At 70.0% G+C, this 57,671-nt stretch carries 43 protein-coding genes, 2 tRNA genes and 2 pseudogenes (1 of these 47 running past the window's edge); 19 read left to right on the forward strand and 28 right to left on the reverse strand.

Features of this window, described 5'->3' with window-relative positions:
* A pseudogene (gene proA, locus AB0J78_RS28935) lies at window positions 1-490 on the reverse strand (gamma-glutamyl-phosphate reductase); the annotation flags it as partial.
* Between the two features lie 167 nt (window positions 491-657).
* Between proA and AB0J78_RS28940 the strand changes: the two are divergent.
* Window positions 658-2,778, forward strand: a complete 2,121-nt coding sequence (locus tag AB0J78_RS28940; protein WP_363794448.1) for a RecQ family ATP-dependent DNA helicase — start codon at window positions 658-660, stop codon at window positions 2,776-2,778.
* Here the strand turns inward: AB0J78_RS28940 and AB0J78_RS28945 are convergent.
* A complete protein-coding gene (locus tag AB0J78_RS28945) occupies window positions 2,775-4,412 on the reverse strand; it encodes a DUF885 domain-containing protein (protein ID WP_363794450.1) in 1,638 nt (545 codons plus the stop codon). The two genes, AB0J78_RS28940 and AB0J78_RS28945, sit on opposite strands and share 4 nt — an antisense overlap.
* Before the next feature lie 100 nt (window positions 4,413-4,512).
* On the opposite strand from AB0J78_RS28945, the gene AB0J78_RS28950 reads away from it, so the two are divergent.
* A complete protein-coding gene (locus AB0J78_RS28950; RefSeq protein ID WP_363794452.1) occupies window positions 4,513-5,784 on the forward strand; it encodes an MFS transporter in 1,272 nt (423 codons plus the stop codon).
* Window positions 5,785-5,794: 10 nt separating this feature from the next.
* Here AB0J78_RS28950 and proB read toward each other — a convergent pair whose 3' ends face one another.
* The 4 genes from proB to rplU all read right to left on the reverse strand — a co-directional run bounded on the left by proB (window position 5,795) and on the right by rplU (window position 9,169).
* On the reverse strand, window positions 5,795-6,910 hold the full coding sequence (gene proB / locus AB0J78_RS28955) for a glutamate 5-kinase (protein WP_363794454.1): 1,116 nt from the start codon (window positions 6,908-6,910) through the stop codon (window positions 5,795-5,797).
* Window positions 6,907-8,406, reverse strand: coding sequence for a GTPase ObgE (obgE, locus tag AB0J78_RS28960; protein WP_363794653.1), 1,500 nt, complete (start codon window positions 8,404-8,406; stop codon window positions 6,907-6,909). Before obgE ends, proB begins: the two co-directional genes overlap by 4 nt.
* A gap of 182 nt (window positions 8,407-8,588) precedes the next feature.
* A complete protein-coding gene (rpmA, locus tag AB0J78_RS28965) occupies window positions 8,589-8,846 on the reverse strand; it encodes a 50S ribosomal protein L27 (protein WP_093421130.1) in 258 nt (85 codons plus the stop codon).
* A 14-nt stretch (window positions 8,847-8,860) separates the two neighbouring features.
* Window positions 8,861-9,169 (reverse strand): 50S ribosomal protein L21, encoded by a 309-nt coding sequence (gene rplU / locus AB0J78_RS28970; RefSeq protein WP_132676049.1) that lies wholly within the window; start codon window positions 9,167-9,169, stop codon window positions 8,861-8,863.
* 439 nt (window positions 9,170-9,608) lie between these two features.
* On the opposite strand from rplU, the gene AB0J78_RS28975 reads away from it, so the two are divergent.
* The 4 genes from AB0J78_RS28975 to AB0J78_RS28990 all read left to right on the forward strand — a co-directional run bounded on the left by AB0J78_RS28975 (window position 9,609) and on the right by AB0J78_RS28990 (window position 16,453).
* Window positions 9,609-11,309, forward strand: coding sequence for a hypothetical protein (locus AB0J78_RS28975; RefSeq protein WP_363794457.1), 1,701 nt, complete (start codon window positions 9,609-9,611; stop codon window positions 11,307-11,309).
* The gene (locus AB0J78_RS28980; RefSeq protein WP_363794459.1) at window positions 11,306-12,277 is read left to right on the forward strand and encodes a glycosyltransferase family 2 protein; all 972 of its coding nucleotides are present in this window, start codon (window positions 11,306-11,308) and stop codon (window positions 12,275-12,277) included. The genes AB0J78_RS28975 and AB0J78_RS28980 overlap by 4 nt, the downstream gene beginning before the upstream one ends.
* A 132-nt stretch (window positions 12,278-12,409) precedes the next feature.
* Window positions 12,410-15,637 carry an arabinosyltransferase domain-containing protein gene (locus AB0J78_RS28985; RefSeq protein ID WP_363794460.1) on the forward strand — a complete coding sequence of 1,076 codons (3,228 nt, stop codon included), beginning with the start codon at window positions 12,410-12,412 and terminating at the stop codon, window positions 15,635-15,637.
* A 96-nt stretch (window positions 15,638-15,733) separates the two neighbouring features.
* Window positions 15,734-16,453: a helix-turn-helix transcriptional regulator gene (locus AB0J78_RS28990; protein ID WP_363794462.1), complete on the forward strand. Its 720-nt coding sequence runs from the start codon at window positions 15,734-15,736 to the stop codon at window positions 16,451-16,453.
* Here the strand turns inward: AB0J78_RS28990 and AB0J78_RS28995 are convergent.
* The 6 genes from AB0J78_RS28995 to AB0J78_RS29020 form a co-directional block, all read right to left on the reverse strand.
* Window positions 16,438-17,343, reverse strand: a complete 906-nt coding sequence (locus AB0J78_RS28995) for a hypothetical protein (RefSeq protein WP_363794464.1) — start codon at window positions 17,341-17,343, stop codon at window positions 16,438-16,440. The two genes, AB0J78_RS28990 and AB0J78_RS28995, sit on opposite strands and share 16 nt — an antisense overlap.
* A gap of 69 nt (window positions 17,344-17,412) precedes the next feature.
* Window positions 17,413-20,367 carry a translation initiation factor IF-2 N-terminal domain-containing protein gene (locus AB0J78_RS29000; protein WP_363794466.1) on the reverse strand — a complete coding sequence of 985 codons (2,955 nt, stop codon included), beginning with the start codon at window positions 20,365-20,367 and terminating at the stop codon, window positions 17,413-17,415.
* 167 nt (window positions 20,368-20,534) lie between these two features.
* Window positions 20,535-21,329, reverse strand: a complete 795-nt coding sequence (locus tag AB0J78_RS29005; protein WP_363794468.1) for a TIGR03936 family radical SAM-associated protein — start codon at window positions 21,327-21,329, stop codon at window positions 20,535-20,537.
* 219 nt (window positions 21,330-21,548) lie between these two features.
* On the reverse strand, window positions 21,549-23,513 hold the full coding sequence (locus AB0J78_RS29010) for a TIGR03960 family B12-binding radical SAM protein (RefSeq protein WP_363794470.1): 1,965 nt from the start codon (window positions 23,511-23,513) through the stop codon (window positions 21,549-21,551).
* Between the two features lie 293 nt (window positions 23,514-23,806).
* Entirely contained in the window at window positions 23,807-24,217 is a 411-nt protein-coding gene (ndk, locus tag AB0J78_RS29015; RefSeq protein ID WP_363794472.1) for a nucleoside-diphosphate kinase, read from the reverse strand.
* 174 nt (window positions 24,218-24,391) lie between these two features.
* The gene (locus AB0J78_RS29020; RefSeq protein WP_363794474.1) at window positions 24,392-25,924 is read right to left on the reverse strand and encodes an alkaline phosphatase D family protein; all 1,533 of its coding nucleotides are present in this window, start codon (window positions 25,922-25,924) and stop codon (window positions 24,392-24,394) included.
* A gap of 165 nt (window positions 25,925-26,089) precedes the next feature.
* Here AB0J78_RS29020 and AB0J78_RS29025 point away from each other — a divergent pair, with 165 nt between their 5' ends.
* Window positions 26,090-27,190, forward strand: coding sequence for a zinc-binding dehydrogenase (locus AB0J78_RS29025; RefSeq protein ID WP_363794476.1), 1,101 nt, complete (start codon window positions 26,090-26,092; stop codon window positions 27,188-27,190).
* Between the two features lie 100 nt (window positions 27,191-27,290).
* On the opposite strand, the gene AB0J78_RS29030 is transcribed toward AB0J78_RS29025, so the two are convergent.
* The 4 genes from AB0J78_RS29030 to AB0J78_RS29045 form a co-directional block, all read right to left on the reverse strand.
* Entirely contained in the window at window positions 27,291-27,755 is a 465-nt protein-coding gene (locus AB0J78_RS29030; protein WP_363794478.1) for a DUF4233 domain-containing protein, read from the reverse strand.
* Window positions 27,752-29,110 (reverse strand): folylpolyglutamate synthase/dihydrofolate synthase family protein, encoded by a 1,359-nt coding sequence (locus AB0J78_RS29035; RefSeq protein ID WP_363794655.1) that lies wholly within the window; start codon window positions 29,108-29,110, stop codon window positions 27,752-27,754. The genes AB0J78_RS29030 and AB0J78_RS29035 overlap by 4 nt, the downstream gene beginning before the upstream one ends.
* Before the next feature lie 137 nt (window positions 29,111-29,247).
* Window positions 29,248-31,896, reverse strand: coding sequence for a valine--tRNA ligase (locus tag AB0J78_RS29040; protein WP_363794480.1), 2,649 nt, complete (start codon window positions 31,894-31,896; stop codon window positions 29,248-29,250).
* 254 nt (window positions 31,897-32,150) lie between these two features.
* Window positions 32,151-33,488, reverse strand: coding sequence for an OFA family MFS transporter (locus AB0J78_RS29045; RefSeq protein ID WP_363794482.1), 1,338 nt, complete (start codon window positions 33,486-33,488; stop codon window positions 32,151-32,153).
* Between the two features lie 107 nt (window positions 33,489-33,595).
* On the opposite strand from AB0J78_RS29045, the gene fdhD reads away from it, so the two are divergent.
* A complete protein-coding gene (fdhD, locus tag AB0J78_RS29050) occupies window positions 33,596-34,432 on the forward strand; it encodes a formate dehydrogenase accessory sulfurtransferase FdhD (RefSeq protein WP_363794484.1) in 837 nt (278 codons plus the stop codon).
* A gap of 53 nt (window positions 34,433-34,485) precedes the next feature.
* Window positions 34,486-35,340: an alpha/beta hydrolase-fold protein gene (locus AB0J78_RS29055; protein ID WP_363794486.1), complete on the forward strand. Its 855-nt coding sequence runs from the start codon at window positions 34,486-34,488 to the stop codon at window positions 35,338-35,340.
* Between the two features lie 115 nt (window positions 35,341-35,455).
* On the opposite strand, the gene AB0J78_RS29060 is transcribed toward AB0J78_RS29055, so the two are convergent.
* From AB0J78_RS29060 to AB0J78_RS29085, 6 genes and pseudogenes are all read right to left on the reverse strand, one after another.
* Window positions 35,456-36,094 (reverse strand): alpha/beta hydrolase, encoded by a 639-nt coding sequence (locus AB0J78_RS29060; RefSeq protein ID WP_363794488.1) that lies wholly within the window; start codon window positions 36,092-36,094, stop codon window positions 35,456-35,458.
* 172 nt (window positions 36,095-36,266) lie between these two features.
* Window positions 36,267-37,547: an ATP-dependent Clp protease ATP-binding subunit ClpX gene (gene clpX / locus AB0J78_RS29065; RefSeq protein WP_363794490.1), complete on the reverse strand. Its 1,281-nt coding sequence runs from the start codon at window positions 37,545-37,547 to the stop codon at window positions 36,267-36,269.
* A gap of 322 nt (window positions 37,548-37,869) precedes the next feature.
* On the reverse strand, window positions 37,870-38,502 hold the full coding sequence (locus AB0J78_RS29070) for an ATP-dependent Clp protease proteolytic subunit (RefSeq protein ID WP_324265518.1): 633 nt from the start codon (window positions 38,500-38,502) through the stop codon (window positions 37,870-37,872).
* Between the two features lie 44 nt (window positions 38,503-38,546).
* Window positions 38,547-39,173: an ATP-dependent Clp protease proteolytic subunit gene (locus tag AB0J78_RS29075; RefSeq protein ID WP_363794493.1), complete on the reverse strand. Its 627-nt coding sequence runs from the start codon at window positions 39,171-39,173 to the stop codon at window positions 38,547-38,549.
* A gap of 327 nt (window positions 39,174-39,500) precedes the next feature.
* Window positions 39,501-40,832: pseudogene (tig, locus tag AB0J78_RS29080) on the reverse strand (trigger factor); the annotation flags it as partial.
* Window positions 40,833-41,328: 496 nt separating this feature from the next.
* Window positions 41,329-41,402 (reverse strand) — tRNA-Pro (locus tag AB0J78_RS29085).
* A gap of 127 nt (window positions 41,403-41,529) precedes the next feature.
* On the opposite strand from AB0J78_RS29085, the gene AB0J78_RS29090 reads away from it, so the two are divergent.
* From AB0J78_RS29090 to AB0J78_RS29110, 5 genes are all read left to right on the forward strand, one after another.
* Window positions 41,530-41,600: transfer RNA gene (locus AB0J78_RS29090), tRNA-Gly, on the forward strand.
* 181 nt (window positions 41,601-41,781) lie between these two features.
* The gene (locus AB0J78_RS29095; protein WP_363794495.1) at window positions 41,782-43,245 is read left to right on the forward strand and encodes a DHA2 family efflux MFS transporter permease subunit; all 1,464 of its coding nucleotides are present in this window, start codon (window positions 41,782-41,784) and stop codon (window positions 43,243-43,245) included.
* Window positions 43,246-43,305: 60 nt separating this feature from the next.
* Window positions 43,306-43,932: a 2'-5' RNA ligase family protein gene (locus AB0J78_RS29100; RefSeq protein WP_363794497.1), complete on the forward strand. Its 627-nt coding sequence runs from the start codon at window positions 43,306-43,308 to the stop codon at window positions 43,930-43,932.
* Window positions 43,933-43,974: 42 nt separating this feature from the next.
* The gene (locus AB0J78_RS29105; RefSeq protein WP_363794499.1) at window positions 43,975-45,153 is read left to right on the forward strand and encodes a GNAT family N-acetyltransferase; all 1,179 of its coding nucleotides are present in this window, start codon (window positions 43,975-43,977) and stop codon (window positions 45,151-45,153) included.
* A 53-nt stretch (window positions 45,154-45,206) separates the two neighbouring features.
* Window positions 45,207-45,932 (forward strand): hypothetical protein, encoded by a 726-nt coding sequence (locus AB0J78_RS29110; protein ID WP_363794501.1) that lies wholly within the window; start codon window positions 45,207-45,209, stop codon window positions 45,930-45,932.
* A 110-nt stretch (window positions 45,933-46,042) separates the two neighbouring features.
* Here the strand turns inward: AB0J78_RS29110 and AB0J78_RS29115 are convergent, their stop codons facing one another.
* Together AB0J78_RS29115 and AB0J78_RS29120 are read right to left on the reverse strand one after the other, a co-directional pair.
* Window positions 46,043-46,852 carry a DNA-formamidopyrimidine glycosylase family protein gene (locus AB0J78_RS29115; RefSeq protein WP_363794503.1) on the reverse strand — a complete coding sequence of 270 codons (810 nt, stop codon included), beginning with the start codon at window positions 46,850-46,852 and terminating at the stop codon, window positions 46,043-46,045.
* A gap of 76 nt (window positions 46,853-46,928) precedes the next feature.
* Window positions 46,929-47,234 (reverse strand): hypothetical protein, encoded by a 306-nt coding sequence (locus AB0J78_RS29120; RefSeq protein WP_363794505.1) that lies wholly within the window; start codon window positions 47,232-47,234, stop codon window positions 46,929-46,931.
* Window positions 47,235-47,282: 48 nt separating this feature from the next.
* On the opposite strand from AB0J78_RS29120, the gene AB0J78_RS29125 reads away from it, so the two are divergent.
* From AB0J78_RS29125 to AB0J78_RS29145, 5 genes are all read left to right on the forward strand, one after another.
* On the forward strand, window positions 47,283-48,059 hold the full coding sequence (locus tag AB0J78_RS29125) for an MBL fold metallo-hydrolase (RefSeq protein WP_363794507.1): 777 nt from the start codon (window positions 47,283-47,285) through the stop codon (window positions 48,057-48,059).
* Between the two features lie 119 nt (window positions 48,060-48,178).
* A complete protein-coding gene (locus AB0J78_RS29130; protein WP_363794509.1) occupies window positions 48,179-48,739 on the forward strand; it encodes a YbaB/EbfC family nucleoid-associated protein in 561 nt (186 codons plus the stop codon).
* Complete coding sequence (locus AB0J78_RS29135; protein ID WP_363794511.1) at window positions 48,736-49,065, forward strand: WXG100 family type VII secretion target; 330 nt, start codon at window positions 48,736-48,738, stop codon at window positions 49,063-49,065. Before AB0J78_RS29130 ends, AB0J78_RS29135 begins: the two co-directional genes overlap by 4 nt.
* A 14-nt stretch (window positions 49,066-49,079) precedes the next feature.
* The gene (locus AB0J78_RS29140; RefSeq protein WP_363794513.1) at window positions 49,080-53,078 is read left to right on the forward strand and encodes a hypothetical protein; all 3,999 of its coding nucleotides are present in this window, start codon (window positions 49,080-49,082) and stop codon (window positions 53,076-53,078) included.
* A 9-nt stretch (window positions 53,079-53,087) separates the two neighbouring features.
* Window positions 53,088-53,945 (forward strand): immunity 49 family protein, encoded by an 858-nt coding sequence (locus tag AB0J78_RS29145; RefSeq protein WP_363794515.1) that lies wholly within the window; start codon window positions 53,088-53,090, stop codon window positions 53,943-53,945.
* A gap of 573 nt (window positions 53,946-54,518) precedes the next feature.
* On the opposite strand, the gene AB0J78_RS29150 is transcribed toward AB0J78_RS29145, so the two are convergent.
* The 4 genes in view from AB0J78_RS29150 to AB0J78_RS29165 are tightly spaced (at most 11 nt apart) and all read right to left on the reverse strand, a layout consistent with a single transcriptional unit that may run on beyond the window.
* The gene (locus AB0J78_RS29150) at window positions 54,519-55,181 is read right to left on the reverse strand and encodes an endonuclease V (RefSeq protein WP_363794657.1); all 663 of its coding nucleotides are present in this window, start codon (window positions 55,179-55,181) and stop codon (window positions 54,519-54,521) included.
* A complete protein-coding gene (locus AB0J78_RS29155; RefSeq protein WP_363794517.1) occupies window positions 55,181-55,834 on the reverse strand; it encodes an aspartate/glutamate racemase family protein in 654 nt (217 codons plus the stop codon). Before AB0J78_RS29155 ends, AB0J78_RS29150 begins: the two co-directional genes overlap by 1 nt.
* Before the next feature lie 11 nt (window positions 55,835-55,845).
* Complete coding sequence (locus tag AB0J78_RS29160; protein WP_363794519.1) at window positions 55,846-57,207, reverse strand: MmgE/PrpD family protein; 1,362 nt, start codon at window positions 57,205-57,207, stop codon at window positions 55,846-55,848.
* 3 nt (window positions 57,208-57,210) lie between these two features.
* Window positions 57,211-57,671: the 3' end of an MFS transporter gene (locus AB0J78_RS29165; protein WP_363794521.1), read on the reverse strand. The gene runs 820 nt beyond the window's last position; 461 of the gene's 1,281 nt are visible here — the last part of the coding sequence; the start codon falls outside the window, past its right edge — the gene reads right to left on this strand; the stop codon is at window positions 57,211-57,213.

The raw sequence follows: 57,671 nt of genomic DNA on the forward strand, positions 1-57,671 counted from the left end.
AGCCGCGCAGCAGCACCGCGTTGCCCGACTTCAACGTCAGACCGGCGGCGTCGACCGTCACGTTCGGGCGACCCTCGTAGACGATGCCGACCACGCCGAGCGGCACCCGCACCTGACGCAGCTGGACGCCGTTGGGCAGCACCTGGCCGCGCAGCACCTCCCCCACCGGGTCCGGCAGTCCGGCGACCGTGCGCAGACCGTCGGCCATCGCCTCGACGCGGCCGGTGCTCAGGATCAACCGGTCGATCAGCGCCTCGGTCATCCCGGACTCGCGGGCGGCGGCCACGTCGCGCTCGTTGGCCTCCAAGATCTCCGGCGCGCGCTTGACCAGCTCGTCGGCCATGTCCTGCAGCAGCGCGTCCTTGGCACCGCGGGTGGCCTGCGCCAGCTCGGCGGAGGCCTCGCGGGCGCGGCGGGCGGCCTCGCGCACCTGGTCGCGCAGGTCGTCGCCGGTCGCCTTGTCAGAGGTGGGGAACTCGATGACGGTCACCCCACCAGACTAATCCGTGCCCGCACACGCCCGGCAACGCATTTCCCGCCCCTCAGGACACCGGGGTCGAACGGCTGCGCGAAGCGCTGCGGGTCCGAGCAAGGCCCCGACACGCCCGCGCCGCCCCGGACGCGTGGCGTCAGCGGCGTCCGGTAGGAATTCGGGACGTGGACGAAGAAGCGCTGCGGGAACTCGCCGAAGAACGACTCCGAGCACTGGCCGGCCCCGAGGCCGCGCTGCGCGAGGACCAGTGGGCGGCGATCCGCGCGCTGGTGCTCGAACGCCGTCGCGCGCTGGTCGTGCAGCGGACCGGCTGGGGCAAGTCGGCGGTCTACTTCATCGCCACCGCGCTGCTGCGCGAGCTCGGCGAGGGGCCGACCGTGATCGTCTCGCCGCTGCTGGCGCTGATGCGCAACCAGGTCGCCGCCGCGGCCAACGCCGAGGTGCACGCCGCCACCATCAACTCGGCCAACCCCGAGGAGTGGACCGACATCGAGGAGCGCGTCGCCGCCGGCGAGATCGACGTGCTGCTGGTCAGCCCGGAGCGGCTCAACAACCCCGACTTCCGGGACACGATCCTGCCCGAGCTCACCCAGAACGCCGGGCTGCTGGTGGTCGACGAGGCGCACTGCATCTCCGACTGGGGCCACGACTTCCGCCCCGACTACCGGCGGCTGCGCACGCTGCTGACCGAACTGCCCGAGGGCGTTCCGGTGCTGGCCACCACTGCCACCGCCAACGACCGCGTGGTCGCCGACGTCTCCGATCAGCTCGGCGTCGGCGGCGAGTTCACCGATCCGCAGGAGACTCTGGTGCTGCGCGGCACGCTGGACCGCGAGAGCCTGCGGCTCGGCGTGGTTCGGCTGCCCACCGCGCAGGCCCGGCTGGGCTGGCTGGCAGGGCGGCTCGACGAACTGCCCGGCTCGGGCATCATCTACACCCTCACCGTCGCCGCGGCCCACGAGATCACCTCCTACCTGCGGGAGCAGGGCTACGAGGTCGCGGCCTACTCGGGCCGCACCGACCCGGCCGAGCGGGAGCAGGCCGAAGCCGACCTGCTGGAGAACAAGGTCAAGGCGCTGGTGGCCACCTCCGCCCTCGGCATGGGTTTCGACAAGCCGGACCTCGGTTTCGTGGTGCACGTGGGCGCGCCGTCCTCGCCGATCGCGTACTACCAGCAGATCGGTCGTGCCGGTCGTGGTGTGCAGCGCGCCGAGGTGCTGCTGCTGCCCGGCCCGGAGGACCGCGAGATCTGGAGCTACTTCGCCTCGCTGGCGTTCCCGCCGGAGCACACCGTGCGCGCCGTCCTCGACACCCTGGCCGAGCAGGGCAAGCTCTCCACCGCCGCCCTGGAACCGCACGTGGAGCTGGGCCGCAACCGGTTGGAGATGGTGCTCAAGGTCCTCGACGTCGACGGCGCGGTCCAGCGCGTCAAGGGCGGCTGGGAGACCACCGGCGAGCCGTGGCACTACGACGCCGACCGCTACCGGCGGATCGAGGCCGAACGCCAGGCCGAGCAGCAGGCGATGATCGACTACCAGACCACGTCGTCCTGCCGGATGGAGTTCCTGCGCCGCCAGCTCGACGACCCGCACGCCGAACCCTGCGGGCGCTGCGACAACTGCACCGGGTCGGGCTATTCCGCCGAGGTCGACGAGCAGGCCGTGCAGCAGGCGCAGGAGCGGTTGCAGCGGCCGGGCGTGGACATCGCGCCGCGCAAGATGTGGCCGAGCGGCATGTCCGCGCTGGGTGTGGACGCCTCCGGCAAGCTGCCCGCCGACGAGCAAGCCACCACGGGTCGCGCTATCGGCAGGCTCACCGACATCGGCTGGGGCAACCGGCTGCGGGAGCTACTGGCCACCGGGGCTCCCGACCAGGAGCTGCCGGACGACCTGTTCCAGGCCGCGATCAAGGTGCTGGCCTCCTGGGAGTGGGAGCAGCGTCCGGTCGGTGTCGTGGCCCTGGGCTCGCGGACGCGGCCGAAGCTGGTGGGCAGCCTGGCCGAGCGCATCGCCGGGATCGGCCGGTTGCCGCTGCTCGGTGAGGTCCTGACCAACCCGAACACGACGCCGAACCGCGCCACCAACAGCGCGCAGCGGGTGGCCTCGCTGTGGCGCCAGTTCAAGATCGACGAGGAGCTGGCGGGCAAGTTGGCGGCCCTGGACGGTCCGGTGCTGCTGATGGACGACTACGCCGACACCGGTTGGACCGCAACGGTCGTCGGCCGCATGATCCGCCGAGCCGGTGCGCCCGCGGTGCTGCCGTTCACCCTCGCCTCGACCAGCTAGGGCCCGGACCTGGCGACCACCTCGGCCAGCACCGACATCGGCAGCGGGCCGTTGGCCAGCAGCAGGTCGTGGAAGGCGTGCAGGTCGAACGCCGGGTGGCGTTCGGCCTGCAGGCGCAGCCGCTGGATCTCCAGCCGTCCGACCATGTAGGACAGCGCCTGGCCCGGAGCTTCGACGTAGCGGTCGGTCTCGCTCTGGACCTCCACCTCGGGCATGAGGGTGTGGGTGCGGAGGAAGTCCACGACCTGCGACCGGGTCCAGCCGAAGGTGTGCAGACCGGTGTCGACGACCAGCCGGGCGGCGCGCGTGGAGTCCATCGCGAGCATCCCCAGGCGGCTGAGATCGTCGCTGTAGAGCCCCATCTCGTCGGCCAACCGCTCGGCGTACAGGCCCCAGCCCTCGATGTGGGCGTTGAAACCGGCGATCCGCCGGATCATCGGGACGTCGGTGAGCTCCTGGGTGAGGCTGATCTGGAAGTGGTGACCGGGCACGGCCTCGTGGAACGCCAACGCCTCGGCGAGGAATCGCGGCCGCTGCTCGGCGGCGTGGGTGTTGGCGAAGTAGGTGCCGGGCCGGGACCCGTCGACCGGGCCCGGCAGGTACGCGGCCCCGACGGCGTCGGAAGCCTGGTCGGCCGGGAACGGCTCGACGCGGCAGGGGTGCGCGGGCATCCGCCCGAACCACCGGGGCGCGGCGGCCTCGGCCCGGGAGACGGCCGTTCTCGCGGCGCTCAGCAGCTCCTCGCCGCTCGACCAGCACGGGGCGGTGCGCATCCGGTCGCGGATCTCGGCTGCGTCGCGCAGGCCGAAGACGCGGGAGCCGATCTCGGCGTACTCCGCGTCGAGGTTCGCCAGCAGCTCGCGACCGGTCCGGTGCAGCTCCTCGGGCGTGCGATCGGTGGTGGTGTGCATCCGGGCGAGGGCCGTGTAGGTGCCGGCGCCGTCCGGCAGGAAGCAGAGCCCGGGTTCGTCGTCGGACCTGCCGGGCAGCTCGCTCAGGACCTGGCGGTAGGCGGCGAGCGCGGGCCGGATCTCCTCCACCAGCAAGCGGTCTCGCTCCTCGTCCGAGCTCAGCCGCGGCCTGCGCAGCGGATCGTCGTGCGGCGCGGCGAGGTGGGCGTCCAGGTGCTCGATCGCGACCCGGACCCGGCGGGCGACCGGCAGTCGACCCGCGCTCGCCCCGGCGCGATGCCGCAGACCGCACCTGGCCAGGAACTCCGGGATCGCCGCGAGCATGCTCAGGTGCTCGCGCTCCTGGTCAGAGCTTTCGGGGCGCTGCTGCGGGATCAGTTCCAGGACCTTGGCGAGCGGCGAGACGACCGAGTCGTGCACCGTGTGCTCCACCAGGCGCGACGCGATGCGCGTGGCCACGCCCTCCGCTTCGGCGATCACCACCTCGCGGGTGAGGTCGTCGCCGTCGAGGCCGCGAGCGGTCGAGGCGATGCGCAGAGCTCGCTCGCGCAAGTCGGCTTCGGCCTGCTCGTCCGGATCGTTGAGCCGATCCGCGGTTCCGGGCAAGCCCAGCAGCAACTCGTTCAGCGGGTTCTCCTCGACGAGCACCTCGACCAGCTCGTCGGCCGCTTCGGGCACCGTGACCATCCCGGCAGTCTGCACCAGCGGATGCGTCCCACTCACCTGGATTTCTCGATTCCAGTTAGGACTCGGACCTTTCGCCCATGCGGTCGAGCGCATAACGTGTCGGCACCCCATTCTCGGGCGCGACGCGGAGGTTGCGATGTCCCAGGACGAAGCCGTGGCCCACAAGCTCCCGGTCCGAACGCTGGTCGCTGCGAGCATCGGGAACGCCATCGAGTGGTACGACTGGACCATCTACACCGCGTTCAGCGTGTACTTCGCGTCCGCGTTCTTCCCCGGTGAATGGGCGCTGATCAACACGCTGGCGACCTTCGCGCTCGCGTTCTTCTTCCGCCCGCTCGGCGGCTGGATGCTCGGCCGGTTCGCCGACCTGCGCGGCCGCAAGACCGCGATGCTGGTGACGATCTCGCTGATGGCAGGCGGCTCGCTGATCATCGGCATCCTGCCGACCTTCGAGTCCATCGGGTGGCTGGCGTCGATCCTGCTCATCCTCGCCCGCATCGGGCAGGGCCTCTCGCTCGGCGGCGAGGTCTCCAACGCCTCGGCCTACCTCGCCGAGATCGCGCCACCGTCGCGGCGCGGCCGGTACTCGTCGTTCTTCTACATCTCCACGGGTGCCGCGCTGCTCATCGCCTCGCTGCTGGGGTTCCTGCTGACCTCCGTGCTCAGCGAGGACCAGCTCACCTCCTACGGCTGGCGGATCCCGTTCATCGTCGGCGGCGTGCTCGGGCTCGTCGGCATGTGGTTGCGGCGCACGCTGACCGAGACCGAGCAGTACGAGGAGAACAAGACCAAGGCCAAGGCCCTGAAGAACCCGCTGATGCTGACGCTGCGGGAGCACCCCAAGGCCGTCGGGCAGCTCATCGGGTTCTCGATGCTCTCGACGCTGTGCTACTACACGTTCTTCAGCGCGCTCACCCCGTTCGCGGTGAAGAACCGCGACGCGGACGCCACCGACGTGTTCCTCGCGCTGTCCATCGCGACGACGCTGTTCATCGCGCTGCAGTACCCGATGGGCTTGGTGTCCGACCGCTACGGCCGCAAACCGCAGCTGCTGGTGTGGTCGGCGGCCATCGCAATCCTCATCGTGCCGCTGTCCAGCCTGGTGCGGCCGGGCCTGGGCAGCCTGCTCGTCGTGTTCTGCGTCGGTGTCGGGCTCTACACCGCGATGACCTCGATCGCGCCGGCGATCATGTCGGAGCTGTTCCCGACCGAGCTGCGCGGGCTGGGCATCGGGGCCTGGTACAACCTCACCGTCGCCGTCTTCGGCGGCACGGCACCGCTGGTCATCCAGGCCTTCGCCGAGTTCGGCATCGCCACGGGCTTCTTCTGGTACATCGCGGTGGGCGCGGTGATCGCGTTCTTCGTCATCCGCACGCTGCCCGAGACCCGGGCCACCGAACTGCGCTGAACCTCCCGGATCAGCGCAGCGGCACGAGATCGTCGGCGTGGACGACCTCCCGGCGCTGCTCGGGCGGGAGGTCGTGGGTGGAGCGCCCGATGAGGGTCGGGAGCTCTTCGGCGTCGTAGGCGACCACACCGCGGGCGACGACCTTGCCGGTCGGGTTGAGGAGTTCGACGACGTCGCCGCCGTCGAAAGCGCCCTCGACCGCGGTGATCCCGGCGGCCAGCAGGGAGCGGCGGCGCTTGACGACCGCGGTGACCGCACCCTCGTCCAGCCAGAGGCGGCCGTTGGCCCCGGCCGCGTGGGCGAGCCAGAAGCGCCGGGCCGACAGGCGGTTCCCGGTCGCGGCGAAGGCCGTTCCCACGTCCGCCGCGCCCAACGCACTCTCGGCGTTGGCCGAAGACGTGAGCAGGACCGGAATTCCGGAGGTGCAGGCGACTTTCGCCGCCGCGACCTTCGAGGCCATGCCGCCGGTGCCCAACCCGGACGCACCCGAGCTGCCCGCGTCGACGCCGGCCATGTCGGCGGCACCGGCGACCTCGCGGATCACCTTCGCGCCGCCCTTGCGCGGATCACCGTCGTAGAGCGCGTCCACATCGGACAGCAGGATCAGCGCGTCGGCTCCGATCAGGTGCGAGACCAGCGCGGCCAGCCGGTCGTTGTCGCCGAAGCGGATCTCGGTGGTGGCCACCGTGTCGTTCTCGTTGACCACCGGCACCACGCCCAGCCCGAGCAGCCGGTTGAGGGTGCGCTGCGCGTTGCGGTAGTTGCTGCGGCGCACCACGTCATCGGCGGTGAGCAGCACCTGGCCGACGGTGAGGTCGAAGCGGGCGAACGACTCGGCGTAGGCGTGCGCGAGCGCCAGCTGCCCCACCGACGCCGCGGCCTGCTGCGTCGCCAGGTCCTTCGGCCTGCGACGCAGGCCCATCGGCGCGATCCCGGCGGCGATGGCGCCCGAGGAGACCAGCACGACCTGTCCCCCTGCGGCGACCCGCTTCGCGACCGTGTCGACCAGGATCGACAGCCGCTCGGAGTCCAAGCCGCCCTCGGTGGTCGTCAACGAGGACGAACCGACCTTCACCACGATCCGCTGCGCGGCCGCGACGGCCTGCCGAGTCGCCGAGAGGCTCACTCGTCGTCCTCCTCCTCGCCCCCGACGTAGCGGCCGAACTCGTCCAGCCCGCTGCCGCGGCGCGCCTGCTTGGCGATCTTGCGGTCGTGCGCCGAAACCCGCTCGTCGGACTCCAGCCGCAGGTCGTGACCGCGCCGACCGAGCAGGTTGGCCATCCCGGCCGGGGTGGAGGGCTCCCAGTCGAACGTCATGGTGCCGATGGTGACCTGGCTGCCGGGCTCGGCGCCCTGCTTGGCCAGCGCGTCCTCCACGCCCAGCTTCGCGAGCCGGTCGGCGAGGAAGCCCACGGCCTCGCTGTTGTTGAAGTCGGTCTGCCGGATCCAGCGCTCCGGCTTCTCGCCGCGAACGATGAAGGCGTCCTCGTCCTCCGGGTCGGGTTCGACGGTGAAACCACCGTCGTCGACCGCGGTCGGCCGGACCACGACGCGCGCCGGTTCCGGCTCGGGCAGCGTCTCGCGATAGCGCTCGACCTCGGCGCCCATCGCGAAGCTCAGCTCGCGCAGGCCTTCGCGGGAGGCGGTGGAGATCTCGAAGACCGGCCAGCCCCGCTCCTCGACCTCCGCTCGCACGAAGTCGGCGAGCTCACGGGCCTCCGGCACGTCGATCTTGTTCAGCACCACCATGCGCGGGCGGTCGGCCAGGTCGGCGCCGCCCTGCTCGGCGGCCAGCGCCGGGGTGTACTCGGCGAGCTCGTTCTCCAGCGCGTCGATGTCGGAGATCGGGTCGCGGCCCGGCTCCAGCGTCGCGCAGTCGACCACGTGGACCAACACCGCGCAGCGCTCGATGTGCCGCAGGAAGTCCAGGCCCAGACCGCGTCCCTGGCTGGCGCCGGGGATCAGGCCGGGCACGTCGGCGACGGTGAACACCGTCTCGCCCGCGGTCACCACGCCCAGGTTGGGGACCAGGGTGGTGAACGGGTAGTCGGCGATCTTCGGCTTCGCGGCCGAGACCACCGAGATCAGCGAGGACTTGCCCGCCGACGGGAAACCGAGCAGGCCGACGTCGGCGACCGACTTCAGCTCCAGCACCAGTTCCAGCTCTTCGCCGGGCTCACCCAGCAGCGCGAAGCCCGGCGCCTTGCGGGCCTTGGAGGCCAGCGCGGCGTTGCCGAGGCCGCCGCGACCGCCGGCCGCCGCGATGAACGTGGTGCCCGTGCCGACCAGGTCGGCCAGCACCTCACCGTCGGGAGACAGCACGACGGTGCCGTCCGGGACCGGCAGCACCAGGTCCTCGCCCTGGGCGCCGTTGCGGTGGCCGCCCTTGCCGGGCTGACCCTTCACCGCGCGGGCGTTGGGCCGGTAGTGGAAGTCGAGCAGGGTGTGCACGCCGGAGTCGACGACGAGGCGGACGTCGCCGCCCTTGCCACCGTTGCCGCCGTCCGGACCGCCCAGCGGCTTGAACTTCTCCCTGTGCACCGAGGCGCAGCCATTTCCACCGTCGCCCGCGGCGACGCTGATGGTCACGCGGTCAACGAACCGCGACACGAATGCCTCCAGGAAGATCAAGCCGAGCGGCAGCCCGGCGGGTAGAGCTCTTTGTCTCGATTGCAACAGCGGCGCGACCGGCGCGCTTCCCGGCCGCGACGCGGGTCACCCCGGACAACACAAAGCGAGGGGCGGCCCGGTCATGCCGGTTCCGCCCCTCGCCGGGAAGTTGCTGGCCTGCGTCGAGAGCCGGATCAGGCCTCGACGGGCTGCACGCTGACGGCCTTGCGGCCGCGGTAACGTCCGAACTCGACGGTACCGGCGGACAGCGCGAACAGGGTGTCGTCGTTGCCCCGACCCACGTTCAGACCCGGGTGGAACTTGGTCCCACGCTGACGGATCAGGATCTCACCGGCCTTGACGACCTGGCCGCCGTAGCGCTTCACCCCGAGGTACTTGGGGTTCGAGTCGCGGCCGTTCCGAGAGCTGGATGCGCCCTTCTTGTGTGCCATGACTACTCAGGTCCTCACTTGTTGATGCCGGTGACCTTCACCCGGGTCAGCTTCTGACGGTGACCCTGGCGCTTGTGGTAGCCGGTCTTGTTCTTGAACTTGTGGATGCGGATCTTGGGGCCCTTGGTCTGCTCGACCAGCTCGCCGGTCACCGACACCTTGGTCAGCGCGTCGACGTCGGTCGTGACCTCGGAGCCATCGACGACCAGAACCGCCGGGAGCGCGACCTCGGAGCCCAGCTCGCCATCGAGCTTCTCGACCTCGACGACGTCCCCGACAGCCACCTTGTACTGCTTGCCGCCGGTCTTGACGATCGCGTACATGAGTCGGAAGTCTCCTGCTGCTCGGTTTCGCTAATTCACCAGGTTGCGGCGGACGTCCGCCACGATCACGAGGACCGGGGCTTCCTACCACGCCGCTGGTGCAGCGTCTCGGTGGGTTCCTGTCTCAGCAGCGAGGACCGCGCGAGCGACCGCACTCGAAACAGGCGTTTAATCTCTCCGCCCGTCCGGCGGCGAGAAGTTCTCACCCATCATACAGACCAGGTTTCCGTCCCCGATCGACCGGGGCGGTACCACCAGTGCGGATCCGCGGATCACGCGCTGACGGGCGAGCCGGAACAGCATAAGCGAGCTCGCCGCGCACCGGCGAACCGCCCCCGCGGTCATGGCGCATCCCGGCCAGATTCCCCCGTTCCGCAACCATCGTGACCTGCCCTTGCTACCGTCAGTGGCTGCTCGTGATGATCTAGGGAAACGCAGAGTGACTGACACCGCTTCGGAGACCGACCGCCAGGCCGCCGCACCCACGACACCAGCCGCCCCCGGCCCGGTGCGCCGCTTCGGTCCGCTGCTGCTGGGGCTGTCGGCCGTCGTGCCGCCGCTGATGATGCTGCGCGAGATCCTGCGCTACCCGCAGATGCACTTCTACGACTACTGGTGGGTCCTGCTCGACATCACCGACGTCGACGGCTCGCTGCGCCCCGAAGCGCTGCTGGGATTTCGCAACGAGCACCCGTTCGTGCTACCGAGCCTGCTGTTCTGGCTCAGCGCCCGCTTCGGGCACGGCCTCAACCAACCGCTGGGCCTGGCCGTGCTCGCGATGGGCGTGGGCTGCGTCCTGCTGGTGCAGGCGATGCTGCCGAAGCACCTCGACCCCTGGCAGCGGGCGGGACTCCTCGCGGCGACCTCGACGCTGGTGTTCAACCCGCACGGCATCCACAACTACGTGCGCTCGATGAGCGGCACCTCGTGGATCCTGGCGATGCTGCTAGTCCTGGGGGCGCTGCTGGCGATGCACCGGGAGCACCGCGCGATCGCCGTGGTGCTGGGCCTGCTGGCCTCGATCAGCTACGGCACCTCGTTCGCGGTGTGGCCGGCGCTGGCCCTGGTGGCCTGGCTGCGCGGCGACCGGCGGAAGTGGATCGCGACCCCGATGGTGGTCGGGTTCGTGGTGGTCGCGACCTGGTTGGTGCTGCGCGGCCCGCAGGGCGGCGGCGGGAGCTCGCCGACCGATGATCCGGCGCAGGCGATGCTGGCCGGGCTGAGCATGCTCGGCATGGTGTGGACCGGCACCGAACCCTCGGTCGCGCTGCTGGCGGGTGTGGCCGGGCTCGGCGTGCTGGTGCTGCACGCGAACCAGACCACCGCCGAGCGGCGGATCGCCGCGCCGTGGTGGGGGCTGGCGCTGTACGCGCTGGGCTGCGCGGTGATGATCTCCGGCTCGCGCGCGGCGTTCGGCGAGTCGGCCGGGCTGCAGAGCCGCTACAACAGCATGACCGCCGCGCTGTGGATCGCGGTGCTGGTCATCGTGGTCGCCTGGGCGCGCTGGCCGCGGTTCCGCGCGGTCGCGGTGGGCGCCACTGCGCTGGCCACGGTCGCGCTCGGGGCTCCGATGGCGCAGAGCGTGCGGGCCGACGCGCCCAACCAGCAGCTGCTGGCGGTGGCCGCGCGGATCGGGCATCCCGACGCCTTCACCGACCGCTTCCCCTCGCCGGGTCAGCTGCTGCCCCGCCTCCAGGCGCTCGGGCACTACCCCTTCTCCCCCGAGTTCTCCCTCGGCTGCCCGGACGGGCTCGACGTCGGCGACCGGGTCAGCACCGCGACCTGGCGCACGCCCAGCGTCGACTCGCTGCGCGAACCGCGACCGGACGGCCGCGACGTCGTGCTCAACGCCGAGACAGACCAGGTACAGGGCGGCGCGCGGATGCTCAAGGGCTGGGCGATCTCCGGCATCGAACGCGCGCGCTGCGTGGCCGTGCTCGACCAGACCGGCACGGTCGTCGGCGGCGGCGTGGTCGACCTCCCGCGCCCGGACGCCGAGGCCGCGACGCCCGGCATCGAGAGCGGGCTCGGCTTCCAAGCCGTCGCCCCCGCCCGGCCAGGTCCGCTGCGCGTGGCGTTCCAGTTCCCCGACGGCTGGTGGATCCGGCCGCTCACCGAGAATCCGCAGGTGGCGCGATGAAGGTCCCGGAAGTCTCGCTGCTGGCTCCCGCCAAGGACGAGCGCGACAGCTTGCCGAAGCTCTTCGCCGAGATCAGCGAGGCCATGGCGGGCCAGCACCGCGAGTGGGAGCTGCTGATCGTCGACGACGGCAGCACCGACGACAGCTGGCAGGTCATCACCGAGCACGCCGCGCTGAACCCCCGCATCCGGGGCATCCGGCTGCGCCGCAACTTCGGCAAGGCCGCCGCGCTGGCCGCCGGGGTCGCCGAGCTGCGCGGCGAGCTCATGGTCACCCTCGACGCCGACCTGCAGGACGATCCCTCCGAGATCCCCCGGCTGCTGGCCGAGCTGCACTCCGGGGCGGATCTGGTCAGCGGCCACAAGGCGCAGCGCAAGGATCCGCTGGGCAAGCGGCTGCCGTCGAAGGTATTCAACTGGTTCACCGGGCTGATCACCGGGCTGCGGCTGTCGGACCACAACTGCGGGCTGAAGGCGGCGCGCACCGAGGTGTACCGGCGAGTTCCGCTGTACGGGGAGCTGCACCGCTACATCCCGGCGCTGGCGCACCAGCTCGGCTACCGGGTCGTGGAGCGGACGGTCAACCACCGGTCACGGCAGCACGGGGTGTCCAAGTACGGGCTGGAGCGCTACGCGCGCGGCGCGCTGGACCTGCTCACGGTGATGGCGCTGACCCGCTACGGACGTCGTCCGGCGCACCTGTTCGGCGGGCTCGGGATGCTGGCGGGAACGCTGGGAACTCTGGTGCTGCTGTACTTGACCGGGGTGTGGTTGTTCACCGAGGAATCGATCGGAACTCGTCCACTTCTGACCCTCGGGATTCTGCTGGAGATCTTCGGAGTTCAGATGATCTCGCTGGGTCTTCTGGCCGAACTCGTGCTGCACCGGACCGGACGTGAGCACGACGTGACGGTGCTGGTCGCGGAGGAGACCACGCGAACCGCGAATTCAGAGCAACACGCTTCGTGACCAAACGTTTCAACGCGGAACACAGCGCGGTAACGAGCTCCTGACAAAGCGATTGCGCATTACCTGACGCAAATGCGAAATAGGCCGGGGGGCGGCAGAACACACCCTGTCATCGCCCGTAGGGTCTCCCCCGTGCAGCAAGAGTCGGCGAAGAAATTGCGGTTGCTCGCCACGCTTCTCGGGCTGGTGGGCACCGTCCTGGCGCTACTGGTCCCGTTCCTCCCCGTCAACCACAAGGTGGGGACGTTGCGGTGGCCGACAGCGGAGGGGACCAAGTCGGTTTCGGCCCCACTGGTGACCTACGCACCGGTGTGGCTGGACGCGAAGGTCCCGTGCGCCTCGGCGCGGAGCCTGGACGCGAGAACCGAGGGCCCGGGGTTGTTGCTGAGCACCAACTCGCCCGATTCGGACTCCGGACAGCTCACCGGTCTCGTCCTGCAGGTCGACAACGGGCAGGCGCTGCTCTACTCCAAGGGCCAGCAGATCGGCACCACGCCGCTGCCCGCCGGTGACTGCACCCTGAAGGTGCACGCCGACGCAGCAGGCACCACCGCCAGCATCGGCAAGGAGCGCTGGGTCAACCTGACCGGCGACCAGCGTCCCCAACTGACCGGCATCTACTCCACTTTGGACAACACTCGCGACGACGTGCGCGGGCTGGACTTCCAGGCCAGGGTGGACAACCGGTTCAGCTCGTGGGCGACGCCGCTGAAGACGACCGTCATCGTGCTGACCCTGGCCTCGTTCATCGGCTCCGTGCTGTGCCTGCGACGACTGGACGTCCTCGCCGGTCGGCGCGCTCCACGCCTCGCGCCGAAGCGATGGTGGAAGCCGACGCTGCGCGACATCTCGGTGTTCGCCGCGCTGGGGATCTGGTGGCTGATCGGGGCGATGACCTCCGATGACGGCTACGTGCTGAGCATGGTGCGCTCGGAGCAGAGCGCCGGCTACGTCAGCAACTACTACCGCTGGTTCGCCAACCCGGAATCGCCGTTCGGCTGGTTCTACGAGGTCTACTCGTTGTGGGTGAGGGTGTCGACCGCGACCCCGTGGGTCCGATTGCCCGCGCTGCTGATGGGCATCATCAGCTGGCTGCTGATCTCCCGCGAGGTGCTCCCCCGGCTGGGCCAGCAGGTCCGGCGCAGCAACGCCGCCGGCTGGGCCGCGGCCGCGGTCTTCCTCGCCTTCTGGCTGCCCTACAACAACGGTCTGCGCGCCGAGCCGGTCGTGGTGCTGTTCTCGCTGCTCGCGCTGTGCGCCGTCGAGCGCGCGGTGAGCACCGAGCGGCTCACGCCCGCCGCGCTGGGCCTGGTCGCCGCCGCGCTGTCGGTCGGCGTCAACCCGCACGGCCTGATCGCCGTGCTCCCCTACGTCGCCGGGTTCAAGCCGCTGCACCGGATGGTGCGCAAGCGAGCGCAGCAGTTCGGCTGGCTGCCGGTGCTGGCGCCGCTGGCCGCGTCCGGGTTCGTGATCCTCACGCTGGTGTTCTACGACCAGACGTGGCGTTCGGTGATGGACGCGATGGAGCTCAAGACGACCTTCGGCCCCAACGGGCACTGGTACGAGGAGCTCAGCCGCTACCTGCTCCTGTTCAGCGAGAGCCCGGACGGTTCGCTGAGCCGCCGGTTCCCGGTGCTGCTGGTGGTCCTGTGCGTGGCGGCCTGCGGCGTGGTGCTGCTGCGCCGCGGCCGGATCCGCGGTGCGGCGCTCGGCCCGAGCCGGCGGCTGTTGGCGGTGGCCGCGATGTCCTTCGCGGTGCTGGCGCTGACGCCCACCAAGCACACCCACCACTTCGGCATCTTCGCCGCGGTCGGCGGCGCGCTGGCGGCGCTCACAGCGCTGGCCACCAGCACCACGGTGCTGCGTTCGCGACGCAACCGGATGGCGTTCGTGACCGGTCTGCTGGTGATGCTGGCCTTCGCGGCCACCGGCCCGAACGCCTGGTGGTACGTGTCCGGCTGGGGCGTCCCGTGGTTCGACAAGCCGCCGTCGATCAAGGGCTACAGGGCCAGCACGATGATCCTGGTCCTGGCCGCGATCACCGGCATCATCGCCGTGGTCGAGCACCTGCGGATCGACGAGAAGAACCCGAAGATCGTCGACGAGAGCTGGGAGAGCAAGGAAAAGCGCAACCTCGCGTTGCGCTGGGGCACGGCGCCGCTGTCGGTGCTGTGCGCGCTGATGGTGCTCGGTGAGCTCGCCGCGTTCGGCAAGGGCATCGTCGAGCAGGGGCCGAGCTACACGCTGGCCACCGACAACATCAAGCAGCTCACCCAGCAGAGCTGCGGTCTGTCCGACTCGGTCGGGGTGGAGACCAATCCGCGCGAGGGCGTGCTCAAGGCGTCCGCGCAGCAGCCGACGGTTCCGGCCCCGGCCAAGCAGCCCGATCTGAAGCTGCCGCCGCAGCGCCTGGCCAACCAGGAGAACGCCCAGCAGTACCTGCAGCCCAAGCAGGTCGGTTTCAACGACCCGGGCGTGCCGCCGACCGACGAGTCCTCCCCGGACGCGCCGAGCTGGCGTCCGCCGAACCAGTTCGGCGGACCCGAGGCCCCGGTGTGGGGCAGCTACGACGAAGAGGGGCAGGGCACCGGCGAGCTGCGCACTCCGTGGTTCGACATCCCGGAGGAGGCCCGGTCCGGCAAGCTGCCGGTGGCGATCAGCGTCGCGGGCTCGGAGACGGGCGCGAACCAGGTCTACTTCGAACTGGGCAAGGACACCCCGCAGGGCTTCCAGCTGACCAACCGGTACCCGGTCCAGCAGGGCCCGCCGCCGGGATGGCGCGAGCACCGCTACATGCTCGGCGGGGAAGCCGAGGGCGCTACGAAGCTGCGGATGGTGCTGGTCGACCAGTCCCTGGGTCAGTCGGGCTGGCTGGCCGTGTCGGCACCTCGCGTGCCGAAGCTGACCCAGCTCACGCAGTTCGTCGGCAACGACCCGACGTTCGTGGAGTGGCCGGCCGGGCTGGTGCACCCGTGCCTGGAGATCTCGGGGCTGTACAACGGCATCGCGGAGATCCCGAAGTTCCGGGTGAGCGGGGGCGAGCAGGTCCGGGGCACCGGTGAGGGATGGTCCTCGCCGGACGCCGGTGGGACCTTCGGCTGGATGACGGTGGCCTCGAGCGTGCGCAACCTGCCGACCTACCTCACCAACGACCCGCAGAAGGACTGGGGCTCGCTGTACCAGGTGCACCCCTACACGCCGGACGCGTTGCCCGCCTCGGCGGCGCTGGAGCTGCACACCGAGACGCACTCCGGACTGTGGTCCCCCGGGCCGCCCGCGCAAGGCTTGGACCTGCCTGGCGACATGCCCAGCTCCGATGACAGGACCGACATCCCGGCCTTCAACTCGGACGAGAACTGACCCACCCAGGCGAAGCCCCGGTCCCGAGGGACCGGGGCTTCGCGCGTTCCTGGCCGGCAGGTGGTCCTGTCCGGGTGGCATCGCATACTGCTGGATGTGCGGTACTGGGAGTCCTCACCTTCAGCGGAGCTGCGGAGCTCCGTGTCGTGCCTGTGGGGGCACGGCGCCGCTCCGGTCGAAGGCTCGCAGCTGGTCGTGCCCGACGGGTGCGTCGACCTGATCTGGCGAGCGGGACGCGTCGAGGCCGTCGGTCCCGACACCGGGGCGTGGGTCTCCGGGCTGGACGCCGGGGTGCCGATGTTCGGCATCCGCGCCCGGCCGGGGATGGCCCGGCTGCTGCTCGGCGTCCCCGCAGCTGAGCTGCAGGACCTGAGGGTCGACGCCACCGAGCTCTGGGGGTCCCGGGGACGCGATCTCGCCGACGCCGTCGACGAGCATCCCGAGCAGGGCCCTGCGCTGCTGGAGCGCTTCGCGCGGGAGCGCCTGGCCGAGTGGGAACCCGACCCCGCCGTGGCGGTCGCGGTCGCCGCTTTGGACGATCCACGACCGCCGTCGGTGCGCGCGCTGGCCGGGAAGATCGGGGTGTCCGAACGTCAGCTGCGACGCCGGATCGGCGACGCCGTCGGGTACGGGCCGCGGACGCTGGTGAGCGTGCTGCGGTTCCAGCGGACCGTGCGCAGCGGTGGCGAGCACCGGCTCGCCGACCTCGCCCACCGCTGCGGCTACGCCGACCAAGCCCACCTGACCAGGGAATTCCGCCGGCTGTCCGGCCTGACCCCGAAGCAGTACTTCGCGCGGGATCAGGCCGCGTCGTAGGCGCTCAGGACGCGCAGCGCGTCGAGCGTGACCCGCGGCCTGCCTTCCAGGGCGGTGCTCGGCGACCACTCCAGCCAGTGGATCGGCCAGCCGCCGTCCTCGCGCTGCTGCGCCGCCAGGTGATCCAGCCCCCGCTCGATCTCGGTGTCGCTGAACCACCGCCGGGCCAGGCTCGCCGGGTTCGGCGCGTAGTCGCAGACCCCCGGGATCTCGCCGGACGCGTAGCCGGGAGCCACCCGCGCGAGCTCCGGGCGTTCGGGATCGAGCAGCACGTAACCGGCCTCGCGGATCAACCCGCCGATGCGCTCAGCCGCTCGCTCGGCCCGCTCCCGATCAGGCACCTGGTCGAGGAACGCGACCGAGGCGATGGCCTCGTAGGGGTGGGTTTCGGTGAGCGCGTCGACGCGCTTCCAGCAGAAGTCGGTCGCGCCCGACAGCCACGGGTGCTCGACGGCGTTCTTGTGCAGCACCCCGGCCAGCAGCGCGGTCGACAGCAACGACCCCTCGGGTTCCTCGACCACCGGGATCCACGGGGCGTGCGGGTAGTCGCCGAGCCGCACGTCACCGCCGGGCACGCCGCCGTCCGGGCGGGTGATGGTGGCGAGGTGGTCGCAGATGGCCGGAGCGGCCTCGGCGCAGCGGCCGATCTCGTCCAGGATCGTCAGCGCCGTCCAGGTCTGCAGCGGCTGGCTGATGGGGCCGCGCGCGTCCGGTTCCAGGCCGTAGCCGTACCCGCCGTCGGAGCAGCGGTAGGCCTCCAGCGCGGTGTGGACCGCCGCTGCCGAGCCGTCGGCGTGGAGGTGTTCGAAGCGGCGTTGTTCCAGCACGCGGGCCGTGAGCCAGATGAAGCGCTCGGCGTCCGCCAGGCGCTGCGGTGTGCAACGAGTCATGCCACCGACGTTAAGCGGAAATGGCCGACCCGTTCTTGAACGGATCGGCCATTTCCGGTGTTGATCGGGTCAGTCCTCGACCGGCGGACCGGACGGGCGCGAGACCGCGCGGCGGCGGACCCTGCGGACCGGGGCGGCCGGCTCGATGTTGGCCAGGCCGTCGTCGGTCGACTGCGTCGGCTCCGGCTTGGACACGACCAGCGGCTGGGCCGGGGCGCCGGCGCTACCGGCGGACCGGACGGCCTTGCGGCGCGGACGGGCCCCGTTGGACTCCGCCTGCGACTCGGCCGGGTCCGGCTGCTTCGGCTCGACCGGAGCGGCCGGGGGCTCGGCGACCTGCGGCTTCGGCTCGGAGACCGGCTCGACGGGCTTGGCGGCCTCGACGGGCTCGGGCTCCGGCTTCGGCTCGACGGCCTTCGGCTCCTCGGCCTTCGGCTCGACCGGGGCCGGCTCGGGCTTGCGCTCCTCGGGCTTCGCCTCGACCTTCGGCTCCGGCTTCGGCTCGGGCTTGGTGTCGGGCTTGGTGTCCGCCTTGACCTCGGCCTTCGGCTCCGGCTTGGACTCGGTCTTCTGCTCGGCCTTGGGTTCAGGGGCCTGCTGGTCGGTGTCCTGCTGCTTGCCGCGGTTGCGGTTGCGGCGGCCACCGTTGCCACCACCGCTCTGGGCGTTGCCGCCGCCGTTGCCGCCACCACCGTGCTGGTGGTTGATCGGCTCGGTGGACACCATCAGCCCGCGCCCGCGGCAGTGCTCGCAGGTGCTGCTGTACGCCTCGAGCAGACCGGTGCCGACCCGCTTGCGGGTCATCTGCACCAGACCCAGCGACGTCACCTCGGCGACCTGGTGGCGGGTGCGATCCCGGCCCAGGCACTCGGTGAGGCGACGCAGCACCAGGTCCCGGTTGGACTCCAGCACCATGTCGATGAAGTCGATGACGATGATGCCGCCGATGTCGCGCAACCGGAGCTGGCGGACGATCTCCTCCGCGGCCTCCAGGTTGTTGCGGGTGACCGTCTCCTCCAGGTTGCCACCGGAGCCGGTGAACTTGCCGGTGTTGACGTCGATCACCGTCATGGCCTCGGTGCGGTCGATGACCAGGTAACCGCCGGAGGGCAACCAGACCTTGCGGTCCAGTGCCTTGGAGATCTGCTCGTTGATCCGCTTCTCGTGGAACACGTCGTTCTTGCCGACGTGCTTGTCCAGCCGGGAAGCCAGGTCGGGCGCCACGTGCTGGACGTAGGCCTCGATGGTCTCCCACGCGTCGTTGCCCTGGACGGTCATCGACGAGAAGTCCTCGGTGAACAGGTCGCGGACGACCTTGATCAGCAGGTCGGGCTCCTCGTAGAGCAGCTGCGGGGCGTTCGCGCCGGGGGTCTCGGCCTTCTCCTTGATGACCTCCCACTGCGCCTGCAGCCGCCGCACGTCGCGGTCCAGCGCTTCTTCGCTGGTGCCCTCGGAGGCGGTGCGGATGATCACGCCGGCGTTGTCCGGCACGATCCGCTTGAGGATCTCCTTGAGCCGCTTGCGCTCGGTGTCGGGCAGCTTGCGGCTGATGCCGGTGGCGCCGCCGCCCGGCACGTAGACCAGGAACCGGCCCGGCAGGCTGATCTGGGTGGTCAGCCGGGCGCCCTTGTGACCGACCGGGTCCTTGGTGACCTGCACCAGGACGCTGTCGCCGGTCTGCAGGGCCTGCTCGATGCGGCGGGCCTTGCCCGCCAGCCCGGCGGCGTCCCAGTCGACCTCACCGGCGTAGAGGACCGCGTTGCGGCCCCGGCCGATGTCGACGAAGGCGGCTTCCATGCTGGGCAGCACGTTCTGCACGCGGCCCAGGTAGACGTTGCCGACCAGCGAGCCGGTGCCCGAGGAGGTCACGAAGTTCTCGACGAGGACGTTGTCCTCCAGAACCGCGATCTGGGTCTGGTCGCCGTTCTGGCGGACCACCATCTTGCGGTCGACCGACTCGCGGCGGGCCAGGAACTCCGACTCCGACAGCACGGGCGCGCGACGCCGACCGGCTTCGCGGCCGTCCCGGCGGCGCTGGCGCTTGGCCTCCAGGCGGGTCGAGCCCTTGACCGCGCGGACCTCGTCGTCGCTGGAGTCCTGCCGCGAGGATTCGGGGGCGGGCTCGCGCACGTGCACGACGGTGTTCGGCGGGTCGTCCTCGCGATTACCGCTCTCGTCGTCCGACGAGCCCTTGCGGCGACGACGGCGACGACGGCGGCGGGAACCCTCGGACTGGCCCTCGGAGTCACCGGACTGCTCGTCGGAGGACTCCTCGGCGCTCTCACCGGAGGTCTCGGTCTGGGCGGCCTCGGACTGGTTGTCCTCGGAACCGTCCTCGCCACCGGACTCGTTGTCGGAGTCGGCGCCGCGACCACGGCCGCGACCCCGGCGACCACGACGGCGACGGCGGCGGCTGCCGGAGTCACCCGAGTCGTCATCGCCGTCCGAGGCGGAGTCGGATTCGGACTCCCCCTCGTCGGAGGTCGTCTCGGCGGCGGGCTCAGCGGCCGGCGCGGCGGGTGCGGTCTCGGCGGGCTCCGGCTCGGCGACGGCCGGGCGCTGCGCCGGCGGCTGCGGGGCCAGGAACATGGCCTCCGGAGCCGCGAACAGCGGCGTCAGGCCGACCGAGGACTCCTCCGACTCCGACGGTGGAGACGCGAAGTCCGCAGCGGGCACCGAAGCGCTCTGCTCGCTCTCATCGGCCTCGCTCGACGCGGCGGCAGGCTCCTCGGAAGCCGGGGCGGCCTCGGCCGCGTCCTCGCCTTCCTCGGCGACCAGCTCCGGGTTGAGCGTCTGCACGACGCGCAGGGCCAGATCCCGGTTGATGTTCGACTGGGCGCTGCGAACGGGCTCGCCGAGCTCGTCCAGCGCCTTGATGATCTCCCGGCTGCTGGCTCCCAGCAGCTTGGCGAGCGCGTGCACCCTGAGCTTCGCCGGCAACTCGATGGTGCCCTGCGCATCCTGGGTGGGTGTGGGCGATTGCCCGCTGGCGTTGTTCCCAGCGGGCGTATCCATGTTCAACATCCAGCTCCTCCGCCCCCGGGCGCGTCCGGGTGGACGCGGCCGCACAGAGGCATGTGCGATCTTTTAGTTTCCGCCGCCCGCGGGCGACGGCAATTCTTCGTGGTCCCTCCGCCCCGGACCTGCAGGCCGGGAAGCCGTACGGCGGGTCGACGACGTCACGCCGTCCGTCACCCGGCCGCGGGCTCTCCCGCCGGAGTCCGGTCGCCGTCTGAGTCCTGGGCCAACGGGTCGGCAATGCCTCCCCCGTCATCGAGCCGACCCTGTTCCAGCCGGGTCGCGCTCGCGGCGGCCGACGGTTCCAGACCGGCGACGACACGCAGGGCGCTCAGTACGTCGTCGGGCCGTACGACGGGTGTTGTCTGCCGCACGACCGTTACGAGTATCCCATACGGTGCGGACGCCTCGGGCCAATCGTCCACCTGGGCGGTCGCGCGGCGTTTTTGATCACGCTGCGCAATCGGCCGAGGACCTTCCCAGACCTCCGCGCTGAGCAGCGCGGCGCGCGCGTCGATGGTGCGGCGACCGTCCTTGGTCATCCGCTCGACCAGCGCGCTGTCGGCGGCCATCAGCTGCTCGGCCGCCTGGCGCAGCTCGGCCACTGCGGTGCCGGGCATGTCGATGCGCCACTTGCTGACCACCAGCCGGTCCGCGAGCGGTCCCGGACGCGCCTCCACAGCCGTGAGCAGGTCGATCCCGTCCGGCAGGGCGGCGTCCAGCTCGGCGCGCAGCGACTCGGGCTCGACGCGTTCGACTAACTGCAGCTCGAGGTACTCGGCCTCGCTGGACACACCGGTGGGCACGGCTCCCGCCCACGACACCTTGGGGTGCGGGCTGAAGCCCTGGGAGTAGGCCATCGGTACGCCGGCCCGGCGCAGCGCGCGCTCGAAGGTGCGCGCCACGTCGCGGTGCGAGGTGAACCGCAGCCTGCCCCTCTTGGCATAGCGCAGGCGCAGCTTCTGCACCGGCGGCGCCGAAGGATTGGGGTGATCTCGCCGACTCAGAATGCCTCCCCGACCATGATCGTCACCGCCGGTCCCCCCGGACCGCTGTCGACGACGATGCTTGCTTGCTCAACCGCGGGGTGACAACACCCAGCGGGAAGTTTTCGATCCAGACCGTACCTGGCCGACGGCTGCACGCACGTTCGTGCGCGATCGCACGAACGCGCACGAACATGCAGGTCAGCCTTTCGTGAACGCCGGATTCCGCACCGGAGAGCCCTGTCCGACCGGCGAGATCGGGAGCAGTTTTCGCCCGGTCGGGCCGACCTCGATGTCGGTGCCCATGGTCGGGCACACACCGCAGTCGAAGCACGGGGTCCACCGGCAGTCGTCCTGCTCGCGGGCTTCCAGGGCGTCCTGCCAGTCCGCCCAGAGCCACTCCTTGTCCAGCCCGGAGTCCAGGTGGTCCCACGGCAGGATCTCGTTCTCGGTGCGCTCGCGGGTGGTGAACCAGGCCAGGTCCACGCCCAGCTCGGCGAGCTCGGCCTCCGCGCAGTCCACCCAGCGCTCGTAGGAGAAGTACTCGTTCCAGCCGTCGAACCGGCCGCCCTCGCGCCACACCCGCTCGATGACCCGGCCGAGCCTGCGGTCACCGCGCGAGAGGAGTCCTTCGATCAGCGAGGGCTTGCCGTCGTGGTAGCGCATGCCGATGTTGCGGCCCAGCGAGCGGTCGGTGTTGATCGCCTCGCGGAGCTTGCGCAGCCGGTCGTCCACGGTCTCCGGATCGGTCTGCGAGGCCCACTGGAACGGGGTGTGCGGCTTGGGCACGAACCCGCCGATGGAGATCGTGCACCGGATGTCCTTGCGCCCGGACGCCGCGCGACCTGCGCGGATGACCTCCTTGGCCATCTCGGCGATCTGCAGGACGTCGGAGTCCTCCTCGGTGGGAAGACCGCACATGAAGTACAGCTTGACCTGCCGCCAGCCGTTGGCGAAGGCCGCCGAGACGGTGCGGATGAGGTCTTCCTCGGAGACCATCTTGTTGATCACCCGGCGGATCCGCTCGCTGCCGCCTTCAGGCGCGAACGTGAGCCCGGAGCGGCGACCGTTGCGGGACAGCTCGTTGGCCAGGTCGATATTGAACGCGTCGACCCGGGTCGACGGCAGCGACAGACCGGTGTTGGTGCCCTCGTAGCGGTCGGCCAGGCCCTTGGTGACCTCGGCGATCTCGGAGTGGTCGGCCGAGGACAGCGACAGCAGGCCGACCTCCTCGAACCCGGTGTTCTCCAGGCCGCGCTGCACCATCTCGCCGATGCCCTCGATCGAGCGCTCGCGCACCGGCCGGGTGATCATCCCGGCCTGGCAGAAGCGGCAGCCCCGGGTGCAGCCGCGGAAGATCTCCACGCTCATCCGCTCGTGCACGCTCTCCGCGAGCGGGACCAGCGGCTGCTTCGGATACGGCCAGTCGTCGAGCTCCATCGTGGTGCGCTTGAACACCCGGTAGGGGGCGCGCTCCTGGTTGGGCACGACCTCGGCGATCGCGCCGTCCTCGCCGTAGGAGACGTCGTAGAACTTGGGGACGTAGACGCCGCCGGACTCGGCCAGCCGCAGCAGCAGCTCGTCGCGGCCACCCGGACGGCCCTCGCCCTTCCAGCGCCGGACGGCCTCGGTGATCTCCAGGACGGCTTCCTCGCCGTCACCCAGCACCGCCGCGTCGACGAAGTCGGCGATGGGCTCCGGGTTGAACGCGGCGTGACCGCCGGCCAGCACGATCGGGTGGTCGTCGGTGCGGTCCACCGCGTGCAGCGGTATTCCGGCCAGGTCGAGCGCGCCGAGGAGGTTCGTGTAGCCGAGCTCGGTGGCGAAGCTGACGCCGAAGACGTCGAACTCGCCCACCGGGCGGTGCGCGTCGACGGTGAACTGCGGGATCTCGTGCTCGCGCATGAGCTCTTCGAGGTCCGGCCACACCGCGTAGGTCCGCTCGGCGAGCACGTCCGGCTGCTCGTTGAGGACCTCGTAGAGGATCTGAACACCCTGGTTGGGCAACCCGACCTCGTAGGCGTCGGGATACATCAGGCACCACCGAACGGTGGCGTCCTCCCACGCCTTCACGGTCGAGTTGAGCTCGCCGCCCACGTACTGCACGGGCTTGGAAACCCGCGGCAGCAAGGGTTCCAACCTGTCGAAAACGGACTCCACAGCCACGCGACCAGGGTAGAGGTCCCTCGACCGGGCGCCGAGCGGGGGCGTTTCAGCCGGGCAAGACCCGGCTGAAACCCACCTCACAGTCATCTCGAGTCGTCGGTCGAAGCGCGTGCGAGCGGCGAAACCGCGAGGCTGAAAGCACCTCGCAGCCCGCACCGCCGCGGGTTCTGACACGTCGTCTGGGGAGTACGCCGCGACGCCGTGCATTGGCATGCATCAGGAGTGGCGCACGGAGTCCAGGCGGCGTGTCAGGTTCCGCTACCCGCACCGCAACGCACAACGACCACCGGTGATCAGAGGTCCGGGAACCAGAGCTTGAGCTCGCGGGCCGCGGACTCCGTGGAGTCCGAGCCGTGGACCAGGTTGTACTGGACCTCCAGGCCGAAGTCGCCGCGGATCGAGCCCGGGGCGGCCTTGTCGACCGGGTCGGTGCCACCGGCCAGCTGGCGGAACGCCGCGATGGCCTTCGGGCCCTCGACGCAGGCCGCCACGACCGGGCCACCGGTGATGAACTCGATCAGGCTCTCGAAGAACGGCTTGCCGTCGTGCTCGGCGTAGTGCTGCTCGGCGAGCTGGCGGTCGACGTTCTTGAGCTCCAGCGCGACCAGCTTCAGGCCCTTGCGCTCGATCCGGCTGATCACCTCGCCGACGAGGCCCCGCTCGACGCCGTCGGGCTTGACCAGCACCAGAGTGCGCTCGCTCACGTTCTCTCTCCTCACTTCACGGTTGCGCCAGGCGCGAAGACCCAGCGCCCGAATTGATTGCAAGCGTATCGACGCAGGTGAACCCACCTCTCCCGGGGCCCGAATCGATCACGCCTACGCGGCGACCGGCGGATTTCAGTGGAAACCAGGGTTCCGATTTCCACTGAAATCCGGTCAGCGGCGGGGGTCGAGGGTGGCGCTCCAGAGAGCGTTGCCCTGTTGGTCGCGGATGTCGACGGTGAACTGTTCCGTTTCGCCGTCGATGTTGACCTCGCCGAAGTGCTGGAAGCCCTCCATCGGGGACGCGCCCTGGCGGGTGGGCGCGCTGACGAAGGCGACCTCCGGGCCGAAGGTGGGGTCCATCTTGCTGGGGCCGAAGGCGCCCGCGTGCAGCGGTCCCGAGACGAACTCCCAGAACTCGTCGAAGCAGGTGAACGCCGCGCGCTGCGGCGAGTAATTGATCGCCGCCGAGTAGTGCACGTCGGCGGTCAGCCAGACGACGTTGCGCACCTCGCGGCGGCTGATCTCCTGCAGCACCCGCGCCAGCTCGGACTCGCGGCCGTTGGGAGCTCCCGGCAGTCCGTTGGCGACGCCCTCGATCTTGTCGCCGTCGGGGACGATGATGCCGATCGGCATGTCCGAGGCGATGACCTTCCAGGTCGCGCGGGACTTCGTCAGCTCGCTGACCAGCCAGCGGGCCTGCTCCTCGCCGAGGATGCTCTCCGGCTCGGTTCCCGTGGAGTTCGCGTCCCGGTAGGAGCGCATGTCCAGCACGAACACGTCCAGCAGCGGGCCGTGCGAGACCTTTCGGTACACCCGGCCGTCGACCGCGTCCTGCCGGCGGACCGGCTGCCACTCGTGGAACGCCTGGAACGCGCGCTGGGCCAGCACGTCCACGCGCTTCTCGGTGTAGGCGTCGTTGTCCAGGATCTCGCCGGGGTACCAGTTGTTGGTGACCTCGTGGTCGTCCCACTGGATCAGCTGCGGGACGTCGGCGGCGAAACCGCGCACGTTCTCGTCGAGCAGGTTGTAGGCGAACTGGCCGCGGTACTCGGCGAGGGTTTCGGCGACCTTCGACTTCTCCGGGGTGACGATGTTGCGCCAGACCCGGCCGTCGGGCAGCGTCACCGACTCCTTCACCGGCCCATCCGCGTAGACCGTGTCGCCGCTGTGCAGGAAGAAGTCAGGACGGCGGTCAGCCATCGCGCGGTAGATCGTCATGCCGCCGATGTCGGGGTTGATGCCCCAGCCCTGGCCCACCACGTCACCCGACCACAGGAACCGCACGTCGCTGCGGTCCTGCGGCACCGTGCGGAAGGTGCCGGTCAGGCCCTCGCTGGCCACCCGGCCGTCGAGGTCCTCGGCGGTGACCCGGTAGTGCACCTCGCGGCCCGCCGGGATACCGGTGAGCCGCAGCTCACCGGTGCCGTCGGTGTCGGGCGTCAGGTCCGGGCCGGGGACGCGAAGTGCGTCGCGGAAGTCCTCGCGCGCGGAGATCTCGACGAACATGCGGGACGGGCGGTCGGCCCGGGTCCACACCACGGCGCCGTCCGGGCGCGGGTCGCCGAGCTGCACGCCGTGGGTCAGCACGGGGCGGCCGGAACGCGCGAAGGCGGTGCCCGGGAGCAGCGCGCCGGCCGCGAGCAGACCGGCGCCGGTGGCACCGCGGCGCAGGAGCTCGCGGCGAGTCAGGTTCTCGGGGGTCATGTCCCCGGTTCTAATCGGGCCAGGCCGCGCCGCGCTCACCACAGGTGAACGGGCAGGTGAAACTTCGGTGTTCAATCGCCGCACCGCGCGGACCCTGGTGTGAGACCGGTCGGACCGCTAGCTTCACGGCCGAACCGACTGGCCGCTGGAGACGAGGAGGTCCCGATGCGCGCCGCCGTGCACATCGCCGCCAACGAGCCGCTGCGGATCGAGCAGCTGGACGATCCGACGCCGAGGGCCGGTGAGGTCGCCATCGACGTGCGCTCCTGCGGCGCCTGCCACAGCGACCTGCACGTGATCAAGGGCGAGCTGCCGTTCCCCACGCCCGCCGTGCTCGGTCACGAGGTGGCCGGTGTGGTCTCCGAACTCGGTTCGGGCGTCAGCGGGCTGTCGGTGGGCGACCCGGTCGTGACCAGCTTCATCATGCCGTGCGGGCAGTGCGGGCAGTGCTCGCGCGGCAACGAGGAGATCTGCGAGCGGTTCTTCCGCTTCAACCGGGGCCAGGGCAAGCTCTACGACGACGACACCCGGCTGCACCGGCCCGGCGGCGAGCCGGTCTGGATGTACTCGCAGGGCGGGATGGCCGAGCGCTGCGTGACCCCGGTGACCTCGGTGTACCGGGTTCCGGACGGTGTCGAGCTGTCGGACGTCGCCTCGGTCGGGTGCTCGACGATGACGGCCTACGGCGCGCTGCGGCACGCGGCGAACGTGCAGGTCGGCGACACCGTGGCGGTGGTCGCGGCGGGCGGGGTCGGCTCGGCGCTGATCCAGCTGGCGTCGATCTTCGGCGCGTCGACGATCATCGCGGTCGACATCAACGAGGACAAGCTCGAAGGCGCCCGCCGGCTGGGCGCCACGCACACGGTGAACTCGTCCGAAGTGGACGCTCCCGCGGTGATCCGGGAGCTGACCGGCGGGCGCGGCGTGGACGTCGCCTTCGAGGCGCTGGGCGCGGTCCCGACGTTCAACGTCGCCAGGGACTCGGTCGTCGAAGGCGGCCAGGTCGTGATCGTCGGCATCGCCGCCCGGGGCATCACCGGCGAGTTCGACCTCGCCACGATCGCCCGGCGCAAGCTCCAGATCAAGGGCTCCTACGGAGCCAAGCCCCGCCGGGACATGCCGGTCCTGCTCGACCTGGTGGCCCGGGGCCAGCTCCGCCCGCAGGACGCCATCAGCCGCCGCTACCCGTTCGAGGAGGTCCAGGAGGCCTTCGACGCCCTCAACCGCGGCGAGATCCTGGGCCGAGCCGTCGTCGACCTCACCTGACCGAGGGAAGAATTCGAATTTCGCGCGAAATTGGAGTGCGAAAGTCCCGACTCGAACTTCGCGCGAAATTCGAATCCCCCGGGGTTCTCGCAGGTGGGGGCTAGTCGGTGCCCTCGGGGTGGCCCGGCGGGTGGCCGAGCTGGTCGTAGAGCTGGCCCTCGCGCATGCGCTTGGCGAGGTCCTTGCGCAGGTGCAGCACGTAGGCCCAGATCAGCGCGAAGATCGCACCCATGATGCCGATCGACGGGTGGATGAAGACGCACAGGATCATCGCGGCCTGAAGCCCCAGCGCGAATCCCAGGCCCCACGGGCGGCGCTGCACGAAGGCCGCCACCAGCATCAGCACCGACAGCACGATGACGATCACGAAGCCGGCGCTGGAGACCCCACCACCGAACTTCCACACCACCGGCAGCGCCAGCAGGAACGTGATGAACTCCAGCGCCAGCGTGGCCGCCATGATGCCGCGCAGACCCTTCCACGGGTCGCGCACGCCCTCCGGCGCCTCCGGCAGGCCCTTCTCGGGCTGGGACTCCTCGGCCACGACCGCTCCCGTCTCGCTCACGCGGGCTCCTTGCCGAACAGCGCGCGGGCCTCTCCCGCGGTCACCACGGACCCGGTGATCACCACACCGCCGCCGGACACCGACTCGCCCGGATCATCGGTCTCCTCGGCCAGCTGGATCGCCTGCTCGACCGCGTTGTCCAGCCGGGGCTCGACCATGATCCGGTCCTGCCCGAAGATGTCCAGCGCGATCCCGGCGAGCTCGTCCGGGTCCAGCGAGCGCGGCGAGGAGTTGCGGGTCAGCACCAGCTCCTCCACCACCGGCTCCAGCTCGGCGAGGATGCCGCGCGCGTCCTTGTCGCCCAGCACGCCCACCACCGCGACCAGCTTGCGGAAGGAGAACTCCGAGCTCAACGCGTCGGCCAGGGCTCGGGTGCCGTGCGGGTTGTGGGCGGCGTCGACCAGCACCGTCGGCGCCGCGCGCACGCGCTCCAGCCTGCCGGGCACGATGACGGAGGCGAACGCCGAGCGGATCCGCTCCACGTCGAGCTGACGTTCCGCGCCCGCGCCGAAGAACGCCTCGACGGCCGCCAGCGCCAGTGCCGCGTTGCGGGCCTGGTGCTCGCCGTGCAGCGGCAGGAAGATCTCGTCGTAGACGCCGCCGAGGCCCTGCAGCTTCAGCAGCTGGCCGCCGACCGCGACGGTCCGCTCCAGCACGCCGAACTCCTGGCCTTCGCGCGCCACGGTCGCGTCCACCTCGGCGATCCGGTTCATGATCTCCGGCTGCACCTCCGAGGGCTGCGCGGCCATGACCACGATGGACTCGGGCTTGATGATCCCGGCCTTCTCGCGGGCGATCCCGGCGAGGTCGGTGCCGAGGTACTCGGCGTGGTCCAGCGCGACGGGGCAGATCACCGCGACCTTGGCGTCGGCGACGTTGGTGGCGTCCCAGCTGCCGCCGAGCCCGACCTCGACGACCCCGGCGTCGACCGGGGCGTCGGCGAACGCGGCGAACGCCATGCCGGTAAGCACCTCGAACTTGCTCATCTTGACGTCGCTCTGGGAGTCCACGATGGACACGTACGGCGCCACGTCGCGGTACGCCTCGACGTAGCCGGCCGGGCTGATCGGAGCGCCGTCGACGCCGATGCGCTCGGTGGCCAGCTGCAGGTGCGGGCTGGTGTAGCGGCCGGTGCGCAGTTCGAGCCCGGTCAGCAGGGCGTCGATGATGCGCGTCGTGGACGACTTCCCGTTGGTGCCCGCGATGTGCACGACCGGATAGCTGCGCTGCGGTTCGGCGAGCAGGTCGGTGAGCGCGCGGATGCGGTCCAGCGACGGCTCGATCTTGGTCTCCGGCCAGCGTTCGTTGAGCTCGGCCTCCACCACGCGCAGCTCGTGCAACGCGGCGGGATCCATGCCGGTCAAGTGCCCACTCCCCTACCAACGACGAAAATGCCGAGGTTGAAGTCTACGTCGCCCCTGGTGGACGACCGCCCAGGCCCGCTCGACATGAGAAAGGGGCCCTCGCCGGGAGGGCCCCTTCTCGATGCGCGTCAGCCCTGCGGGAGGGCTTCCAGGCGTGCCGTGATGCGGGCGATGTCGCCTTCGGCGACCTCGCGGCGGGCCTTGATCTTGTCGACGACCTCGGCCGGGGCCTTGTCCAGGAACGCCTGGTTGCCGAGCTTCTTGTCGGCTCCGGACAGCTCCTTCTCGGCGGCGGCGAGGTCCTTGGCCAGGCGCTTGCGCTCGGCCTCGACGTCGATCGCACCGGAGAGGTCCAGCTCGACGTCGACGTTGCCGCCGGCCAGCCCGACCTCGATGGACGCCGAGGAGGTGAAGTCCTCGCCCGGCTCGGTCACCTTCGCCAGCGACCGGACCGCGGCCACGTGCTCGGCCAGCCCCAGCTCCTCGACCCCGCTGAGCCGCGCCGCGACCTTCTGACCGGGTTTGAGGCCCTGGTCGGAGCGGAATCGGCGGATCTCGGTGATCAGCTTCTGGGTCGCCGCGATCCGGTCGGCCGCACCGCTGTCGGCCTCGGCGCCGGTGGCCTTCGGCCAGTCGGCGATCACCACGGACTCGCGGCCGGTCAGCGCCGTCCACAGGGTCTCGGTGAGGAACGGGATCGTCGGGTGCAGCAGGCGCAGCAGCACGTCGAGGACGTGGCCGAGGACCTCGCGGGTCCGCTCGGCGCGCTCCTCCGAGCCGTCCATCTGGACCTTGGACAGCTCCAGGTACCAGTCGCAGAACTCGTCCCACGTGAAGTGGTAGAGCGCCTCGGTGGCCTTGGCGAACTGGAAGTCCTCCATCATGTCGTCCACGTAGGACACGAGCGCGTCGGCGCGGTCGAGGATCCAGCGGTCCGCGTCGGTCAGCGACTCCCGCCGCAGCGGCGACTCCGGCACGCGAGCGCCGTTCATCAGCGCGAACTTGGTGGCGTTGAACAGCTTCGTGCCGAAGCTGCGCGACGCCGAGACCCACTCCTCGCTGATCGGCGAGTCGGTGCCCGGGTTCGCGCCGCGCGCCAGGGTGAACCGCAGCGCGTCGGTGCCGTAGGTGTCCATCCACTCCAGCGGATCGACGGTGTTGCCCGCGGACTTCGACATCTTCTTGCCGTGCGCGTCGCGGACCATGCCGTGCAGCGCGATGGTCTTGAAGGGGACGGCCTCGGCCGGGTCCCGGTCCTTCATCGCGTACAGGCCCATCATCATCATCCGGACGACCCAGAAGAAGAGGATGTCGTAGCCGGTGACCAGCACGGACGTCGGGTAGAACTTCTCCAGCTCCGGCGTGGAGTCCGGCCAGCCCATGGTCGAGAACGGCCAGAGGCCGGAGGAGAACCAGGTGTCGAGGACGTCCTCGTCCTGGTGCCAGCCGTCGCCCGACGGCGGCTCCTCGTCCGGTCCGACGCACACGACCTCGCCGTTCGGGCCGTACCAGATCGGGATCCGGTGGCCCCACCACAGCTGCCGCGAGATGGCCCAGTCGTGCAGGTTGTCGACCCAGTCGAAGTAGCGCTTGGCCATCTCCGGCGGGTGCACGGCGACCCGGCCGTCGCGGACGGCGTCGCCGGCGGCCTGCGCCAGCGGGCCCACCTTGACGAACCACTGCAGGGACAGCCGGGGCTCGATCGGTTCCTTGGAGCGCGAGCTGTGCCCGACGCTGTGCGCGTACGGGCGCTTCTCGGCGACGATGCGGTCCTGCTCGCGCAGCGCCTCGCGCACCGCCACCCGGGCCTCGAAGCGGTCCATGCCGTCGAAGCGGGTTCCGGTGTGGGCGATGCGGCCCTGCTCGTCCATGATCGTGAGCATCGGCAGGTCGTGCCGCTTGCCGATCTCGAAGTCGTTCGGGTCGTGCGCCGGGGTCACCTTGACCGCACCGGTGCCGAACTCGGGATCGACGTGCTCGTCAGGGACGATCGGGATCTTGCGGCCGGTCAGGGGCAGTTCGACCTCGGTGCCGACCATGTGCTGGTAGCGCTGGTCGTTCGGGTGCACCGCGATGGCTGTGTCGCCGAGCATCGTCTCGACCCGCGTGGTGGCCACCACGATCGCGTCGTCACCGTCGCCGTAGCGCATGGAGACGAGCTCGCCCTCGACCTCCTTGTGCTCCACCTCGATGTCGGAGATCGCCGTGCGCATCTCCGGCGACCAGTTGACCAGCCGCTCGGCGCGGTAGATCAGGCCGTCGTCGTAGAGGTTCTTGAAGATCGTCTGGACGGCGCGCGACAGGCCGTCGTCCATTGTGAAGCGCTCGCGGGACCAGTCGACGCTGTCGCCGAGGCGACGCATCTGCGACAGGATCGCCCCGCCGTGCTTCTCCTTCCAGCCCCAGACGCGCTCCAGGAACTTCTCGCGGCCGAGCTCGCGGTGGTCGATGCCCTCCTCGCGCAGCTGCTTCTCGACCAGCGCCTGCACCGCGATGCTGGCGTGGTCCATGCCCGGCAGCCACAGCGCCTCGTAGCCCTGCATCCGGCGGCGCCGGGTGAGGATGTCCATCAGCGTGTGCTCGAAGGCGTGGCCGATGTGCAGGCTGCCGGTGACGTTCGGCGGCGGGATGACGATCGAGAACGGCGGCTTGTCGCTGCTCGGATCGGCGGTGAAGTACTCGGCGGCTACCCAGCGCTCGTACAGCTCGGCCTCTACGTCGGCCGGATTCCAGGTCGACGGGAGTTCACGGGTTGCGGCTGCATGGGTCTGTGTCACACGTCGAATTCTACGAGTGCCCGAACGGCGGTTTACCCGGGCATACCACCGGCCACGACCAGCAGGAGCGTGACGCGCGGCACGCGCGCGCGAGAGGGACGCGACTCGTCGAGCCGCGCCCCTCTCGCGATGGCCACCAGGTCAGCCGGTGAAGAGCTTGGTGACCTTGGTGATGAGTTCGTAGAGGCCGTAGAGGAACGGGACGCCTACCCAGAGCCAGGCGATGACCAGGAGGACTCGGCGGTTCGCGGTCGTCACTTGTCTCCTCCCTTCGCCGGTTCGTGGAACTTCGGGGCGACCGGGCGGATCAGCTCGTTGGCGATGAAGCCGACGACCAGCAGCCCGATCATGATGTAGAGCGAGACCGCGTACAGGTCAGGACCCTTCGCGCCGCCCGCTTCCTGCGCGTCGGCGACGGCGTTGACGATCAGCGGTCCGAGCACGCCGGCCACCGACCACGCGGTGAGCAACCGGCCGTGGATCGCGCCGACCTGCAGGTTGCCGAAGAGGTCCTTCAAGTACGCGGGCGCGGTGGCGAAACCGCCGCCGTAGAACGACAGGATCAGGATCGCGCACAGCACGAACACCGGGACACCGGTCGCGCCGAACAGCAGGATGCCCAGGTACAGCAGCGTTCCGCCGCCCAGGTAGAGGCGGTAGATGTTCTTGCGCCCCACCACGTCCGATGCCGACGACCACACGAACCGGCCGGCCATGTTGGTCAGGGACAGCAGCGCCACGAAACCGGCCGCCGCTCCGGTGGCCACCGGAGTCGCGCTGCCGGAGAAGAAGCCCACGATCATCGGCGACGCCTTCTCCAGGATCCCGATGCCCGCGGTGACGTTGCAGCACAGGATCACCCACAGCAGCCAGAACTGCGGAGTGCGCAAGGCGTTGTTGGCCGTCACCTCTGCCGTGGTGATCATCGGCTTGACGGCCTGCTTCGGCATCGACTTGGGACGCCAGCCCGGCGCGGGAACCCGCACCAGCAGCGCGCCCAGCGACATGAACACCGCGTAGACCACGCCGTGCACCAGGAACGTCTGCGCGATGCCGGAGCGGTCCTCGCCGAAGGTGTCCAGCATCTGCGTCGACCACGGCGAGGCGATCAGCGCACCGCCGCCGAAACCCATGATGGCGATGCCGGTCGCCATGCCCGGCCGGTCCGGGAACCACTTCATCAGCGTCGACACCGGCGAGATGTAGCCGATGCCCAGACCGATGCCGCCCACGAAGCCGTAGCCGAGCACCACCAACCAGTACTGGCCCAGCGCGACGCCCAGCGACGAGATCAGGAACCCGAGCGAGAAGCAGACCGCCGAGACGGTCATGGCCCAGCGCGGACCGCGCTTCTCGACCAGCGTGCCGCCCACCGCGGCCGACAGCCCGAGCATGACGATGCCCAGCTGGAACGGCAGCGCGCTCAAGGTGCCCGACAGCCCCAGGGCCTCCTCCAGCGGCGGCTTGAACACGCTCCACGCGTAGACCTGCCCGATCGACAGGTGCACCGCCAGCGCCGCCGGTGGGATCAGCCAGCGGCTCCAGTCCGGTGGAGCGGCGATTCGACTGGGTGACAGCAGCCCTGAAACCATTGGGCCTCCCGGCTTCGCGACGTTGATCAGCGCGCCGAGCATACTGTTGCCAACGGCCGGAACGAGTCGTCCAATTTCAAAATGAAACAAAGTTCCGAGGAGGCGCAATGGGACGGGTCACGGTGCGGCGGCCGGTGCTCCGGATCGCCGAGAACGGCAACCGGACCAGGCCGGACACCCTCGCCGCCGAGGAGCCGCTGGAAATCCGGGTCAACGGCAAGCCCCTGTCGGTGACGATGCGCACACCCGGTCACGACGTGGAGCTGGCGCACGGATTCCTCCTGACGGAAGGCGTCATCGCCGACCGCGACGAGCTGGCCACCGCCCGCTACTGCGACAGCCCCGGACCCGACGGGCGCAACACCTACAACGTGCTCGACATCGCGCTGGCGCCCGGCGTCCCGATGCCGGACGCCTCCGTGGAGCGCAACTTCTACACCACCTCCTCGTGCGGGGTGTGCGGGAAGGCCGCGCTGGACGCGGTGAAGCTGCGGACCCGCCACTCCCCCGCCACCGACCCGCTGAGCATCGCTCCCGAAACCCTCATCGGACTGCCCGACGCGCTGCGCTCGGCCCAGCGCGTCTTCGACTCCACCGGCGGCCTGCACGCGGCAGGCCTGTTCGACGAGCGGGGCGAGCTGCTCGTGGTGCGCGAAGACGTCGGCAGGCACAACGCGGTCGACAAGGTGATGGGCTGGGCCCTGATGGAACGTCGCGTGCCGCTCACCAGCTGCGTGCTGATGGTGTCGGGCCGAGCGTCGTTCGAGCTGGTGCAGAAGGCGGCGATGGCGGGCGTGCCGATGCTCTCAGCGGTCTCGGCACCGTCCTCGCTGGCCGTGGACCTGGCCGAGGAGCAGGGCATGACGCTCGTCGGCTTCCTCCGCGGGTCTTCGATGAACGTCTACACCGGAGCGGAGCGCGTGGAGATCACCGAATCCGCGTGACGAACACCCGATGCGGTTGGGATGATGTCCGGAGGTGTTCGAGGAGGACTGGTTTGCCCCACCGACGATCGATCGGCGCCCCGCTGGCCCGGCGCACGCTGCTGACCTCGGGTGTCGCCGGTTTGGCGGCAGTCGGGCTCGGGCTGAGCACCGACAGCGCCGGCCATCCGGTCGAGCAGCGCGTGTCGCTCGCCAAGAACGTCTCCGTGGAGCGGCTCTACTCCCACGCCCGCAAGGAGAACGTGAACGTGGTGGCGATCCGCCCCAGGGACGTTCCGGCCGAAGGGCTTCCGGTCTGCCTGATGCTGCACGGGCGGTTCGGCGACGCGATGGACTCGGTCAGCGGTCTGCCGGTGTACCTGTCGAACTCCGTTGCGGCCGGGCGGATTCCGCCTTTCATGCTGCTCGCGGTGGACGGTGGTCCGAACAACTACTGGCACCGCCGTCCCGATGACGACGCGATGAGCATGCTGCTCGACGAGGTCCCGCAGTGGCTGAACGAGCGCGGGCTCAGCGCCCCGGTCGCAGCCGCGGGCATCTCGATGGGCGGGTTCGGCGCGCTGGTGTACGCGCGGCGACGCCGCGAGCTCGGCGACCCGCTGCAGGCGGCGGGCGCGATCGCCCCGGCGCTGCACACCAACTGGCGCGAGATGCGCAAGCGACGCGCGTTCACCAACGAGGCGGAGTGGAAGGCGATCGACCCGCTGCGCCACATCGACAGCCTCGGTGACCTGCCGGTCGGCGTCTGGTGCGGCAACGGCGACCGCTTCATCGAGGGCACCCGCCGCTTCATCCGCCTCGCCAGGCCCACCTACGCCTCCACGACTCCGGGCCGCCACAACAAGACCTACTTCCGCAAGGCCCTCCCCGAGCTCGTCGACTTCATCGGCGGCCACCTCCGCCCCTGAACCGCACCCCGCCCCAGCGGCGATCAACACCCGGCCAACGCCAACCCCGAATACCGCAGTAATCGGGGCTCCGAATACCGCAGTAATCGGGATCGGCGCTGGTGGGGTGGGCGGGTCAGACGAGGCGGAGTTGTTCTTGGGAGCGGCCTGCGGTGTAGGCGTCGGTGTCGAAGCGGTCGTGGAGGGGCGCCGTGCCGTAGAGGGTCCAGCGCAAGATCGCGGGCCAGGGGCCGTAGCCGGCGTCGGTGTTGAGGTGACCGCCGTCGAGGATGACGTCCATCTCGACCTGCAGGTCTTCGGCCAGGGCGTGGGCGCGGTGCATCGGCAGGTAGGTGTCCCCGGTGCCGACCACCAGGCGGGTCATGCCCGCCGCGCGGCGCAGCGACGTCGCATCGGCCGGGTAGGGGGTGATGTCGTGGGAGTCCGGGTGGTCCCAGTCGGCGTCCGGCGGGGCCACCAGCAGGACCCGGTCCGCGCTGCGCTGCTCGGGGCCCACGCTGGCGGCGTGGTGCAGCCACAGCGCCGCTCCGCACGAGTGCGCGGCCACCACCAGCTCCGCCTCCGGCGGCACCGCCGCGAGCTCGTCCCGCAGCGCGGGCAGCCAACGCCGCAGATCGGGGCGGTCGGGGTCAGGCAGCAGCGGTGCGTGGACCTCGACGTCGTGGTCCCGGAGCTGTCCGGCCAGCCACTGCTGCCAGTGCCACGGACCCGCACCGGTCATCCCGTGGACCAGCAGAACGTGCATCTCGCTCATGGCAGGCACTCCCGGACTCGTCGTCGCCACCCCGTCCAATATCAACTATTCACCGCGCCACCGCAGAACGTGGCACCGGGTGTGCACGACGTGACCGAAATGACCGTGTCGGGTGAAGGCCGCGAAAACGCCCCGTGCCGAGGCCGGCACGGGGCGTTCGCGGAATGACTGCTCAGGCGGACTTGTCGCGGCGCTCCCGGCGCGACGCCTGACGGGCCACGATCGTCGGGTTGACGTTCTCCCGCACGGTCTGCTCGGTGATCACGACCTTCGCCACGTCCGAGCGGCTCGGGATGTCGTACATGACCGGCAGCAGGACCTCCTCCAGGATCGCGCGCAGACCGCGCGCCCCGGTGCCCCGCAGGATCGCCTGGTCGGCGATGGCCTCCAGCGCGGTTTTGGTGAACTCCAGCTCCACGTTGTCCATCTCGAACAACCGCTTGTACTGCTTCACCAGCGCGTTGCGCGGCTCGGTGAGGATCTGCACCAGCGACGGCTTGTCGAGGTTCGTCACGCTGGCCACCGTGGGCAGCCGGCCGATGAACTCCGGGATCAGGCCGTACTTGATCAGGTCCTCGGGCATCACGTCGGAGAAGTGGTCCGCGGTGTCGATCTCGGACTTCGAGCGCAGCTCCGCGCCGAACCCGACGCTGTGCTTGCCGACCCGCTCCTCGACGATCTTCTCCAGCCCGGCGAAGGCACCGGCCACGACGAACAGCACGTTCGTCGTGTCGATCTGGATGAACTCCTGGTGCGGGTGCTTGCGACCGCCCTGCGGCGGCACGCTCGCCGTGGTGCCCTCAAGGATCTTCAGCAGCGCCTGCTGCACGCCCTCACCGGAGACGTCGCGGGTGATCGACGGGTTCTCGCTCTTGCGAGCGATCTTGTCGACCTCGTCGATGTAGATGATGCCGGTCTCGGCGCGCTTGACGTCGTAGTCGGCGGCCTGGATCAGCTTGAGCAGGATGTTCTCGACATCCTCGCCCACGTACCCGGCTTCGGTCAGCGCCGTGGCGTCGGCGATCGCGAAGGGCACGTTGAGCATCTTGGCCAGCGTCTGCGCCAGGTAGGTCTTGCCGCAGCCGGTCGGACCGAGCATCAGAATGTTGGACTTGGCCAGCTCGACGGCCTCTTCACCACGCGCCTCACGCCGCTCACCGGCCTGGATGCGCTTGTAGTGGTTGTAGACCGCGACCGAGAGGTTGCGCTTCGCCGGGTCCTGCCCGATGACGTACTGGTCGAGGAACTCGTGGATCTCCGCCGGCTTGGGCAGCTCGTCGAGCTTGACCTCACCGGCCTCGGCCAGCTCCTCTTCGATGATCTCGTTGCAGAGATCGATGCACTCATCGCAGATGTACACGCCGGGGCCGGCGATGAGCTTCTTCACCTGCTTTTGGCTCTTCCCGCAGAAGGAGCACTTCAGCAGGTCGCCGCCGTCACCGATACGTGCCATGACCGCTGACCCCGTCCCCTCCGGCGCGCCCTCCGAGTAGCGCGCCTGACCGTATGTGCCTCCGACGGTACCTGTCGTTCCCCGAGTTCGGGGAGACTCACAGTGTCCGCCATCGCCGAGCGTGCTGTGACCAGCGTCGCGTTCGGCGTGTCGCGGTCCCGGTGGCCGGGCGTGGCGCCCGGTCCACCTCAGGACCACCGACCGGAACTCACCCAGCCGGAACGTTTCCCGGGGACCCGTGAGCCCCCGGGAAACACTCGAGCTCCTGCTCCTGAAACCGCGCGCGAGCGGCGCAGCCGCGAGGTGCGAGAACCACGAAGCCTCAGGACTGCTGAGCCGAGAGCTTCCGGTACGGCACGACCTCGTCGATGATGCCGTACTCCTTGGCCTGCTCGGCGGTGAGGATCTTGTCGCGGTCGACGTCCTCGTGCACCTGCTCCTTGGAGCGCTTGGTGTGCTTGGCCAGCGAGGACTCCATCAGGTCGCGCATCCGCTGGACCTCGTTGGCCTGGATCTCCAGGTCGGAGACCTGACCGTAGATGCCCTCCACGGACGGCTGGTGGATCAGCACGCGGGAGTTGGGCAGCGCCTGGCGCTTGCCCTCGGTGCCCGCGGCCAGCAGCACCGCAGCGGCCGAGGCTGCCTGGCCCAGGCAGATGGTGCGCACGTCCGGACGCACGTACTGGATGGTGTCGTAGATGGCCATCATCGCGGTGAACGAGCCACCGGGAGAGTTGATGTACATCTGGATCTCGCGGTCCGGGTCGTCGGACTCCAGGAAGAGCAGCTGCGCCATCACGTCGTTGGCCGACGCGTCGTCGACCTGGACGCCGAGGAACACGATGCGCTCCTCGAACAGCTTGTTGTACGGGTTCGACTCCTTGACCCCGTACGCGGTGCGCTCGACGAACGACGGCAGCACGTACCGGGACTGAAGAGACTGGTAAGGGTTCACTACTGGTGACTCCTCGTAACTAGGTCCGGGTGCGGGAGGGGTGATCAGCTGGTCGGCAGGTTCGCCGCGCTCGCCACGTAGTCCACGAGCCCGTAGTCGCGAGCTTCCTCGGCGGTGAACCACCGGTCCCGGTCGAAGTCGGTCATGATCGTCTCGACGGACTTGCCCGTCTGCCCGGCGATCAGGCCCGCCATCTCTTCCTTGTGCTTGGTGAACATCTTCGCCTGAATGGCGATGTCCGCCGCGGTACCACCGAGGCCCGCCGAGGGCTGGTGCATCATGATCCGCGCGTGCGGCAGCGCGAAGCGCTTGCCCTTGGCACCTGCGGACAGCAGGAACTGCCCCATCGAGGCCGCCATGCCCATCGCGACCGTGGCCACGTCCGGCTTGACCAGTTCCATCGTGTCGTAGATCGCCATGCCGGCGGTGACCGAACCGCCCGGCGAGTTGATGTACAGCGAAATGTCGCGGTCCGGGTCCTCGGCCGCCAGCAGCAGCAGCTGCGAGCAGATCTGGTTCGAGATGTTCTCCTCGACCTGGGAGCCGAGGACGATGATCCGCTCCCGCAGCAGCCGCTCGTAAACCGAGTCGTTGAGCGAGAGTCCGTTCGTGCCCGTCCGCATGGACGGCGCCTGCGCGTCGGACGCCGGAACAGTCAGGTGCTGCGTCACGTCTCCCCTGCCTTCTCCCACAATGGGCCCTTGTCCACCCTGGTCAGTCGGGTCTTGCCGGAGCTCGTCGCAGTCCTTCCAAAGTGGACCCGACGAACCACCGGGTGTCCTCGGTGACCGCAGGTGATGTCCTGCTTCCCTACTCGGGTGATCCGCTACAACCGACCCTAACGAACGTGGACGGCACCAGCTTCCCAGTACCGCCCACGTTCGCTTAGAGCATGCGTATCAAGTTGTTCGGCGAGAGCCGGGTCACTCCTTGGGGGACTCCGCCTTCGCGTCGGTGGCCTCGGCCTCAGCGGCCTCGCCCTCGACGACCTCGGGGATCTCCTCGCCCTCCTGCGGGCCGAACAGCTCGTCCATGTCCAGCGCGTTGCCGGCCGAGTCGGTCACGGTGGCCTGGCGGACCACCGAGAACAGCGCCTTGCTGCGGCGGACGTCGGCGAACAGCGCGCCGATCTGGCCGGACTCCTGGGCTTGCTGGACGAACTGGTCCGGGCTCATGCCGAAGCGCTGCGCCTGGTAGATGATCCGCTGGGTCAGCTCCTCGTCGGAAACCGACACGCCCTCTTCATCGGCGATGGTGTCCAGCACCAGCTGGGTGCGGACGGCCTTCTCAGCCTCTTCGCGGGTCTCGGTGTCGAACTGCTCGCGGTTCTTGTCCTGCGTCTCGAGCCAAGCCTCGAAGGCCTTCTCGTCGTGGTCGAACGGGTGCACCGCGTCGTGCTGGCGCACCTCGATCTCCTGCTCGACGACCTTCTCCGGCAGCGGGACCTCGATGGTCTCCAGCAGCACGTCCAGGACCTTGTCCCGGGCCTGCATGCCCTGCTCCATCTTCTTGACCCGGCCCAGGCGCTCGCGCAGGTCGGCGATCAGCTCGTCGATCGTGTCGAACTCGCTGGCCATCTGCGCGAACTCGTCGTCGGCCTCCGGGAGCTGGCGCTCCTTGATGGAGTTCACCTTCACCGAGACATCGGCGTCCTTGCCCGCGTACTCGCCCGCCACCAGCTTCGTGGTGAAGGTCTTGGTCTCGCCCTCGGTCGCGCCGATCACCGCGTCGTCGATGCCCTCGACGAGCTGACCCGAGCCGATCTCGTAGGACAAGCCGGAGGTCTGAGCGTCCTCGACCTCTTCACCGTCGACGGTCGCCGACAGGTCGATGCTGAGGAAGTCGCCCTCCTGCGCCGGGCGCTCGACGCCGGCCAGGGTGCCGAAACGAGCGCGCAGGGAGTCCAGCTGCTCGTTGACGTCCTCTTCCGCGACCTCGACGTCGTCAACGCTCACCGACAGCTCGCCGAAAGCGGGCACGGTGATCTCGGGGCGGACGTCGACCTCGGCGGTGAACGCGATCTCCGCGCCGTCCTCGATCTTGGTCACCTCGATGTCCGGGCGACCGAGGGTGCGCAGCTCGTCGCTGTTGACAGCCTCCAGGTACTTGGCCGGAACCGCCTCGTTGACGACCTCGTCGAGCACGGGCCCACGACCGATGCGGCTCTCCAGCACCCGCGCCGGGACCTTGCCCGGCCGGAAGCCGGGGATGCGGACCTGCTGGGCGAGTGCCTTGTACGCGCGGTCGAAGTTCGGCTTGAGCTCGTCGAACGGCACCTCGACGTTGATCCGGACGCGCGTCGGGCTCAGGTGCTCGACGGTGCTCTTCACGTGGTCTCCTAGTGCGAACGTGCTTGATTCCCCGGCGCTGGCTTCAGGGCGCGGCCAAACACCACGTCCAATGCCGGGCTGACCACCGAGTCTATTGCTTCCCACCCGGGGACACGGTCCGGGGTTGCGAGAAAGGGGTCGGCATGGGTCGCCGAGCCGCTCAGCGAACCGGCGGACCACCGAGATCAGACGGCGTCGACGCCGTCACTATGCCCGCCGCCGGAGACGACGCGGGAGCGGAGGGCGGGCCGGGGACCCACAGGGAGATGGCGATCAGCGCCACCACGGCGGCGCACAGCACCGCGCACACCACGGCTGCCGACCGCTGAACGCCGGGCCCGGCCAGAATCGCATCACGCACGCAGGGGAAATCGGCCCGGTTCACCAGGTCGTTACCGAACCCGGTCATCCGTTGCGGTGCGCATCACTCCCGCGCGGGCTCTGCTGAGAAGCGAAACCGGCCACTCGCGAAACCTGCGAGCGGCCGGCCGACACGTCGGGGTGGCGGGATTTGAACCCACGACCCCTCGCACCCAAAGCGAGTGCGCTACCAACCTGCGCCACACCCCGTCCGACGTGCGACGCACCCGGGACGACCGGGTGCGTTGCGAAGAGCCTATCGCGACCGGTTAAGCTAGGGCACGCAAGGTCACCAACGGATCGCGGCAACCCCGCGAGGACCAGGTGAAACCGGCACGCGGGCGTAGCTCAATGGTAGAGCCCCAGTCTTCCAAACTGGCTACGCGGGTTCGATTCCCGTCGCCCGCTCCGAGCAGGGCGGAGATCCCGGTGAGCCCACCGGGACTCCGCCCTTCGTCTTGTCCGGGCCCGGACGCGTGAGGCGGTTGTGGGCCCCGAGACCCCTGTGACCAGGAGGAGAATCCCTTTGGGGGTTGGCCGCCGGGTGGGGGATGCTGGAAGCGATTCCGGATTTCGAGCAGGGGGCTACGTGCGGCGGCTTGAGTACAAGTGGCTGGTCGGCATCACGTTCGTGCTGGCGCTGATCATGCAGATTCTGGACGTCACGATCCTCAACGTGGCGCTGGCCACGCTGGGGCGCGAGTTCCAGGCCGAGCCCGCCCAGCTCCAGTGGGTGCTGACCGGTTACATGATCAGCCTCGCGGTCTTCATCCCCTCGTCCGGCTGGATCGCCGACCGCTTCGGCAGCAAGAAGACCTTCCAGGCCGCGGTGATCATCTTCACCCTCGCCTCGATGCTGTGCGGGATGGCGATGTCGATGGAGATGCTGGTGGGCTCCCGCATCCTCCAGGGCGTTGGCGGCGGCATGCTCGTCCCGGTCGGGCAGGCGATGATGTTCCGCGCCTTCCCGGCCAACGAGCGCGCGAAGGCCGGAGCGGTGCTGGCCATCCCGATCACCGTCGCGCCGATGCTCGGGCCGCTGCTCGGCGGCGTTCTCGTCGAGTACGCGAGCTGGCGGTGGATCTTCTTCATCAACCTGCCGGTCGGGGCGCTCGCACTGCTGTTCACGATCCTGTTCCTCAAGGAGGAGTCGACCCGCGATCCGGGCCGCTTCGACGTCCCCGGTTTCGTGCTCGCCGGCGCGGGCCTGGCCACCCTGCTCGTCGGGCTGGACCAGGGTGCGCAGATCGGCTGGACCTCGCCTGCGGTGTGGCTGAGCCTCGCCGCGTCGGTGCTGCTCATCGGCGGTCTCGTGTGGCGCGAGCTCACCGTCCGGTCGCCGATGCTGGACCTGCGGCTGCTCGCCGACCGCCTGTTCGGCACCGGCAACCTGCTGCTGCTGTGCATGACCGGCGCGATGTTCGGCGTGCTGTTCCTCGTCCCGCTCTACCTGCAGACGCTGCGCGGCGTGTCGCCGATGTTCACGGGGTTGACGATGATGCCCCAGGCCATCGCGATGCTGGCCACGACGCAGGTGGTCAGCCGGGCCTACGGGCGCATCGGCCCGAAGCGGCTGGTCATCGCCGGGTTCGTCGTCCAGCTGATCATCGGCGGACTGCTGCAGCTGCAGAACCTGAGCACCCCGCTGTGGGTCTTCGCCTTGATGCTGGCCACCCAGGGCGTGGCGATGGGCCTGCTCATGACGCCGGTGCAGACGGCCACGTTCGCCGCCATCTCCGGACCGGCGATGGGCATGGCCAGCTCGATGTTCAACGTCACCCGACAGGTCGCCACGGCGCTGGGCACCGCGGTCGTGGCGACCGTGCTCACCGTGCTCATGCAGCACGGTGAATCCACTGTGGACCCCACCGTGCCTGCGATGGTGGCCGACGCTCAGATGAGCGCCTTCCACGGCGCGTTCCTGGTCTCGGTGGTCTTCGCGGTGCTGGGTATTGTGCTGGCATTGCGGGTGCGCGACGCCGATGCCGCGGCCACTCTCGACCGCCCGAAAGCCGCAGCACGGCAGGGTGAACCCGAGCCGTCGGAACCGTGAGATAGGTCAAGCGCGCCCCACTTCCGGACACGTCCGGGCACTATGTGAGGGGTGACCGACATGCCACATGCCGATCAGGTTCGCAATCACACGCGCTGGCGCACCGACTGGCACGCGGGCCGCACCGGATACGCCTGGGTGCTGCCGCTGGCCGACCAAGCCGGCCTGCGCAAACTGGTCAACGACTACCAGTACGCGCTGCGCGATCTGCCCGGTTTCGACCTGGTCCCGCTGGAATGGATGCACATCCTCGTGCAGGAGATCGGCTTCACCGACGAGGTGGACCCCTCCCGCATCGAACCGCTGCTGGAGGCCACTCGCCCGAAGCTCGCCGGGGTGCTGCCGCTGACGCTGGCGTTCCACCACGCCGTCGTGCTGCCCGAGTCGCTGTCGCTGCCCGCCGAGCCGCAGTCCAGCGTGCTCGACCTGCGCGCGGCCGTCCGCGAGGCCACCTCCGAGGTGCTGGGCGCGGACGCGGTCCCGTCGGAGCCCGAGGACATCGACAAGCACGTGAGCCTCGCCCACTCCACCACCGACGGCCCGGCGATCTTCGCCATCGCGACCCTGCAGGCCACGATCGTCGAGTCGGCCACCGCGAAGGTCTCGGCGTTGTCGCTGGTCAAGATGAGCCGCGACCACTCCAGCACCGAGTGGGAGACGATCGCCGAGGTCCCGCTCGGCGGCTGAAAACCGGTCGCTTCCCGATCACCCGCGCTGTACCAATGCTGCATGGGGAATCTTGAAGCTAGGGAGCCGGAGGCCGGCGAGCTGGACGAGTTCGTGGCGGTGTTCGCGTCCGCGTTCCTGGAGGACGCGGAGGAGGACATGGCCAGGTTCCGGCCGGCGATCCCGTTCGTCACGGCTCTGGGAGCCTTCGACGGCGCGGAGATGATCGGTTCCGCCGGTCACTACAGCACCGCGATCACGCTTCCCGGCGGGCGCACGTCGCCGCTGGCCGGGGTCACGCTCGTCGGCGTCAAGCCGGGGCACCGCCGCCGCGGCGTGCTGACCTCGCTGATGCGCGAGCAGCTCGACGGCCTGCGCGAATCGGGTGTCGCGCTGGCCGCGCTGTACGCCTCCGAGGGCGGCATCTACGGCCGCTACGGCTACGGCACGGCGACCTTCGAGAACCACCTCACCCTGCCCTCCCGCACCCGGTTTCGCCCCGGCGTCGAGGTCGACGAGCGGCCGGTGCGCGAGGTCGACCGGGACAGCGCGCTGCCGGTCATCCACGAGCAGCACGCGCGCCTCGCCGCGAGCAGGCCCGGGTGGATCGAGCGCGGCGACGGGGCCTGGGAGGCGCTGGAGCTGATGCGCCAGTCCCGCAACGGAGGCACCCGGTCCCGCTACGCGCTGCACCCCGACGGTCACGTCATCTACCGGCCGACGCGGAAGTGGACGGAGCGCGGCCCGGTCTTCCAGCTGGAGATCACCCACCTGATGGCCGAGACCCCGCAGGCCTACTCCGCGCTGTGGCGGTACCTGATGGAGTTCGCCCTGGTCCGCGAGGTGCGGTGGCGCAAGGCCGCCCCGGACGAGCCGATCGTTCACCTGCTGGCCGATCCGCGCGCCGCCGAGCAGAGCATCGTCGACGGGCTGTGGCTCCGGCTGGTCGACGTGCCCGCGGCGCTGGCCGCCCGCGAGACGGGCTCCGACGTCGTCGTGGAGGTCAACGACTCGTTCTGCGAGTGGAACAACGGCCGCTGGCGGCTCGACGGCGGATCCACAACGGCCCCGGCGCAGCTGGCGCTGGACGTCGCCGACCTGGCCGCCGCGTACCTGGGCGGCAGCACGCTGCGCCGGCTCGCCGCCGCCGGGCGGGTCCGCGAGCTGGAGCCGGGTGCGCTGAGCGCCGTGTCGCGGGCTCTGGCGACCGACCAGGCGCCGAGCTGCCCGGACGCCTTCTAGCGTTCCCCTCACGCGGGTACCGTCGGAGGTATCGGTGCCCCGGGGAGGCAGGGATGACCAGTGCACTCGTAGTCCTGCTGATCGTGCTCGTCGTGCTGGGCGCTGCCGTGTGGTGGTCCCGGCAGAAGATCCTGTCCCACCAGCGCAAGCAGCTGGAGGACGACAAGGCCGAGGCCAGGCGCTGGGTGGAGCGGCTAGGCGGTCAGGTCCTCAACCTGATCGGCACCAACGAGGCGGCCAAGCAGGCCATCGCCGACGCGTCCGAGCGGCACGGCGCCGCGCTCTCCCAGCTCGACCAGGCCACGACCTCCACGCAGGCCCGGCTGACCTCGGAGTCGGCGATGGAAGGCCTCTACTACGTGCGCGCCGCGCGCGTGGCGATGGACATGGACCCGGGGCCCGAGCTGCCCGCGCTGTCCGGTCAGCGCTACGCGGGTCGCGTCAGCGAGAACCGCGAGGTCGAGGTCGACGGCCAGCTGCAGATGGCTTCACCGGAGCCGAGCGAACGCACCCCGCACTACTACCCGGGCGGCAGGGTGGCCGGGAAACCCGTCCCGCAGGGCTGGTACAGCGACCCGTGGTGGAAGCCGGCGATGGCCGCGGGCATGTGGACCGCGGGCTCGTACGTGATGATGTCCGCGATGTTCGTGGGCATGACCAGCGTCCCGGCCGAGGCCGCGTACGCGGACGGTTTCGCCGACGGCTCCGCAGGCGACGCCCCCGGAGCGGGCGACAGCGGAGGCATGGACGGGTTCGACTTCGGCGGCTTCGGCTTCTGAGTCCTTAACGCCGGGCAGTTTTGGTCCGAACTGTCCGCGCAAAAAATGACATTGATCATGGACGGTTCGGGCCAAAACTGCCCCCGAGCAACCTCGTCCGGCAGGCGCGACTACTCGGGTTGGCAGGTGGGGCACCAGTAGAGCTTGCGGGCGGCGAGGTCGGTGGTGAGGACACCGTCTCCGCAGATCAGGCAGGGCATTCCCGCGCGGCGGTAGACGTAGACCTCGCCGCCGTGGCGGTCCTGGCGCGGGGCCCGGCCGGTGGCTTCGGGGAGGTGCTCCGGGCGGACGGTGTCGATGCGGCCGACCTTGACGCCGTCGGCCATCAGCTCCACCAGGTCGGCCCAGATGAGGTCCCAGCGCTGCCTGCCGAGGTCGCGACCGGGGGTCATGGGCGGGATGCCGTGCCGGAACAGGACTTCGGCGCGGTAGACGTTGCCGACGCCGGCGAGGATCTTCTGATCCATCAGCAGGGCGGCGATGCTGGTGCGCGACTTCGAGATCCGCGCCCACGCCCGCTCCGGTTCCGCGTCGGTGCGCAGCGGGTCGGGTCCCAGCCGGTCGCGCACGGCGGCGACCTCGTCGGGGGTGAGCAGTTCGCACTTGGTGGGTCCGCGCAGATCGGTGAAGTGCGTGTGGCCGACGATGCGCATCCGCACCTGGCCGCGCGGTTCGGCGACCGGCAGCTCGGTCTCGGTGAACGTCCCGTAGAGCCCGAGGTGGACGTGCACGACGAGGTCGCCGTCGTAGGAGTGGAACAGGTGCTTGCCGTGCGCCTCGGCCCGCTCGAACACGGCCCCGTCCAGCACCGACGCGCTGGAGGCGAAACGTCCCTGGGGACTGCTGACCCGAACCGCGGTGCCCGCGAAAAGCTCGTGGTGCACCCCGGCGAGCCGGTGCAGCGTGTGGCCTTCCGGCAAAACCCGTCCTCCCGAACTCGTCGTGCGCGGGAGAAAAGTCAAGCACACGCCGCCGGAAGACCCTGCCAGGGGAGCCTCAGATCAGCACCCAGACCACGATCGATTCCAGCAGGTAGATCACCGTGCACCACAGGGCGATCCACAGGCCTCGGCGGATCGGGCGCTCGACGTGCCGGAGGAATCCGGCGAGGAACGCCACCAGCACCACCGCCACCGCGCCCGCGATGAGCCACAGCCCTGCGCCCAGCCCGCAGTCCGGCTCAGGACAGGTCGAACCCGGTCCGCCGATCAGCACCGGGGACAGGAGGCTGTTGGCGAAGAACAGCACGCCGACTCCGACGGCGGTCGCGAGCAGTGCGGTGAGGGCGACGTAGAGACGCATCGCCGAAGTCTCCCAGAGCTCATCCGGTGGCCGCACTACGATCCACCCGTGAGCAACAGGTGGATCGAGGTGGCCGAACGGGTTTTCGCCCGCCGCCACGCGGAACTCGACCTGACCACGGGTCTCGTCGTCGGTGACGAGTCCGCGCTGCTGATCGACACCCGGGGCGATCACCGCCAGGGCGCCGAACTGGCCGAGGCGGTCCGCCAGATCACTCGCGCACCTCTGCGGGTCGTCCTCACCCACGGGCACTTCGACCACTGCTTCGGCACCTCGGCGTTCCTGCCCGCACCCGTCTGGGCCCACCACCGATGCCCGGGATTCCTCGACCGAACCGCCTCCGCCCAGCGCGAACGCTGGGTCGAGCACTACCGGGAGCAGGGCGATCCCGACACGGCCGACGCCCTCGCCGCCTCCAGCGCGGCACCCCCGGACCACCTCGTCACGGACACGGCGGAGCTGGATCTAGGAGGACGCGCGGTGCGCCTGCACCACCCCGGCCTCGGACACACCGATCACGACCTGGTCATCGAAGTCCCCGACGCCGCGGTCGTCTTCGCCGGCGACCTCGTCGAGCAGGGCGCTCCCCCGGACTTCGAAGACGCCCACCCCCAGCACTGGCCCGCCGCGGTGGAGGCTCTGCTCGCCCTGAACCCCACCACCGTCGTCCCGGGCCACGGCACCCCGGTCACCCCGGACTTCGTGCGGGGCCAGCAGGCTGACCTGGCCCTCCTCGCCGAGGTGTGCCGAGGGCGGCTTCCGGCCGCGAGATCGCCCTTCCCGGACGACACCACTCGCATCGCGCTAGGCCGTTCGGTCGAGTGAAATGCATCGTTCGGCCGCATTGTGCTGCACGGTGGCACCGAGGCGGCGAGGCACACGTCAAACTGACCGGAGCCATAAGATCCGCAATGCACGTGCTGTGAGCCGGGGGAAGGCTGGACATGTCTGGACGGGACTTCGACGCGTCGAGCGAGGAGAAGGCCGCGCGGAACTCCGCGTTGCGCAACCAGATCGACGACATGCTCGCCGACCTGCGCAAGCGCACCGCCGATCTCCAGGAGAAGCAGGCCGCTGCCGCTCAGCAGACCTTCGAGGCTTCGTCCGACGACGGCATGGTCAACGTCCGGGTGGACGCGACCGGGACCGTGCAGGAAGTTCGCCTGTCGGACAAGGCCTTCGAGCGCACCAACCCGGAGAAGCTGGCGCGCAGCATCACCAGCGTGATCCGCGAGGCCTCCGGGACTGCGCAGCGACAGCTGCAGAGCACCTTCGCGGCGGAAGCCGACGTGTCGAACGTGCCGGAGGTTCCCGGGGTTCCGTCGTTGCAGGGCCTGCTCAACAGCGGACCGCTGGTCGAACCGCCGGATCCCGAGACCGAACGGGCCCGGCGCCGCAGCGAGGAGTCCCAGCCCGGGCGTGCCGCGGCCGCGCCGCAGGTGCAGGCCGCACCCGATGACTGGGACGACGACTGGGAGAGCAACCGCAGAGGGGGCCGCCGATGAGCGGGAAGATGCGGATGCAGCCCGAGGAGATCCGCTCGGGCGGCACGAAGATCGGCGACTCCGGTGACGACCTGGATCAGGTCCTGAGCACCCTGAAGTCCTCTTTGGACGGTGAGGGTGAGTGCTGGGGCAACGATGAGGCCGGCCAGAAGTTCGGCGGCGACTACACCAAGGGCCGCGACAGCGTGCTGGACAGCCTGAAGAAGGTCGTCAAAGCGCTCGGCGACATCGACGACAACCTCAAAGCCACCGCCGACGACACCGAGTCCGGCGACGCCCAGTCCGCAGGCGGCATCGGCAAAGCCGGCTCGGACATGCCCCGGTAGGGAGTTGACTTCACTTGAGCATCGAGATGCCCGACGAGGTCAAATGGCTGCTGCCGATCGTCGTCGGACAATCCTGGCCCGAAGGTGACGAGGACGCCATGCGTCGGATGGCCGACGCGTGGCGCACCGCCGCCGACGGCATCGACGGGGTCAAGAACTCCGCCAACGGTGGCGCGCAGCAGGTCAAGTCCGCGATGGAGGGCAAGACCGGCGAGGCGTTCACCAAGCTGTGGAAGGACATCGGCGACGGCGGCGAATCAGCGCTGCCGAAGCTCAAGGAGGCGTGCGAGAAGCTCGCCAAGTCGTGCGATGACGCGGCGCTGGACGTCGAGCACACCAAGCTGACCATCATCGCCTCGCTGATCGCGCTGGCGATCCAGATCGCCGCGATGCTCGCCGCCGCGCCTGCCACCTTCGGCGCCTCCACGGCCGGCATCGCCGCAGCTCAGGGCATCACCCGCGCGGTGGTGCTGCAGATCTTCAAGCAGCTCGTCTTCAGCATCCTGAAGAACGTCGCCATCGAGGTCGCCACCTCGGTCGCCATCGAGTTCGCGGTGCAGGGCACGCAGGTCGCCATGGGCAACCGCGACGGGCTCGACGGAGGCAAGTTCAAGGAAGCCGCCATCAGCGGCGCCATCGGCGGTGCCGTGGGCGGCGTCTTCGAGGGCGTCGGCAAGTCCGTCGGCAGGGGCGCCGGAGACGCCGTCGGCGACGCGGCCGGTGACGCTGCGGGCAACGCGGGCACCGCCGCCGGACGCGCGGCGGGCGACGCCGCAGGTGACGCGGCCGGTGAGGCCGCCGAGAGCGCCGCGAAGTCCATCGGCAAGGAAGCCGTGAAGGAAGGCGCCCTCGGCGCCGCCCAAGGAGCGGTGAGCAGCGTCGCCGAGCAGGCGATCATGGAAGGCAAGATCGACTGGGGCGACGTCGGCACCGGTGCGATGTCCGGCGGGGCCACCGGCGCGGGCATGGGCGGCCTCGGCGCGGGCAAGGAGCACTTCGGCGGCGACGTCAACGTGCCCGACACCGACGGGGGTTCGTCGGGCACGGGTTCCTCGTCGGACTCCGGAGGCTCGTCTTCGTCCGACTCCAGCAGCTCCGGCTCGGACTCGGGGGGTTCGTCCTCGGACTCCGGCGGGTCTTCGTCCGATTCCAGCAGCTCTTCCTCCTCGGATTCGGGGAGCTCGTCCTCGGACTCCGGCACGTCCGCGTCGTCCTCAGACAGCGGGTCGTCGGGTTCGGGCGGTTCCTCTTCCGACTCCGGCGGCTCGTCGGAGTCGGGTTCGCGCAGTTCGTCGTCGGATTCGGGTTCTGACGGCACGTCGGACTCCGGCGGGTCGTCCTCGGGTTCCGGTGCCTCGACCGCGAGCACGTCGGATTCCTCGGACGGATCCGGTGGCTCCGGCTCCTCGGACCGCTCGTCCGGTGGCGCTGACTCGTCTTCCAGCGGTTCCAGCGCTGCAGACAGCAGTTCGTCGTCCGGTGGCCCCTCGGCGCCTGAGGCGCGTTCCGCTTCGTCCGATTCGCCCTCGTCCGACAGCGGCTCTTCGAGCTCCGATGCCCGTTCCACGTCGAGCGCCGACTCCCCGTCGTCCGGCGGCGATTCAAGCCGCCCCTCCACTTCGGATTCGAGCGGCTCGCCATCCGGTGGCGACGGCGGCGGTCCCAGCCGTGGTGATTCGACGTCCTCGGCCGGGAACAGCGACTCGGGTCCGCGCGAATCCTCCGGCAGTGGAGGCACTTCCGGCGCGGGCATGGCGCATTCCGGTGGCGGTGGGTCCTCGCCGAGCTCGCCTTCGGGTGGTTCCGGCGGCGGTTCTTTCAGCGGCACGCTGAACGGTGATTCGGACCGCTCGCCGAGCAGCCCGGCGAGCACGACCGCATCGTCCAACGTGGACGCTCCCCCGGCGCCCGCGGCCTCGGGCGCCCCAGCCGCGGCAGGTCCCGCACCTCGCGCCGACCAACCTTCGTCGGGTGGCCCGATGGGCGGCATGGCCGGTGGCGCTCCCGGTGCGACCGGCGGCGGCCCCACGCCTTCCGGTGGCGGTGGTCGTCCCGGTGGTAGCGGTGGCTGGACCGGCACCGCGGGCTCGCCGGGAGCCGCAGCACGACCGGCGGGCGGCGACGCGGGTCCGCGCCCGGACACCTCCCGCCCGGGGCCCGCCTCCCGGGGCCCGGCAACCCCGGACGCCCCGTCGCGCCCGACCACCAGGCCGGACGGTGGTGTCCCGCAGCAGCGCACCCAGCATGGCCCGAGCACGACGCCTCCACGCCCGGACACGCCGAGCCAGCGTCCCGACGGAACGGCACCACGACCGGAAGGACCAGGTCAGCGGCCCAACGGGTCAACCCCGCAGGAGGCCGGCCGCCCCGACGGGACGAGCCCGGAGACCCAGCGCCCCGACGGCTCGGACCCGAGCAGCCCCCGACCCGACGACTCCCACGGCAACCAGGACGGCCCGGACCGCCACGACGACTCCGACCAGCCGCAGGACGCCGAACCGGGCACGCCGGAGCGCCAGGAGCAGATCGACGCCGCCGAGTCCAACCGGCAGGAAACCCCGGCAGGCTCGTCGTTCCACGACGACCCGAACATGCGGGACCTGGCCAACCGGGTCCCGGACGACGGCGTCCACCACACCGTCGACGTCCACGCCTTACCCGACGGCCGCGTCCGCATCGGCGACAACACCTTCTCCGCGAAGGAATTCGCCGACATGCTCCGCCGCGACCCCAACTTCGACGGCAGCAAACCGGTCCGCCTCCTCTCCTGCGACGCGGGAACCAGCGGCCTGGCCGGAGACCTCGCCAACGAACTCGGCACCCCGGTCACCGCTCCCCGCGGCCTCGCCTGGACCGACGGCAACGGCCGGGTCTTCGCCTCCGACATGGGCCCCGACGGCCGCCCAGGCTGGCCCCCGAACGGAGGCTGGGACACCCACAACCCCGACGGCACCACCACGCCGGCCAGCAACGACGGCTTCCACCCGACCAGAGACGGGGAGGACCCAGGCCAAAGGCCGGAGGACGCCGAGGCTCGGGGCCGTCCGCCACGTGACACTCATGCCGCATCGGAGCACGAGTTCCTTCCCGACGGAAGTCAGAACCCGAAGTACCTGCCGACTGCGGAACAACGGGCAACAATCGATCCGGATTACCGCAACCGCTACTACAACGCCCCAGACGGGCACGGCGTGTGCAACCGGAGGTCCACGGACGCCAAGGACGCCACGAGCGAACCAGTCCCACCTCTGCGGTACACCGAAAACCCGGACGGCACGAAGAACTACTACGTTCCGGACAACCGGATCACGCACCAGGCCGAGTTCGACAACCTAGGTACCCAACAACCTCGCCCCGGCGATGTCGACCGCTACCAGAGCGTGATCGACGAGCGACGTCAACAAATTGAACAACTTGCTGAAGCGAAGAAGCACGACGAGCAATTCGCGGCGAGAAAGGACGAGCACGGGAACGAAATCCCGCGCGACACTTCAGAAGAGGCAGCGAAGAGTGCCGACGACCTCCGCCAGGCGCACACCGATGTGAGAGACACCGGTGAGACCTTCGGCGAGATGTCCGCACGCGATTCGCTGGTCCATGATCACGGATGCGATCCGGACACAATTCGTGTTTTCCACGGCGCTGGGGTCTTCGACGTCGTCGGGGAAACGCCCGATGGTCGCATTGTCATCATCGAGGCCAAGGGCCCAAATGCCGAACTCGGTTCACGAATCGACCTCGCTGGAGAACGATCACAGCAAGGCAGTCGCCCGTACGCGGACTCCATCCTCGACAACATGAGCGACACGGCAAACACGGACGATCTCGATCTGGTCGGACGCATTCAGACCCAGCTCGAGCTGGATGATGCAAGGCGCAACGACCCCGATTTCGAACCAACTGTCATCTACGAGGAAGTCAAGCCAAAGGTCGAGAAGTACCCAGAGGGTGATGACACCAAGGAGAGGTACGGCGGATACAATCGGCGTAACTTCGATCTTCGGCCGAGGTGAGGACCAGCCATGACGGTCATCAAACGACACCCGCAGAACGTCGACGGCCTCGAGAAGAGGATCGCGGCCCTGTCCAAGAACATTGACCGGTTCTACGACAATCTTGGCGAAGCTCCAGGACTGACCCTCAACGTCGCCCAATACGCGCTGCAGATCGTGCAGCGCCAGCTTCTCCTGGATCCGAACGCGGATCGTTTTGACACCTATTCCAGCCTGCTCGTCGCCTCCAGGGCCGGTGCGGCGCTTTTCGAGAGCGCAAATACGACTGAAGAGCAGTTCGAATACATCATCCGCGGCCGCATTTCACTCAAGGCAACGGGCCCCACCCACAAGCACAGTCCGGCAGCCTGGCTGGAATCGCTGTGGACCGCTGCAATTTGCCGGGCGCGCAACATCGTGGACGATCTTTGCAGCACTCCGGAGGAAACGCTCCGCGCTGCGGGACAGTACGACGAGTACGTCTACTCATGGATCGACGCACTTAAGACGTTCTTCACCAACGGCGAGGACCTGTACCCGAAGATCAATCGCAGTCTCGAGCTCACCGATCCGTCACGGCTTGCCAACTCGACACCAGAGATCGCGCTGCTGCGTTACTACCCTTCGATGAAACTTCTCTTCAGCCTGGCGAGCGGAGAAGCGACGCAGTTCAACGAAGATCTCCGCGAAGCGGTGGAGCTACACCAGCGGTTTTGGACCGCGAACGACGAGCGAGCACGCCACCCAGATGGCTTCTTCGCCCTGGCACCGACCGCTCTGGCAGCGGTCGCGCATGACCGAGGAGTCGCCATCGACGTGGAGTCCGAATACCTACCCCGGAACTTCATCACCGGGTACTGGATGAACCAATCGGACGAGGCTGGCTAGACGACACTGTGAATGAAACGGTGCCGAATCACGTGCGTTCGGGCCGATCCGCACGGTCCGCCATCGACCTGCAGCTCCAACGCGGCCACCTGGCCTCGCCATGTTTCCCTCCTGCGCGCCGATCTGTCGCCCGAGGAGCGTGGTTCGAACTTCGCGCGAAATTTGAACCATGCTCCCCGAACTCGACTGCGAGACCGGCCATGATCGCCATCGTCTCCACGGCCCGCAACGTCGAAGTGGTGGCCGCCCGAACATCGCCGTAATCAGGACCCCGAATCCGGCCGTAGTCAGGGGTACACCCGGATTACCGCGGTAATCGGGTACCTGATTACGGCGGTAATCGGGGTCGATCGTCACTGGTCCGATGAGCTGGAGAGCCTTTTGCGCGTCTGCGATCAACTCGTACGAGCGCTCCGAGCCGGAGCTGTCCGGTTTTCGATCGAGGGCGCGGTGATCGAGATCTCGCCGCACACCCTGGACCTCCGGTGCTGACGTTGAAACCCTTCCCCGACCGATATCGGCACTCCGGACTGGTTGGCGCGTCACCTCTTCCGCGCCAACGAGGCGCGCGGGTCAGCCGGATTGGCGGACGAGGTGGTCTGCGGTTCGGGTGGTTTCGGGGAGGCGGTAGTTGGGGGTCAGGCGGAGCACGAGGTCGCAGGCTCCGGTGATGGTGTAGCGGTGGCCCATCGAGACGAAGACCGGCTTCACGCCTGTTCGGGTTCGGAGGGCTCTGCCGACCTCCTCGTCGTCCATGGTCACCGGTGACCAGGAGCCTCGCTGCTCTCCCGGTGGGTCGTAGTGGCCCATGGGGGTCTTGCCGACGCCGATCGCGGGCAGGTCGGTGAGGACGCCGAGGTGGCAGGCGAGTCCGAACCGGCGGGGGTGGGCCAGGCCTTGGCCGTCGCAGACCAGGACGTCCGGGACGACCGTGAGCTCCTGCAGCGCCCGGATCAGCGCGGGGGCCTCGCGGAAGGTGAACAGGCCTGGTACGTAGGGGAAATCGGCGCGGCCTCGGACCACCGCGCTGTCCACAACGGACGCTGTGGACACGTCCAGGACCGTGACCGCGGCGACGAGTTCGTCCGAGGACTCGCGGTAGTCCACGTCCAGTCCTGCGGCGGTGCGCACCTCGGCGGGCTCGCCGTCCGTGCGGACCAGCGGCCGCAGTCGTTCCTGGATGGCCACGGCTTCGGCCTCGGTCGTCGGCCAGTCGTGGAGGTCGCGCACCTCGATCACAGCCGCGATCGTAGTCCTGAGCCGAGGGTGGCGAGGACTCCGAGGCCGGTGCGGATCGGGTCGAGGACCAGCGGGAGGTCGGGGTCCTGGTCGGCGGTCTCGACCGCTGAGCAGCCGTTGACCACTGCGGTGACCCCGGCGTCGCGGGCCGCGATCAGGGCGGGGCGCATCGCGGCGGCCCAGCGGTCCGGGTCGGTGATGTCCTCCACGTCGAGGTCCAGGACGCTGACATCGTGGAACGAGGAGTTCCAGCCGTAGGCGGTGACGCGGTCGCGGAGTTCGGCCGCGATCGCCTCGTTGCGGGTGATCGCGCCGATCCGATGCCCGGCGGCGACCGCCGCGCCGATGGTCAGCCGCAGCAGGCCGAGGGCGGGCCTGCCGCCGATCGTGCCGCCGTCAGCCGGAACCGCGGGGTCGAGCACGCAGTCCGGGAGCACGGCGTCGCAGTCCGGTGCTTCGGAAAGGGCCGTGGCGACCAGGGCTTCCGAGCGGCGGACGTCGGCGGCGGTGTTGAGGGCGCGAGGGCCGTCGGGGTGCAGGTCGGTCAGCACGACCTCGATCCCCGCCGGGGAGAGCGCGTCGTACCTGGCCTGGCGGCGGGCCACCTCGGTCGGTCCGACGGTGATCGGGGTGACGGCGTGGACGAGCATGCGGTTCCTCCTCATCGGAAGCGGATCGCCGAACCGAGCGAGCGCAGCAGTTCCCCCGCGTCGGCCGCGCCGGGGAGCTCGGCGACGTGCTCCCGGATGGCCGCGACCACCTCGGGGGCGCCGAGCAGATCGCCCAGGACGCGGACCCGGTCGTCGGCGGTGAAGGGCTGGAAATCCGCGTCGCCGACCGGGTTCGGGCGTTCTGCCACGAACCGGCCGCGAGCCGAGTCCACGGTGACCCGGACCGGGCGCTCGGCCGGCATCCGGGCGTCCAGGTCGGGCGCCGAGCGCACCACGACGCGCCGGGCGAGCTCCGCCGTGACCGGATCGGCCAGCGCCTCCTGGGACAGGTCCGCCGGGACCACGTGCCCTCGGCGCAGCGCGGTCGCGACCACGAACGGCAGCGAGAACATCGCGGCCAGCGGCGTCGGCCACCTCGTGCGATCCAGTTGCGCGCCGAGCGAGTGGATCTCGACCAGGACCTCCGCCGGGTCCTCGTCGACGTGGTCGCGCAGCGACAGCGCCGCGTCGATGGCGGCGTGGGTGAACGAGCACGACGAGTGCTGCTTGAAGTAGCCGCCGACGACCTCCCAGCGCTCCCCCAGGCCGTCGTCGAGCGCGGCCGGGGCGAGCACGCCGAGCAGGTCCCCGAGCGAATCCGCCGCGACGCCCGTCAGGTGCCCGGTCCTGGACGCGGCCAGCCGAGCCGCGGCCAGACCGGACTGGTTGGCCGCGCCGACCCAGGCGTCGCGCACCGGATTTCCGTCCAGCGCGGCCGAGAACGGCCCGGCGACGGGCAGACCGCCGGCGGCGTCGATCGCCACCGCCGCGTCCTCAGGACGCAGTCCCAGGACTCGGGCGCAGCCCGCTCCGGCACCGGCGACGCCCCAGTTCCCGTGCGGGTGCGTGCCCGGCCGGAGCCGCGTCGCGCGGCCGAACCTGGCGGCGACCTCGTAGGCGGCGAGCAGCGCGCTGCACAGGTCCGCGCCCGTCGTCGTCGCGCGCGACGCCAGCGCCAGCACCGCGGGGAATCCGTGCGCTGCCGGATGACCGCCCGCGAGCCGGTGCCCGTCGTCGAGTTCGAGCCGGACCGATGCGGTGGCGTTCAACCACGCGGCGGCGTCCACCGCCACCGCGCGGTCCGTCCCGAACAGCGGTGCCGTGCCGTCCGGCGCGTCCCACTGCTCGACCAGCGCCAGCTGCGCGGGTTCGCGCGAGCCGAGCGCGGTGACCGCGACCGCGTCGACGAGCACCGTCAGCACCCGTTCCCGGACCTCGGCCGGGACGTCGGACCAGCGCAGCTCGGCCACCCACTCGCCCAGTCGGCCGACCGCGTCCCGGACCGCGTCCTGCCGGGCTTCCCGCTCCGCCATTCCTCAAGCGCCCGCGACGGCGGTCGTGGCCTCCGGCGCGACAGCGCGTTCGCGCGGCACCAGCAGCATGAGCAGCGCACCGAGCACCGCCAGCCCTGCCATGACGACGAAACCGCTGGTGAAGCTGCCCGTGCTGGACACGATGAAGCCCATCACCGAAGGCGCCACGATCCCGGACGCCGCGAAGGCCGCGTCGGCGAAACCCGCCGCGCTGCCGGGCTGGTCCGGAGCCGCGTCGATGGACGCGACCCACCAGATGCCGCCGGTGATGAACCCGAAGCCCACGCCGAGCGAGATCGAGATCAGGGCGACGGTCAGGGTCGGCGCGATCGCCAGCGGCACCAGCGAGCACCCGGCCAGCAGCAGCGCCACGCCCATCACCGCGAACCGACTGCGGATCTTCGGGCTGCGCCGGTAGACGCGGTCGACGACGACGCCACCGACCAGCGCTCCGACGATGCCGC

Source organism: Saccharopolyspora sp. NPDC049426 (assembly GCF_040676935.1).
Classification (GTDB): Bacteria; Actinomycetota; Actinomycetes; order Mycobacteriales; family Pseudonocardiaceae; genus Saccharopolyspora.

What these genes read in the sequence shown, in the direction of transcription:
- AB0J78_RS28950 (WP_363794452.1), top strand. Translation starts at nt 4,513, where the DNA reads ATGTCCCAGGACGAAGCCGTGGCCCACAAGCTCCCGGTCCGAACGCTG.
- rpmA (WP_093421130.1), bottom strand. Translation starts at nt 8,846, where the DNA reads ATGGCACACAAGAAGGGCGCATCCAGCTCTCGGAACGGCCGCGACTCG.
- rplU (WP_132676049.1), bottom strand. Translation starts at nt 9,169, where the DNA reads ATGTACGCGATCGTCAAGACCGGCGGCAAGCAGTACAAGGTGGCTGTC.
- AB0J78_RS28980 (WP_363794459.1), top strand. Translation starts at nt 11,306, where the DNA reads ATGAAGGTCCCGGAAGTCTCGCTGCTGGCTCCCGCCAAGGACGAGCGC.
- AB0J78_RS28995 (WP_363794464.1), bottom strand. Translation starts at nt 17,343, where the DNA reads ATGACTCGTTGCACACCGCAGCGCCTGGCGGACGCCGAGCGCTTCATC.
- AB0J78_RS29000 (WP_363794466.1), bottom strand. Translation starts at nt 20,367, where the DNA reads ATGTTGAACATGGATACGCCCGCTGGGAACAACGCCAGCGGGCAATCG.
- AB0J78_RS29020 (WP_363794474.1), bottom strand. Translation starts at nt 25,924, where the DNA reads ATGACCCCCGAGAACCTGACTCGCCGCGAGCTCCTGCGCCGCGGTGCC.
- AB0J78_RS29025 (WP_363794476.1), top strand. Translation starts at nt 26,090, where the DNA reads ATGCGCGCCGCCGTGCACATCGCCGCCAACGAGCCGCTGCGGATCGAG.
- AB0J78_RS29035 (WP_363794655.1), bottom strand. Translation starts at nt 29,110, where the DNA reads ATGGATCCCGCCGCGTTGCACGAGCTGCGCGTGGTGGAGGCCGAGCTC.
- AB0J78_RS29045 (WP_363794482.1), bottom strand. Translation starts at nt 33,488, where the DNA reads ATGGTTTCAGGGCTGCTGTCACCCAGTCGAATCGCCGCTCCACCGGAC.
- fdhD (WP_363794484.1), top strand. Translation starts at nt 33,596, where the DNA reads ATGGGACGGGTCACGGTGCGGCGGCCGGTGCTCCGGATCGCCGAGAAC.
- AB0J78_RS29060 (WP_363794488.1), bottom strand. Translation starts at nt 36,094, where the DNA reads ATGAGCGAGATGCACGTTCTGCTGGTCCACGGGATGACCGGTGCGGGT.
- clpX (WP_363794490.1), bottom strand. Translation starts at nt 37,547, where the DNA reads ATGGCACGTATCGGTGACGGCGGCGACCTGCTGAAGTGCTCCTTCTGC.
- AB0J78_RS29100 (WP_363794497.1), top strand. Translation starts at nt 43,306, where the DNA reads ATGCCACATGCCGATCAGGTTCGCAATCACACGCGCTGGCGCACCGAC.
- AB0J78_RS29105 (WP_363794499.1), top strand. Translation starts at nt 43,975, where the DNA reads ATGGGGAATCTTGAAGCTAGGGAGCCGGAGGCCGGCGAGCTGGACGAG.
- AB0J78_RS29110 (WP_363794501.1), top strand. Translation starts at nt 45,207, where the DNA reads ATGACCAGTGCACTCGTAGTCCTGCTGATCGTGCTCGTCGTGCTGGGC.
- AB0J78_RS29120 (WP_363794505.1), bottom strand. Translation starts at nt 47,234, where the DNA reads ATGCGTCTCTACGTCGCCCTCACCGCACTGCTCGCGACCGCCGTCGGA.
- AB0J78_RS29130 (WP_363794509.1), top strand. Translation starts at nt 48,179, where the DNA reads ATGTCTGGACGGGACTTCGACGCGTCGAGCGAGGAGAAGGCCGCGCGG.
- AB0J78_RS29135 (WP_363794511.1), top strand. Translation starts at nt 48,736, where the DNA reads ATGAGCGGGAAGATGCGGATGCAGCCCGAGGAGATCCGCTCGGGCGGC.
- AB0J78_RS29145 (WP_363794515.1), top strand. Translation starts at nt 53,088, where the DNA reads ATGACGGTCATCAAACGACACCCGCAGAACGTCGACGGCCTCGAGAAG.
- AB0J78_RS29155 (WP_363794517.1), bottom strand. Translation starts at nt 55,834, where the DNA reads ATGCTCGTCCACGCCGTCACCCCGATCACCGTCGGACCGACCGAGGTG.
- AB0J78_RS29160 (WP_363794519.1), bottom strand. Translation starts at nt 57,207, where the DNA reads ATGGCGGAGCGGGAAGCCCGGCAGGACGCGGTCCGGGACGCGGTCGGC.